This is a genomic window from Pseudonocardia oceanicola, assembly GCF_047200735.1.
Lineage (GTDB): Bacteria > Actinomycetota > Actinomycetes > Mycobacteriales > Pseudonocardiaceae > Pseudonocardia.
The window spans coordinates 1-57,176 of sequence record NZ_JBJZON010000011.1 but is presented as its reverse complement, the minus strand read 5'-3'; the positions used below and the strand labels follow the sequence as shown (position 1 = coordinate 57,176).

At 74.9% G+C, this 57,176-nt stretch carries 48 protein-coding genes, 1 tRNA gene and 2 pseudogenes (1 of these 51 running past the window's edge); 27 read left to right on the top strand and 24 right to left on the bottom strand.

Annotated elements, in window-relative coordinates; translation table 11 throughout:
* The 3 genes in view from ACL02T_RS17275 to ACL02T_RS17265 are tightly spaced (at most 13 nt apart) and all read left to right on the top strand, a layout consistent with a single transcriptional unit that may run on beyond the window.
* Positions 1–708, top strand: partial view of a 3-oxoacyl-[acyl-carrier-protein] synthase III C-terminal domain-containing protein gene (locus tag ACL02T_RS17275; protein WP_412831750.1) — the final stretch only. 1,257 nt of this gene lie to the left of the window's left edge; the window shows 708 of its 1,965 coding nt (coding positions 1,258–1,965); the start codon falls outside the window, past its left edge; its stop codon occupies positions 706–708.
* A gap of 13 nt (positions 709–721) precedes the next feature.
* Positions 722–6,436 (top strand): ATP-binding protein, encoded by a 5,715-nt coding sequence (locus ACL02T_RS17270; protein WP_412831749.1) that lies wholly within the window; start codon positions 722–724, stop codon positions 6,434–6,436.
* Positions 6,437–6,438: 2 nt separating this feature from the next.
* Complete coding sequence (locus tag ACL02T_RS17265; protein WP_412831748.1) at positions 6,439–7,218, top strand: beta-ketoacyl-ACP reductase; 780 nt, start codon at positions 6,439–6,441, stop codon at positions 7,216–7,218.
* A gap of 54 nt (positions 7,219–7,272) precedes the next feature.
* Here the strand turns inward: ACL02T_RS17265 and ACL02T_RS17260 are convergent, their stop codons facing one another.
* Positions 7,273–8,541: a glycoside hydrolase family 3 N-terminal domain-containing protein gene (locus ACL02T_RS17260; protein WP_412831747.1), complete on the bottom strand. Its 1,269-nt coding sequence runs from the start codon at positions 8,539–8,541 to the stop codon at positions 7,273–7,275.
* Positions 8,542–8,739: 198 nt separating this feature from the next.
* Positions 8,740–9,750, bottom strand: a complete 1,011-nt coding sequence (locus tag ACL02T_RS17255) for a glutathione S-transferase family protein (RefSeq protein WP_412831746.1) — start codon at positions 9,748–9,750, stop codon at positions 8,740–8,742.
* Between the two features lie 52 nt (positions 9,751–9,802).
* Between ACL02T_RS17255 and ACL02T_RS17250 the strand changes: the two genes are divergently transcribed.
* Positions 9,803–10,975, top strand: a complete 1,173-nt coding sequence (locus ACL02T_RS17250; protein ID WP_412831745.1) for an acetyl-CoA hydrolase/transferase C-terminal domain-containing protein — start codon at positions 9,803–9,805, stop codon at positions 10,973–10,975.
* Between the two features lie 9 nt (positions 10,976–10,984).
* On the opposite strand, the gene ACL02T_RS17245 is transcribed toward ACL02T_RS17250, so the two are convergent.
* Complete coding sequence (locus tag ACL02T_RS17245) at positions 10,985–11,863, bottom strand: alpha/beta fold hydrolase (protein ID WP_412831744.1); 879 nt, start codon at positions 11,861–11,863, stop codon at positions 10,985–10,987.
* Positions 11,864–11,951: 88 nt separating this feature from the next.
* A pseudogene (locus ACL02T_RS17240) lies at positions 11,952–12,299 on the bottom strand (GtrA family protein); the annotation flags it as partial.
* Between the two features lie 370 nt (positions 12,300–12,669).
* Between ACL02T_RS17240 and ACL02T_RS17235 the strand changes: the two are divergent.
* A complete protein-coding gene (locus ACL02T_RS17235) occupies positions 12,670–13,116 on the top strand; it encodes a hypothetical protein (RefSeq protein ID WP_412831743.1) in 447 nt (148 codons plus the stop codon).
* 13 nt (positions 13,117–13,129) lie between these two features.
* Here the strand turns inward: ACL02T_RS17235 and pcaG are convergent, their stop codons facing one another.
* Complete coding sequence (pcaG, locus tag ACL02T_RS17230; RefSeq protein ID WP_412831742.1) at positions 13,130–13,705, bottom strand: protocatechuate 3,4-dioxygenase subunit alpha; 576 nt, start codon at positions 13,703–13,705, stop codon at positions 13,130–13,132.
* Positions 13,698–14,408 (bottom strand): protocatechuate 3,4-dioxygenase subunit beta, encoded by a 711-nt coding sequence (gene pcaH / locus ACL02T_RS17225; RefSeq protein WP_412831741.1) that lies wholly within the window; start codon positions 14,406–14,408, stop codon positions 13,698–13,700. Before pcaH ends, pcaG begins: the two co-directional genes overlap by 8 nt.
* A gap of 119 nt (positions 14,409–14,527) precedes the next feature.
* Between pcaH and ACL02T_RS17220 the strand changes: the two genes are divergently transcribed.
* From ACL02T_RS17220 to ACL02T_RS17205, 4 genes are all read left to right on the top strand, one after another.
* Positions 14,528–15,310, top strand: coding sequence for an IclR family transcriptional regulator (locus ACL02T_RS17220; RefSeq protein WP_412831740.1), 783 nt, complete (start codon positions 14,528–14,530; stop codon positions 15,308–15,310).
* Positions 15,311–15,381: 71 nt separating this feature from the next.
* A complete protein-coding gene (locus tag ACL02T_RS17215) occupies positions 15,382–16,380 on the top strand; it encodes an acetamidase/formamidase family protein (RefSeq protein WP_412831857.1) in 999 nt (332 codons plus the stop codon).
* An 11-nt stretch (positions 16,381–16,391) separates the two neighbouring features.
* Entirely contained in the window at positions 16,392–17,135 is a 744-nt protein-coding gene (locus ACL02T_RS17210) for an SDR family NAD(P)-dependent oxidoreductase (RefSeq protein WP_412831739.1), read from the top strand.
* A gap of 4 nt (positions 17,136–17,139) precedes the next feature.
* Positions 17,140–18,273 carry an epoxide hydrolase family protein gene (locus ACL02T_RS17205; RefSeq protein ID WP_412831738.1) on the top strand — a complete coding sequence of 378 codons (1,134 nt, stop codon included), beginning with the start codon at positions 17,140–17,142 and terminating at the stop codon, positions 18,271–18,273.
* A gap of 131 nt (positions 18,274–18,404) precedes the next feature.
* On the opposite strand, the gene ACL02T_RS17200 is transcribed toward ACL02T_RS17205, so the two are convergent.
* Positions 18,405–19,574, bottom strand: a complete 1,170-nt coding sequence (locus tag ACL02T_RS17200; RefSeq protein ID WP_412831737.1) for an FIST signal transduction protein — start codon at positions 19,572–19,574, stop codon at positions 18,405–18,407.
* Between the two features lie 300 nt (positions 19,575–19,874).
* Between ACL02T_RS17200 and ACL02T_RS17195 the strand changes: the two genes are divergently transcribed.
* Positions 19,875–20,477: a superoxide dismutase gene (locus ACL02T_RS17195; protein WP_412831736.1), complete on the top strand. Its 603-nt coding sequence runs from the start codon at positions 19,875–19,877 to the stop codon at positions 20,475–20,477.
* A 253-nt stretch (positions 20,478–20,730) separates the two neighbouring features.
* On the opposite strand, the gene ACL02T_RS17190 is transcribed toward ACL02T_RS17195, so the two are convergent.
* Positions 20,731–22,029, bottom strand: a complete 1,299-nt coding sequence (locus ACL02T_RS17190; protein WP_412831735.1) for a competence/damage-inducible protein A — start codon at positions 22,027–22,029, stop codon at positions 20,731–20,733.
* Positions 22,030–22,247: 218 nt separating this feature from the next.
* On the opposite strand from ACL02T_RS17190, the gene ACL02T_RS17185 reads away from it, so the two are divergent.
* Positions 22,248–23,516 carry a glycosyltransferase family 2 protein gene (locus ACL02T_RS17185; protein WP_412831734.1) on the top strand — a complete coding sequence of 423 codons (1,269 nt, stop codon included), beginning with the start codon at positions 22,248–22,250 and terminating at the stop codon, positions 23,514–23,516.
* 193 nt (positions 23,517–23,709) lie between these two features.
* Here ACL02T_RS17185 and ACL02T_RS17180 read toward each other — a convergent pair whose 3' ends face one another.
* Positions 23,710–24,897 carry a globin domain-containing protein gene (locus ACL02T_RS17180; RefSeq protein WP_412831733.1) on the bottom strand — a complete coding sequence of 396 codons (1,188 nt, stop codon included), beginning with the start codon at positions 24,895–24,897 and terminating at the stop codon, positions 23,710–23,712.
* A gap of 73 nt (positions 24,898–24,970) precedes the next feature.
* Entirely contained in the window at positions 24,971–25,417 is a 447-nt protein-coding gene (locus ACL02T_RS17175; protein WP_412831732.1) for an RrF2 family transcriptional regulator, read from the bottom strand.
* Between the two features lie 293 nt (positions 25,418–25,710).
* Between ACL02T_RS17175 and ACL02T_RS17170 the strand changes: the two genes are divergently transcribed.
* The gene (locus ACL02T_RS17170) at positions 25,711–26,364 is read left to right on the top strand and encodes a response regulator transcription factor (protein WP_412831856.1); all 654 of its coding nucleotides are present in this window, start codon (positions 25,711–25,713) and stop codon (positions 26,362–26,364) included.
* A 15-nt stretch (positions 26,365–26,379) separates the two neighbouring features.
* On the opposite strand, the gene ACL02T_RS17165 is transcribed toward ACL02T_RS17170, so the two are convergent.
* Together ACL02T_RS17165 and ACL02T_RS17160 are read right to left on the bottom strand one after the other, a co-directional pair.
* Positions 26,380–26,955, bottom strand: coding sequence for a dihydrofolate reductase family protein (locus ACL02T_RS17165; protein ID WP_412831731.1), 576 nt, complete (start codon positions 26,953–26,955; stop codon positions 26,380–26,382).
* 190 nt (positions 26,956–27,145) lie between these two features.
* Positions 27,146–29,002, bottom strand: coding sequence for a trypsin-like peptidase domain-containing protein (locus ACL02T_RS17160; RefSeq protein ID WP_412831730.1), 1,857 nt, complete (start codon positions 29,000–29,002; stop codon positions 27,146–27,148).
* Between the two features lie 237 nt (positions 29,003–29,239).
* On the opposite strand from ACL02T_RS17160, the gene ACL02T_RS17155 reads away from it, so the two are divergent.
* The gene (locus tag ACL02T_RS17155) at positions 29,240–29,638 is read left to right on the top strand and encodes a response regulator transcription factor (RefSeq protein WP_412831729.1); all 399 of its coding nucleotides are present in this window, start codon (positions 29,240–29,242) and stop codon (positions 29,636–29,638) included.
* A gap of 16 nt (positions 29,639–29,654) precedes the next feature.
* Here ACL02T_RS17155 and ACL02T_RS17150 read toward each other — a convergent pair whose 3' ends face one another.
* From ACL02T_RS17150 to ACL02T_RS17130, 5 genes are all read right to left on the bottom strand, one after another.
* Positions 29,655–32,075, bottom strand: coding sequence for an ABC transporter permease (locus ACL02T_RS17150; RefSeq protein WP_412831728.1), 2,421 nt, complete (start codon positions 32,073–32,075; stop codon positions 29,655–29,657).
* Positions 32,075–34,432 carry an FtsX-like permease family protein gene (locus tag ACL02T_RS17145; RefSeq protein WP_412831727.1) on the bottom strand — a complete coding sequence of 786 codons (2,358 nt, stop codon included), beginning with the start codon at positions 34,430–34,432 and terminating at the stop codon, positions 32,075–32,077. The genes ACL02T_RS17150 and ACL02T_RS17145 overlap by 1 nt, the downstream gene beginning before the upstream one ends.
* A 24-nt stretch (positions 34,433–34,456) precedes the next feature.
* Complete coding sequence (locus ACL02T_RS17140) at positions 34,457–36,163, bottom strand: sensor histidine kinase (protein ID WP_412831726.1); 1,707 nt, start codon at positions 36,161–36,163, stop codon at positions 34,457–34,459.
* Entirely contained in the window at positions 36,160–36,936 is a 777-nt protein-coding gene (locus ACL02T_RS17135; protein WP_412831725.1) for an ABC transporter ATP-binding protein, read from the bottom strand. The genes ACL02T_RS17140 and ACL02T_RS17135 overlap by 4 nt, the downstream gene beginning before the upstream one ends.
* A gap of 158 nt (positions 36,937–37,094) precedes the next feature.
* Complete coding sequence (locus ACL02T_RS17130) at positions 37,095–37,649, bottom strand: alternative oxidase (protein ID WP_412831724.1); 555 nt, start codon at positions 37,647–37,649, stop codon at positions 37,095–37,097.
* 663 nt (positions 37,650–38,312) lie between these two features.
* Between ACL02T_RS17130 and ACL02T_RS17125 the strand changes: the two genes are divergently transcribed.
* Positions 38,313–38,483: a hypothetical protein gene (locus tag ACL02T_RS17125; protein WP_412831723.1), complete on the top strand. Its 171-nt coding sequence runs from the start codon at positions 38,313–38,315 to the stop codon at positions 38,481–38,483.
* 33 nt (positions 38,484–38,516) lie between these two features.
* Here the strand turns inward: ACL02T_RS17125 and ACL02T_RS35170 are convergent.
* Positions 38,517–38,691: pseudogene (locus tag ACL02T_RS35170) on the bottom strand (transposase); the annotation flags it as partial.
* A 79-nt stretch (positions 38,692–38,770) separates the two neighbouring features.
* Between ACL02T_RS35170 and ACL02T_RS17120 the strand changes: the two are divergent.
* Positions 38,771–39,397, top strand: a complete 627-nt coding sequence (locus tag ACL02T_RS17120; RefSeq protein WP_412831722.1) for a GDSL-type esterase/lipase family protein — start codon at positions 38,771–38,773, stop codon at positions 39,395–39,397.
* Positions 39,398–39,780: 383 nt separating this feature from the next.
* Here ACL02T_RS17120 and ACL02T_RS17115 read toward each other — a convergent pair whose 3' ends face one another.
* Complete coding sequence (locus ACL02T_RS17115) at positions 39,781–40,632, bottom strand: class I SAM-dependent methyltransferase (RefSeq protein ID WP_412831721.1); 852 nt, start codon at positions 40,630–40,632, stop codon at positions 39,781–39,783.
* A gap of 237 nt (positions 40,633–40,869) precedes the next feature.
* Between ACL02T_RS17115 and ACL02T_RS17110 the strand changes: the two genes are divergently transcribed.
* Both ACL02T_RS17110 and ACL02T_RS17105 read left to right on the top strand, forming a co-directional pair.
* On the top strand, positions 40,870–41,259 hold the full coding sequence (locus ACL02T_RS17110; RefSeq protein WP_412831720.1) for a hypothetical protein: 390 nt from the start codon (positions 40,870–40,872) through the stop codon (positions 41,257–41,259).
* A 169-nt stretch (positions 41,260–41,428) separates the two neighbouring features.
* Positions 41,429–42,253 (top strand): hypothetical protein, encoded by an 825-nt coding sequence (locus tag ACL02T_RS17105; protein ID WP_412831719.1) that lies wholly within the window; start codon positions 41,429–41,431, stop codon positions 42,251–42,253.
* Positions 42,254–43,310: 1,057 nt separating this feature from the next.
* On the opposite strand, the gene ACL02T_RS17100 is transcribed toward ACL02T_RS17105, so the two are convergent.
* Both ACL02T_RS17100 and ACL02T_RS17095 read right to left on the bottom strand, forming a co-directional pair.
* Complete coding sequence (locus ACL02T_RS17100) at positions 43,311–43,997, bottom strand: alpha/beta fold hydrolase (RefSeq protein ID WP_412831718.1); 687 nt, start codon at positions 43,995–43,997, stop codon at positions 43,311–43,313.
* Between the two features lie 87 nt (positions 43,998–44,084).
* Positions 44,085–44,375, bottom strand: a complete 291-nt coding sequence (locus ACL02T_RS17095; RefSeq protein WP_412831717.1) for a DUF2795 domain-containing protein — start codon at positions 44,373–44,375, stop codon at positions 44,085–44,087.
* Between the two features lie 210 nt (positions 44,376–44,585).
* On the opposite strand from ACL02T_RS17095, the gene ACL02T_RS17090 reads away from it, so the two are divergent.
* Positions 44,586–44,975, top strand: coding sequence for an STAS domain-containing protein (locus ACL02T_RS17090; protein ID WP_233308355.1), 390 nt, complete (start codon positions 44,586–44,588; stop codon positions 44,973–44,975).
* A gap of 10 nt (positions 44,976–44,985) precedes the next feature.
* Positions 44,986–45,081: transfer RNA gene (locus tag ACL02T_RS17085), tRNA-Sec, on the top strand.
* A 26-nt stretch (positions 45,082–45,107) separates the two neighbouring features.
* Here ACL02T_RS17085 and selD read toward each other — a convergent pair.
* A complete protein-coding gene (selD, locus tag ACL02T_RS17080) occupies positions 45,108–46,151 on the bottom strand; it encodes a selenide, water dikinase SelD (RefSeq protein ID WP_412831716.1) in 1,044 nt (347 codons plus the stop codon).
* A 104-nt stretch (positions 46,152–46,255) separates the two neighbouring features.
* Between selD and ACL02T_RS17075 the strand changes: the two genes are divergently transcribed.
* The 5 genes from ACL02T_RS17075 (at position 46,256) to ACL02T_RS17055 (ending at position 51,875) form a co-directional block, all read left to right on the top strand.
* Entirely contained in the window at positions 46,256–47,581 is a 1,326-nt protein-coding gene (locus ACL02T_RS17075; protein WP_412831715.1) for a hypothetical protein, read from the top strand.
* A gap of 21 nt (positions 47,582–47,602) precedes the next feature.
* Positions 47,603–49,039 carry an L-seryl-tRNA(Sec) selenium transferase gene (gene selA, locus ACL02T_RS17070; protein WP_412831714.1) on the top strand — a complete coding sequence of 479 codons (1,437 nt, stop codon included), beginning with the start codon at positions 47,603–47,605 and terminating at the stop codon, positions 49,037–49,039.
* Position 49,040: 1 nt separating this feature from the next.
* Positions 49,041–50,843: a selenocysteine-specific translation elongation factor gene (selB, locus tag ACL02T_RS17065; protein WP_412831713.1), complete on the top strand. Its 1,803-nt coding sequence runs from the start codon at positions 49,041–49,043 to the stop codon at positions 50,841–50,843.
* 52 nt (positions 50,844–50,895) lie between these two features.
* The gene (locus ACL02T_RS17060; RefSeq protein ID WP_412831712.1) at positions 50,896–51,291 is read left to right on the top strand and encodes an STAS domain-containing protein; all 396 of its coding nucleotides are present in this window, start codon (positions 50,896–50,898) and stop codon (positions 51,289–51,291) included.
* 275 nt (positions 51,292–51,566) lie between these two features.
* Positions 51,567–51,875, top strand: coding sequence for a WhiB family transcriptional regulator (locus ACL02T_RS17055; protein ID WP_412831711.1), 309 nt, complete (start codon positions 51,567–51,569; stop codon positions 51,873–51,875).
* 140 nt (positions 51,876–52,015) lie between these two features.
* Here the strand turns inward: ACL02T_RS17055 and ACL02T_RS17050 are convergent, their stop codons facing one another.
* Together ACL02T_RS17050 and ACL02T_RS17045 are read right to left on the bottom strand one after the other, a co-directional pair.
* A complete protein-coding gene (locus tag ACL02T_RS17050; RefSeq protein WP_412831710.1) occupies positions 52,016–52,702 on the bottom strand; it encodes a hypothetical protein in 687 nt (228 codons plus the stop codon).
* A gap of 227 nt (positions 52,703–52,929) precedes the next feature.
* The gene (locus tag ACL02T_RS17045; RefSeq protein ID WP_412831709.1) at positions 52,930–55,173 is read right to left on the bottom strand and encodes a SpoIIE family protein phosphatase; all 2,244 of its coding nucleotides are present in this window, start codon (positions 55,171–55,173) and stop codon (positions 52,930–52,932) included.
* A 226-nt stretch (positions 55,174–55,399) separates the two neighbouring features.
* Between ACL02T_RS17045 and ACL02T_RS17040 the strand changes: the two genes are divergently transcribed.
* The 3 genes from ACL02T_RS17040 (at position 55,400) to ACL02T_RS17030 (ending at position 57,033) form a co-directional block, all read left to right on the top strand.
* The gene (locus ACL02T_RS17040; protein ID WP_412831708.1) at positions 55,400–55,747 is read left to right on the top strand and encodes an STAS domain-containing protein; all 348 of its coding nucleotides are present in this window, start codon (positions 55,400–55,402) and stop codon (positions 55,745–55,747) included.
* A 72-nt stretch (positions 55,748–55,819) separates the two neighbouring features.
* Positions 55,820–56,257, top strand: coding sequence for an ATP-binding protein (locus ACL02T_RS17035; protein ID WP_412831707.1), 438 nt, complete (start codon positions 55,820–55,822; stop codon positions 56,255–56,257).
* Complete coding sequence (locus ACL02T_RS17030) at positions 56,254–57,033, top strand: SigB/SigF/SigG family RNA polymerase sigma factor (protein WP_412831706.1); 780 nt, start codon at positions 56,254–56,256, stop codon at positions 57,031–57,033. Before ACL02T_RS17035 ends, ACL02T_RS17030 begins: the two co-directional genes overlap by 4 nt.
* The last annotated feature ends 143 nt before the right edge of the window (positions 57,034–57,176 follow it).

Genomic DNA, 57,176 nt, shown 5'->3' with positions numbered 1-57,176 from the left:
CAGGAGGTCGGGCGACCGGTGCTGCTGGTCTGCGTCGAGAAGTTCAGCGACAAGATCGGCGGGGTCCGCACCTCGCGCATGATCTTCGGCGACGGCGCGGCCGCGCTCGTCGTGGCGCCCGCGGCGGAGGGGTCCGCGGGCGACGTCGAGGTCCTGCAGACCTACGCGAGCGGGCCCCCCGCCCAGGTCAACTCGATCATCTGGCCGAACCCGGAGTTCGACAACGACATCACGGTCTACGGTCCCGAGGTGAAGGCGCTGGTCGCCCGCTACCTCGAGCAGATGATCGGCGAGCTCGACGCGCTGCCCGGCCCGGACGGCGGGAAGCTGCTCGACGCCATCGAGCTGATCGTGCCGCACCAGGCCAACCGCACGATGATCGTGCAGCTGGCCGAGAAGGCGGGGCTGAGCGCGGACCAGCTCTACTTCGACATCGGTGACATGGGCAACGTCTCCGCCGCGTCGATCCCGATCGCGCTGTTCGACGCCGTGCGCGACGGCGTCGTCACCCGGCCCACCCGGGTCTTCGCGCCCGGTTTCGGGGCCGGCGCGGTGGGCGGCTACGCCGTCCTCACGGTCGATCCGGCCATCATGGCCCCGGAGGTCGTGCTGCCGCCCGCGGTGCAGGACCGGGCGGCAACGGTGTTACCGCGGGCCCCGGTCGCCGGAACCTCCATGGAGGATGTCCACGCGGCGTTCGGGGCGTAGCAGGATGGCCCTCGTGAGCAGCTTCTCCCGGATCGCGATCGTCAACCGTGGTGAGCCCGCCATGCGGCTCATCCACGCCGTGCGCGAGTGGAACGCGTCGACTCCGTCGACCGTCGGCACGTCGACCCCGTCGACGGTCGGCGCAGCGGGTGGACCCCCGCTGCGCACCATCGCGCTGTACACCGCCGTGGACCGCCGCGCCATGTTCGTGCGCGAGGCCGACGAGGCCGTGCTCATCGGCCCGGACGACCCCGACCACCTCGGTCCGTCGCCCTACCTCGATCACGCGGAGCTGGAGCGGGCCCTGAAGGTGGCCCGCGCCGACGCCGTCTGGCCGGGCTGGGGCTTCGTGTCGGAGAAGGCGGAGTTCGCCGAGCTGTGCCGGAACCTCGGCATCACCTTCATCGGCCCGTCGCCCGAGGTCATGCGCGACCTCGGGGACAAGATCGCCGCGAAGCGGCTCGCCGAGCGCGTCGGCGTGCCGCTCGCGGCCTGGTCCGGCGGCCCGGTCGCCGACCTCGCCGAGGCGAGGGAGAAGGCGGAGACGATCGGCTACCCGCTGATGGTCAAGGCCACCGCGGGCGGCGGCGGGCGCGGGATCCGCTACGTCGCCACGCCCGACGACCTCGCCGAGGCCTTCGAGCGCGCCGCGTCCGAGGCCGGCAAGACCGCCGGCGACGCGACCGTGTTCCTCGAGCGCGCGGTGCGCGGCGGCCGGCACGTCGAGGTGCAGGTCGTCGCCGACGCCACCGGCGACGTCTGGACCCTGGGCGTGCGGGACTGCTCCGTGCAGCGCCGCAACCAGAAGGTCGTCGAGGAGTCCGCCTCGACCGCGCTGGACGCGGAGCAGGAGGAGCTGCTGCGCACCTCCGCGGCCGAGCTCGCCCGCGCCGCCGGCTACGTCAACGCCGGCACGGTGGAGTTCCTCTACGAGCCCAAGGAGCGGCTGCTGTCGTTCCTCGAGGTCAACACGCGGCTGCAGGTCGAGCACCCGGTCACCGAGGCGTGCACCGGCGTCGACATCGTCAAGCTGCAGCTGCACGTGGCCGGGGGCGGCAAGCTGGCCGATCTCGCCGACGGGCCGCTCCACGGTGGTCCGTCGGAGCCGCCCCGCGGCACGGGCTGGGCGATCGAGGCGCGCCTGACCGCCGAGGACCCGGAGCGCGGCTTCGCGCCCGCCCCCGGCGTCATCGAGCACCTCGCGCTGCCCTCCGGCCCCGGGATCCGGGTGGACACCGGCGTCGCGGCCGGCGACGTCATCCCGCCGCAGTTCGACTCGATGATCGCGAAGATCATCGCGTGGGGCCGCGACCGCGACGAGGCCCGCGCCCGGCTGCTGCGCGCACTGCGCCAGACGGCCGCGGTGATCGAGGGCGGGACCACCAACAAGGCCTTCCTGCTCGACCTGCTCCAGCGGCCCCAGCTGATCACCGGCGAGACCGACACGACCTGGCTCGACGGGCTGATGGCGCAGGGCTACGTGCCGCCGCGCCGGCTCGACGTCGCGCTGCTCGCCACCGCCGTCGAGGCGCACGACGGGCACGTCGCCCGGCAGCGGGAGCGGCTGTTCACCGCCGCCGAACGGGGCCGGCCGGAGGTCGGCGCCGAGACCTGGCACCAGACCGATGTCCGCGCGGGGGGCGAGTCCTACCGCCTGCGGGTCGCCCGCACCCGCGCCAACCGCTACCGGGTGGTGCTCGAGGTGCCGGGGACCACGCCGCAGGCCGTCGACGTCGACGTCGAGCGCTCCGGCCGCTTCGAGCGCCGGCTCACCGTCGGCGGCACCACCTACTCGGTGCTGTCGGCGCCGCAGGACACGGACTACCTCGTCGAGGTCGACGGAGCCGTGCACCGGATCTCCGGCGGGGAGGCCGGCATGGTCCGGGCGCCCGCCCCGGCCATGGTCGTCGCCGTCCCGGTGACCGCCGGGCAGGAGGTCGCCGAGGGCGACGTCGTCGCGATCGTCGAGTCGATGAAGCTCGAGACCGCGCTGCGGGCGCCGTTCGCCGGCACCGTGGCCGAAGTCCTGGTGCCGTCGAACACCCAGGTCGAGGGCGGCACGAAGCTCGTCCGGCTCGAGCCCGCGGCCGACGCCGGCGGCCCCGCCGCGGGCGGCGACCGCGCCGACTTCTCCGCGCTGCTCGGCGCCGGTGCCGACGCCGATCCCGCCGCCACCGCCGCCGACGTGCTCACCGCACTGCGCTGGCAGGTGCTGGGCTTCGACGTCGACGAGCGGGAGGCCCGACCGCTGCTGGCCCGGCTCGAGGCCGCGCGGGCCACGCTGCCCGGCGACGACCCGGCCGTGCTCGCGGGCGAGACCGCGGTGCTGCGGATCTTCACCGACCTGTCGGCCCTGTCCCGCAACCGCCGCGAGTCCGACGAGCCCGCCGACGGCAACGGCAACGGCACCGGTGAGTCCGGTCGCAACCCGCAGGAGTACCTGCACGCCTACCTGCGGTCCCGGGACGTCGAGCAGGAGCAGCTGCCGGAGTCCTTCCGCGCCAAGCTGCGCCGCGCGCTCGCGCACTACGGCGTGGACCTGGAGGGTCCCGGCACGCAGCTCGAGCCGGCGCTGTACTGGATGTTCCTGGCACACCGGCGCGCCACCGCGCACGAGCCGGTGATCCTCGACCTGCTGCAATGGCGGCTGGCGCACCCGGCGTCGCTGACCGGGCTGCCGGCGGCGCGCCGCGAGGAGTACCTGCGCACGCTCGACGACCTGGTGCTCGCCACCCAGCTGCGGCACCCCGTCGTCGGCGACCTGGCCCGCCAGGTCCGCTACCACTCGTTCGACGCCCCGGCGGTCGCCGCCGAGCGCGAGCGGGTGCAGCACGAGGTCCGCGAGCAGCTCGACCACCTGGCCGAGCACCCGGACGCCCCGGAGCGGGCGGAGCGGATCGAGGCGCTGGTCGCCTCGTCCGAGCCGATCCTCGGGGTGTTCGGCGCGCGGCACAACGCCGCCCTGCTCGAGGTCATGACGCGGCGCTACTACCGGATCCGGCCGCTGCAGGACCTGCGGATCAACGAGAGCCTCGGGCTGCCGGTGCTCACCGCGTCGTACACGCACCGCGGCAAGGACCGCACGGTCCTCGCCACGGTGATCGACAACAACGACCCGCGGCGCGCGCTGGCCGCCGCGAACCAGATGCGGCGGCTGGTCGAGGATCTGCCCGAGGGGCGCACGGCGCTCGTGGACCTCTACGTCACCTCGGCCCACGCGGACGACCGGGGCGACCCGGACGCCCGCGCCGACCGGGTGCGCGCCGCGATCGGGGCGGTGCCGCCGGGCCGGGTGGCCCGCGTCGCCGTCGCCGTGCGCCCGAACCCGTCCGGGTCGCCCGACGTGCTCGCCGACCCGGGCCCCGTCTGGTTCACCTTCCGGCCGGAGGCCGACGGCACGCTGGTCGAGGACCGGACACTGCGCGGCCTGCACCCGCTGGTCGGCGAGCGGCTCGGGCTCTGGCGGCTCGGCAACTTCGACCTGCGCCGGCTGCCGGCCGAGCCGGACGTGCACCTGTTCCACGTCACCGGCAAGAACGTGCGCGAGGACCAGCGCCTGCTGGCCCTGGCCGACGTCCGGCGGCTGACCGTGCTGCGCGACGGCGGTGCCGGAGCGCCCTCCGGCACACCCGCCGACGGCGGGACCATCCGGTCCCTGCCCGAGCTCGAGCGGGCGATCGACGCCTGCCTCGACAGCCTGCGCAGTGCGCGCAGCCGCGAGCCGAAGCTGGCGAAGCTGGCCTGGAACCGGATCCTGCTGCACGTCTGGCCGGTCGTCGGCATCCCGTTGGAGGAGCTCGACACCGTGGTGCGGCGGCTCGCCGCCCGCACCGGGTCGCTGGGCCTCGAGCAGGTCATGGTCCAGTTCCGCGCCGAGCGTCCGGGCGAGCGGACCCCGCACGAGTACCTCCTGCGGCTCTCCCGCCCGCCGGGCGCCGGCCTGACCGTGCGGCTCGACGAGCCGCCGACGGGCCCGATGCGCGAGCTCGACGCCTACGCCCAGAACGTGATCAAGGCGCAGCGGCGCGGGGCGGTCTACCCCTACGAGATCATCCCGATGCTCACCGGGCCGGAGGGCCGGTTCGTCGAGTACGACCTGGTCGAGGGCTCCGGGGTGCACCCGGTGGCCGAGCCGGTGGAGCGCGAGCCGGGCCGCAACACGGCCAACATCGTGCTCGGCACGGTCACCGCGCCCACGGCGAAGCAACCCGAGGGCATGACGCGGGTGGTGCTGCTCGGCGACCCGACGCGGGGGCTGGGCGCGCTGGCCGAGCCCGAGTGCGCGCGGGTGTGTGCGGCGATCCGGCTCGCCCGCGAGCTGGACGTGCCGGTCGAGTGGTTCGCCGTGTCGTCGGGCGCCAAGATCGCCATGGACTCCGGCACGGAGAACATGGACTGGATCTCCCGCGCGCTGCGGGCGATCATCGAGTTCACCCAGGAGGGCGGCGAGGTCAACGTCGTCGTCACCGGGATCAACGTCGGCGCCCAGCCCTACTGGAACGCCGAGGCCACGATGCTGCTGCACACCAAGGGCATCCTGGTCATGACGCCGGACAGTGCGATGGTGCTCACCGGCAAACAGAGCCTGGACTACTCCGGCGGTGTCTCGGCCGAGGACAACTTCGGCATCGGCGGCTACGACCGGATCATGGGCCCGAACGGGCAGGCGCAGTACTGGGCGCCCGACCTGGCCGGGGCCGTCGACGTCCTGTTCCGGCACTACGAGCACACCTACCGGGTGCCCGGCGAGCGGTTCCCCCGGTCGGCCCCGACCGACGACCCCGTGCAGCGGGACGTCACCACCGCGCCGCACGACGGCGGGGAGTTCACCACCCTCGGCCAGATCTTCTCGTCCGAGACCAACCCGGGGCGCAAGAAGCCCTTCGACATCCGCTCCGTGATGCGCGGCGTGGCCGACCTGGACCACGCCCCGCTCGAGCGGTGGGCGGACATGCACGACGCGGACTCCGTCGTCGTGTTCGACGCCCACCTGGGCGGCCAGCCCGTGTCCCTGCTCGGCATCGAGTCCAAGCCGATCCCGCGGCGCGGCGTCCTGCCCGTCGACGGGCCCGAGCAGTTCACCGCGGGCACCCTCTTCCCGCGCTCGTCGAAGAAGACGGCGCGGGCGATCAACGCGGCGAGCGGCAACCGGCCGCTGGTGGTGCTGGCGAACCTGTCCGGGTTCGACGGCTCGCCGGAGTCCCTGCGCTCGCTGCAGCTGGAGTACGGCGCGGAGATCGGCCGGGCGATCGTCAACTTCGACGGTCCGATCGTGTTCTGCGTGGTCTCCCGCTACCACGGCGGGGCGTTCGTGGTCTTCTCCGCGACGCTCAACGACCACATGGAGGTCGCGGCCGTCGAAGGCTCGTACGCCTCCGTCCTGGGCGGCGCGCCGGCCGCCGCCGTGGTGTTCGCCGGTGAGGTCCGCAAGCGGACCGCCGCCGACGAGCGGGTCACGGGTCTCGAGGCGCGCATCGCCGCCGCCGTCGAGGCCGGGTCCGACGCCGAGGCCTCCCGGCTGCGCGCCGAGCTCGCCTCCGTCCGGGCCGCCGTCCGCTCGGAGAAGCTCGGCGCCGTCGCCGAGGAGTTCGACAGCACGCACTCGATCCAGCGGGCCCAGCGCGTCGGGTCCGTCCACCACATCGTCGACCCGCACCAGCTCCGGCCGTACCTCGTCGACGCCGTCCGCCGGGGCATCGCACGCACCCTCGAGGAACTGGAGACCTGATCATGACCTCCGCCGCCGCTGCTCCGCTCGCGACCGACACCCACCCCGAGCCCCGCGTCGCCCTCGTCACCGGTGGCGCCCGCGGGATCGGGGCGGCCATCACCACCACGCTGGCCCGCGCCGGGGTGCACGTGGCGGCCGGCTACAGCTCCAACTCGAAGGCCGCCGACGACCTGGCCGAGAAGCTCCGCGCCGAGGGGTGCTCGGTCTCGGTGCACCAGGGCAACGTCGGCGTCCCGGAGGACTGCCAGCGCTACGCCGCCGAGGTGCTCGAGGCCCACGGGAAGATCGACTACCTGGTCAACAACGCGGGGATCACCGTCGACAAGACCGTGCGGCGGATGACCGTCGAGGACTGGCACGCGGTGCTGCGGATCAACCTCTCCGGCGCCTTCTACATGACCAAGGCCGTGCTGGACCACATGTCGGACAACGGCTTCGGCCGGATCGTCAACATCAGCTCGGTGATCGGCGAGTCCGGCGCCGTGGGGCAGGCGAACTACGCCGCGTCGAAGTCCGGCCTGTTCGGGTTCAGCAAGAGCCTCGCGCAGGAGGTGGCGCGCAAGGGCATCACGGTCAACTGCGTGGCCCCCGGCTACATCGAGACCGAGATGGTCGCCGGGGTCCCGGAGAAGGTGCTGGAGAGGCTGCTCGCGGGCGTCCCCGTCGGGCGGTTGGGGCAGGCGAGCGAGATCGCCCGCGCCGTCCAGTTCCTCCTCGACGACGACGCCGGCTACATCACCGGCAGCGTCCTGGCCGTCAACGGCGGGCTGGACATGTAACTCCCTGGTCGGACGAACGGCGCCCTCGCTTCAGTGAGCGAGGGCGCCGTTCGCTCATGTGCGACGGCAGAGGTCCTTCGCGGCGAGGACGCGCTCGACCGCCCGGTCGTTGTCCGCGGCGGCGATCTTCCCCGAGTCGAGGGCCTGCTGGAGGGCGTCGAGGATCGGGGCGACCGGCTCGACGTTCGACGAGAGGGCGACGTCCGCTCCCGCCATGAGCGCCGTCAGGCTCGCCTGCGGCAGCGTGAACCGGTCGCTGACGGCCTTCATCGCGCCGAGGTCGTCCGTCATGACCAGGCCGTCGAACCGGTACTCGTCGCGCAGCAGCGCGTAGGTCGCCGGGGTGAGCGAGGAGGGCAGCTCGTCGGTCAGGCCCGGGACGTCGAGGTGCCCGACCATCACGCCGACGCGGTCGTGGTCGAGCCGGGCCAGCAGGTCGGCGTAGGGCCTCAGGTCGGCCTGCCGCAGCTGGTCTAGCGGCGGCACCGAGACCCGGCCCTGGTGCGAGTCGCCGCTGGAGTGCCCGTGGCCCGGGAAGTGTTTGAGCACGCCGTAGACGCCGGCCCGGCGCAGCCCCTCCTCGAAGGCGCCGGCGTAGCGGGTCACCACGGCGGGGTCGTTCGAGAAGGAGCGGTCGCCGATCACCGAGTTCGCCGGCTGGTCGCTGACGTCGACGTCCGGAGCCAGGTCCCAGGTCACGCCCCGGGCCGCCAGCTGCCGGCCGCGCTCCTCGGCCAGGGCGCGCACCTGCTCCGGGGTCTTCCTCGCCAGCGCGCGGGCGCTGGGCAGCTCGCCGTCGAGCTGGTCGATGCGCTGGACGCGACCGCCCTCGTCGTCGACGGCCACGGCGACCGGCAGGTTCCCGGCCGCCTGGACCGCGTCGAGCGCCGCGTTCCGCAGCAGGGCGGTCGCGTTGCCGCCGAGGAAGATCCCGCCGACGTGCGAGTCGCGGACGATCCGCGCGGCACCGGCGGGATCGGCGGCGTCGACACCCACCATGAGCCGCTGGGCCAGCCGGTCCCGCGGGGCGAGGGCCTGCACCATCGAGACGCAGGTGGGACGCGGGTCGGCGGGAGCAGGATCCGGCGCGGCCGCGCCGGGAGTGGGGGCCTGCTGTTGGGCCTGCTGTCGGGGTGTGCCTGCGGCGCGGGCCGAGAGCGCGACGTCCGGAGCGGCGCCCGTGATCACCCCCACACCCGCCAGCAACGCCCCGACCACCAGTCCCGCGGAGAGGACCGAGACCGCGCGTCGGCGCCGACGCGGGGGGCGCCGCTCGGGGGCTCCTGGCGCCAGGTCTCCGGGAGGGAAGCTCTCGATCCGCATCGCACCCCAGTGTCCCTGTCGCGCCGGGTCGTCCCGCACACCCCCGCCCCGCGCGTCGGGCCGGCAGTGAAGATCACCGATTGTGGAGCGGAGTCCGCGCTCACCGCGGTTTCCGATCCACGCCTCGCGATCATGGTCGGCTGTTGCGGTGCACCAGCCACTCCTGCCACTCACGGAGCCGGGCACGACGATCCCCGGTCAGCGCGGCGGCGGGACCTGCTCCCCCACCGGCGGCGGCTCGGGCGGGGTGCCGTCGCCGAAGGGCCGCCCGCCCAGTTCCTCGCGGTGGTGCGGGGTGAGCCAGCCGGAGAGGTCGGGGCCGACCGGCACGATGCCCGTCGGGTTGATCTCCTCGTGCACCCCGTAGTAGTGCTGCTTGATCTGGGTGAAGTCGATCGTGTCGCCGAAGCCCGGCGTCTGGAACAGGTCGCGGGCGTAGGCCCAGAGCACCGGCATCTCGGTGAGCTTCTGCCGGTTGCACTTGAAGTGGCCGTGGTAGGCGGCGTCGAACCGGACGAGCGTGACCCACAGCCGCACGTCCGCCTCGGTGATCGTGTCGCCGACGAGGTAGCGCTGGTCCGCCAACCGCTCGGACAGCTCGTCGAGCCGGTCGAACAGCGCCGCGTACGCCCGTTCGTACGCCCGCTGCCCCTTGGCGAACCCGCACTTGTACACGCCGTTGTTGACGTCGTGGAAGATGCCCTCCGAGACCTCGTCGATCTCGTCGCGGTACTTCTCCGGGAACAGGTCCGGCGCGCCCGGGCGGTGGTACGCCGTCCACTGCGTCGCGAAGTCGAACTCGAGCGACCAGTAGTCGTTGGTCACGACCTCGCCGCCGGCCACCTCGACGACCGCCGGGACCGTCACGCCCTTGTCGTAGCCCGGCACGGCCTTCTCGTAGGCCTCGCGCAGGTACTCGATCCCCAGGACCGGGTCCTTGTTCTCGGGGTCGAGGTGGAAACGCCAGCTCCGGTCGTCGTGCAGCGGGCCCGCGATGCCCAGCGAGAGCACCGGCTCCAGCCCCAGCAGCCGCCGCGCGATGATCGTCCGGTTCGCCCACGGGCAGGCGCGGGCCCCGACCAGGCGGTACCGGTCCGGCTCCACGGGCCACGGCGACGATCCGTCCGAGGTGATCCGTTCCTGCACGCCGAGCGGCTCGCGCACGAACTCCTCCGTGCTCGACTGGGCGGCGCCTGCGATGTCGGCCATCCCTCGAACCTAGGTGCTCCCGGCCCGTCCCGCCGTGTGGTCGAATCCGACCATGGTCGCTGTGCGGGAGCTGTCGGACCTGGTGCGCCCCGGCATGCGGGTGGCCCTCGGCGACGGGTGTGGGACCCCGCTGTCCCTGCACGGCCCGCTCACCCGCGCGGCCGCGGGCAAGGGGGTCCGGCTGGTGCTCGGCTGGATGCCGGGCCGGGCCCCCGACCTCGACCCGGCGGCGTTCGCCGACGTCCGGGTGCTGATGGGCGGGCCCGGCGTGCGGGCCATGGTCGAGGCCGGACAGGCGCACGTCGTCCCCTGCCGGCTGTCCGCGGTCCCGGCGCTGATGGCCGGCGCGTTGCGGCCCGACCTGCTCGTCGCCACCGTGGTCCGCGGCCCGGACGGGCTGCACCTCGGCGCAGAGACCTCCTACCTGCGGGGGCTCGTCGACGCGGGGGTGCCGGTGGCCGCCGTCGTCTCCACGGCCACCCCGCTCGCCGAGGTCGGTCCGCCGATCCCCGAGGACCGGGTCACCGTGCTCGGCGAGACGGACGCGCCGCCGATCGAGATCCCCGACGCCACCCCCACCCCGGTCGACGAGATCGTGGCGCGGCACGTCGCCGGGCTCGTTCCCGAGGGCGCCCGGGTGCAGGTGGGGCCCGGCCGGCTCGCCCAGGCGATGGTCGGGGCGCTCGAGGTGCCCGTGCGGATCGACTCGGGCCTGCTACCCGACCCGATCGTCGATCTCGACGCGAAGGGCCTGCTGCTCGACGAGCCGGTCGCCGCCTACCTCTGCGGCACCCGGCGGCTCTACGAGTGGGCCGACGGCCGGCGGATCCTGCACCCCGTCGAGGTCACCCACGACATCGGCCGGCTGTCCGCGGCCGGTGCGCCGCCGCTGATCGGGCTCAACGCCGCCCTGGAGATCGACCTCGACGGGCAGGTCAACGTCGAGGGCGTCGGCCGGGCCAGCGCCGGCATGATCGGTGGGCACCCCGACTTCTGTGCCGCCGGGGTGCGTGGGCCGGGGATGTCGGTGATCGCGATGCCGTCGACGGTGAAGGACCGCCCGACACTCGTCGAGCGGCTGTCCCGGCCGGTCACCACGGCGTCGCACGACGTCGAGGTGGTCGTCACCGACCGGGGCGTCGCCGACCTGCGCGGGCTGGACCGGGCGGAGCGGCGGGCCGCGCTGCGGGAGCTGTGGGACGGGCAGGTGCGCGGGGTGTCGTGAGACGAGTGATCACGGCGCCAGGAAGTCCTGCAGGGCCGAGACCGTGGCGGGGAGGTTCTCCTCCACCAGGAAGTGTCCCGCGTCGGGGATCGCCCGCCCGGTGACGAGGGCGGGATCGGCGGAGAGCCGGCGCCAGACCTCGAGCGGGGACTCGGGGTTGCGCCCGACCACCCCCTTCTCGCCCCACAACACCAGGCCGGGGGCGGCGAGCCGCGCACCCTCCGCGTCGTGCTCCAGGTCGATCGTGGCGCCCGCCCGGTAGTCCTCGAGCATCGCGTGCCGCGCCTCCGGGTCGGCGAAGGCCTGCTCGTAGGCGGCGAGGGACTCGGCGTCGTGGGCCGCGAGCCCGCTCCCCCAGCTGCCGAGCAGACGGTGCAGGTAGTAGATCGGGTCGCCGGCGATCAGCCGCTCGGGGAGGTCGGCGGGCTGGATGAAGAAGAACCAGTGGTAGTAGGCCTGGGCGAGCGCGCGGTCGACGTGCTCGTAGACATAGCTCGTCGGCAGGATGTCCAGCAGCGCGAGCCGCTCCACGCGGTCGGCGTGGTCGAGCCCGAGCCGGTGGGTCACCCGGGCACCCCGGTCGTGCCCGACGACGGCGAACCGCTCGAACCCCAGCTCCGTCATCACCCCGGCCTGGTCGGCCGCCATGGCGCGGAACGAGTAGCCGTAGTGGTCCTCACCGGAGGGAGGTCGGCCGGACTCGCCGTAGCCGCGCAGGTCGGTCGCGACGACGGTGTGCCGCGCGGCCAGCTCGCGCATCACCGGCCGCCACATCACGTGGGTCTGCGGGAAGCCGTGGAGCAGGAGGACCGGCGGGCCCTCGCCGCCGCGCGTCCCGTGGATCCGGACCCCGTCGACCGTGACGTCGAACGACGTGAACCCCGTCATGTCCGCCATGGTCCGGACCGTAGCCGGGCACGTCCGCCGCGGCAGCCGGTCCCGGGTCGGCCGCGCCACCCGCCTCGAAGACCCACGCCTTGAGGACGGCGAAGCGGATCAGCCCGCCGAGCACGCTCGCGAGCGTGACCGCCGCCGACTCCTCCAGCGGCGTCGCCCCGGGGACGATCTCGTGCAGCACGAGCAGCACGGCGGTGCTGTAGCCGGCGTAGAAGGCGACGGTCCCCGCGTCCTGCAGGAAGACCCGCCAGCGGTGGGCCGCGGCGCCGTCGAAGGTGAAACGCCGGTTGGCCTCCGTGCTCACCGCCGTGCTGAGCAGCAGGGCGACGAGGTTGGCCGGCACGGCGTCGAGGGCCAGCCGCATCAGCAGGTAGAGGGCGGCGTTGACGGCGGTGCCGAGCCCGCCGACGACCGCGAACCGGACCATCTGGACCACCAGCGGGAAGCGCGCCCGGCACCCGGCGACCCCACGGCCGAGGCCCGCGACCGCACGGGCGGCGACCTCCGCCAGGACGTGCGCCGGGGGCGTCACCTCGATCGCCCTGCTCGCCGTCACCCGTCCACCTCTTCCGCCCGATTCCGTGATCGGTACCGTTGTCTCATCCCCGCCTGGGTCTACGCCTTCTCCCGGCTGTGCAAACGCTGTGAGGGACGATCTTTCATCCCACCGGGGAGATCGTGACGAGGTCGTGATCTCCGCGAGCCGTCACCGGGACGAGAGACGGACGTTGACCGTGCGAGGTCGAACGCCACCCGTCCGGGTGGCGGACCGGAGCACGGACGGGGGGAATCCGGGGATGCGTCGGACGGCAGTGGCACTCGGGGTCGTCGCACTCGTCGCCGCAGGGGGCGTCGCGGCGGCGACGGGGGCCTCCGCCGCGCCGACGAGCGACCCGGCCGTCGCGCACGGCTACTACCTGGCGCAGAACGGCACCGCGCCGGACGGCACGTGGTCGCCGCAGTCCGACGCGCTCGTCGACCCGGAGGTCGGACACTGCTACGACCTGACGTCGCTGGCCACCGGTCCGGGCACGGCCTGGACGGAGTCGGTGAACCGCACCGACAAGGTGGCGCTGCTGTCCACGCGGACCTGCACGCAGCAGGAGGAGGCGGCGACGGAGAACGCGACCGGGGAGACCGCGGCGGCCGCCCGTCGGGCGGCGCGCTGGACCTCCCCGGACTCGGTCTCGCCGGGCTCCGGCGAGTACACGTTCCGCTCGGTGAGCTTCGCGACCGTGCCCTGATCCTGCGCGGATCTCAGACCTGCAGGAACACCGTCTCCCGGTCACCCTGCAGGTGGATGTCGAAGCGGTACTCCGCCTCCCCGACCTTCTCGGCGATCAGCGTGCCCCGTCGCCCGGCCGGCACCGCGGCGAGGACCGGGTCGGTGTCGTTGGCGGGCTGGCCGTCGAAGTAGATCCGGGTGACCACCCGGTCGAGCAGCCCGCGGGCGAAGACCGAGACGTCGAGGTGCGGCGCCTCCGCGGCGTCGGTGTCCAGGCCGGGCAACGCGCCCGGCAGCACGGTCCGGACGCTCCACCGGCCCGTCTCGTCCGTGCAGCTGCGCCCGAACCCGAGGAAGCCCGGCACGCTCGGCTCGGCGGCGCCGCGCGGGTCGTCCGGGTGGGCGAACCGACCGTCGGGGTCGGCCTGCCAGGTCTCGATCAGGCCGTCCGTCACGGGGACGCCGGCGCCGTCCCGGACGATCCCGGAGATCACGATCTCGCCCGGGGTGCCGGGCGGGACCACGTCGGCACCCTTCGACCAGTCCAGCCCGAGCCTCAGGTACGGCCCGACGGTCTGCGACGGCGTCAGGGGCAGCTGCTCACTCATGGGGCTCCTCGAAGGGGGTCTGCTCGCGGCCGCGCAGCACGATGTCCCAGCGGTAGGACAGCGCCCACTCGGGCTGCGTGGTGTCCATGTCGAAGGTGGAGACCATCCGCTCGCGGGCGCCCTCGGGCACCGAGTTGAAGATCGGGTCGAACGGGAACAGCGGGTCCTCGGGGAAGTACATCTGGGTGACGAGCCGCTGGGTGAACGCCCACCCGAACAGCGAGAAGTGGATGTGCGCCGGTCGCCAGGCGTTGTGGTGGTTGCCCCACGGGTAGGCGCCGGGCTTGATCGTGGTGAACGAGTACTCGCCGAGCGAGTTCGTGACCACGCGGCCGCCACCGGAGAAGTGGGGGTCCAGCGGGGCGGGCCAGTTGTCGCGCTCGTGGGCGTAGCGGCCCGCGGCGTTGGCCTGCCAGACCTCCACCAGCGTGTCCGGGACCGGGCGGCCGTCGGAGTCGAGGACCCGGCCGGACACGGTGATCCGCTGGCCGAGGGGCTCGCCCTCGTGCTGGCGGGTCAGGTCGTGGTCGTTCGGCCCGATCTCGCCGACGAGCAGCGGGCCGGTGACCTCGGTCAGCCGCTGCGGGACGATGATCGGCCGCTGCGTGGGCGCCCGCAGCCCGGTGCTCTTGTACCCCGCGAAGTCCAGCGGCGGGTGGGTGTCCCTCGGCTGCTGGTAGGGCCGGGGTCGGGCCAGGGTCATCGATCGCTCCTCTCCGAGCGTCTCGCTGCACGGTGCCTGTCGGCGCGTCGACCAGCACTGTGCGGCACGGGGCCGCCACCGCTCGACCGGCCTTCCGTTCTGCGGAAGAATGCCCGCTCGTGGCGGGCAGGTCGACGGTGACGGCGCGGGTCCTCGACGTCCTCGGCGCCTTCACCGCGGCCACCCCGGAGCTCTCCCTGACCGAGATCAGCAGGCGCACCGGGCTCCCCCTGACCACGACCCACCGGCTCGTCGGCGAGCTCGCCGCGTGGGGTGCGCTGGAGCGCGGCGAGGGCGGGCTCTACCGGGTCGGGCTGCGGCTGTGGGAGGTGGGTGCGCTCGCCCCGCGCGGGCTCGGGCTGCGCGAGCGGGCGATGCCGTACCTCGAGGACCTGCACGAGGTCACCCGGGAGAACGTCCAGCTCGCCGTGCTCGACGGCGCCGAGGTCGTCTACGTCGAGCGGCTCGCCGCCCGCGACGCGGTGAGCATCCGCTCCCGCGCCGGCTCCCGACTGCCGGCGACGGCGACGGGTGTCGGACTGGCCCTGCTCGCGCACGCCGGCCCGGAGCACGTCGCGAAGGTGCTGGCCGCGCCCTTCCGCCGGTTCACCCCGAGGACGGTGACCGACCCGTACCGGGTGCGACACCTGCTGGGCGAGGTCCGGCGGACCGGGGTCGCGATCAGCGAGCAGCAGATCGAGATGGTGTCGCAGTCGGTGGGGGCGCCGATCCGGGCCGGTCAGGGCCGAGTCGTCGCCGCCCTGTCCATCGTGGTCCCGATCGAGGCGAACCCGCACGCCTACGTGCCCGCGGTACTCGCCGCCGCGCGGGGCATCTCACGCGCCCTCGGCGCGTCCGCGCTCGCGCGGTCGGACCGAGCGAGCGGCGCGCTCGTTCCGTAGGTGTGAACGAGAGTGCCGTTCGCTCGCCGTGGGCTTGTGGCACGATGGGTGAGGGCGCAACGATCGCGGGCATGGACGTGGTGGAGTACCGGCCGACGCGCGACCAGTACGTCTGGACCTTCGGCGGGGTGGCGCCGTCGCACCGGATCACGCCCGGCACCCTGCTGCGGCTCTGGACCGAGGACGCCTTCTCCGGGCGCCTGACCTCCACGAGCGACCGGCCCAGTGCCGTGCTGAACATGGCCGAGGTGAACCCGCAGACCGGCCCCTTCCACGTGGAGGGCGCCGAACCGGGCGACACCCTCGCCCTGCACGTCGTCGACCTGACGCCGGCGCGGGACTGGGGCGCGTCGAGCACCATCCCCTTCTTCGGTGCGCTGTCCACCACCGACCGCACCGCGCTGCTGCACGACCCGCTGCCCGAGCGGACCTGGATCTACGAGCTCGACCGGGCGCGGGGTGTCGTCCGGTTCGCGGCGCAGAGCGTGGACCTGGAGCTCGAGCTGCCGTGCGCTCCGATGCTCGGCACGGTGGGAGTGGCCCCGGCCGGGCGCGAGGTGCGGTCGAGCCTGGTGCCGGACCTGTTCGGCGGCAACATGGACACGCCCGAGATGAAACCGGGCGTGACCTGCTACCTGGGCGTCAACGTCGAGGGCGCGCTGTTCTCGGTGGGCGACGGGCACTACCGCCAGGGCGAGGGCGAGAGCTGCGGCACCGCCGTCGAGGGGGCCATGGACGTCACGCTGCTCGTCGAGCTGATCAAGGGCACGCCGACGGTGTGGCCGCGGATCGAGTCGGACACGCACTACACGGTCGTCGGCTCGGCCCGGCCCTTGGAGGACGCCTGGCGGGCCAGCCAGATCGGCATGATCGCCTGGCTCGGGGAGCTGTACGGGCTGGACCGCCTCGACGCCTACCAGCTGCTCACCCAGATCTCCGAGTCGCCGCTCGCCAACGTGGTCGACACGAACTACAGCGCGGTCACCAAGATCGCGAAGAACCTCCTGCCCGCCGGGTCGGCGTACGGGGGCATGCACGCCCACCTGCGCGACACGGCCCGCACGATCTGAAGGAGAGACGCGTGGACCTGCAGCTGCGCGGCCGGAAGGCCCTGGTCACCGGCGGGACGAAGGGCATCGGCGGCGCGGTCGTCGACCTGCTGGTCGAGGAGGGGGCCACGGTCGCCTTCTGCGCCCGCAACGCCGAGGAGGTGGCGGCCAAGGCGAAGGCGACCGGGGCGAGCGGCCGGGCCCTCGACGTCGCCGACGCGGAGGCACTCGCCGCCTGGGTGCGCGACGAGGGCGAGGCCGGCGGGATCGACATCGTGATCGCCAACGTCAGCGCCCTGGCCATCGGACCCGGTGAGGAGAACTGGAAGAACGCGTTCGAGGTCGACCTGATGCACACCGTGCGGATGGTCGAGGCGGCCATGCCGTACCTCGAGAAGAGCGATGCGCCGGCGATCGTCGCGGTGTCGAGCGTCTCCGGGCGTGAGGCCGACTTCGCCGGCGGCTCCTACGGGGTCATGAAGGCCGCGATCGTGCACTACATGTCCGGGCTCGCGTTCGACCTCGCCGCCAAGGGCATCCGCGCCAACGCCGTCTCCCCCGGCAACGTCTACTTCGACGGCGGCGTCTGGCAGACCATCGAGCGCACCCAGCCGGAGTTCTTCGCCCAGGCGATGGGGCTGAACCCCACGGGCCGGATGGGCACGCCCGAGGAGACGGCCTACGCCGTCGTCATGCTGGCCAGCCCGCGCGCGAGCCGGATCAGCGGGACCAACCTGGTGGCCGACGGCGCCCTCAGCCGCGGCGTGCAACTGTAGGGCCGTGCGCGACTTCCGGATCGACATCCCCGAGGCCGACCTCGACGACCTGCGCGACCGGCTGCGCCGGACCCGCTGGCCCGAGCCGGCGACGGTCGGCGGCTGGACCCAGGGCGTCCCCCTCGACTACGCGAAGGAGCTGGTCGCCTACTGGGCGGAGGCGTACGACTGGCGCCGCTGCGAGGCCGAGCTGAACTCGTACCCGCAGTTCACGACCGGTCTCGACGGCGGCGGCGACGACACCGTCGAGGTGCACTTCCTGCACGTCCGGTCCCCGCACGAGGACGCGATGCCGCTGATCCTCACGCACGGGTGGCCCGGATCGGTGATCGAGTACGTCGGGCTGATCGACGCGCTCACCAAGCCGGAGGACCCGGCCGACGCCTTCCACGTCGTCATCCCGTCACTGCCCGGGTTCGGGTTCAGCGGCAAGCCCGAGGTGTCGGGCTGGGGCGTCGAGCGGATCGCCACGGCGTGGGCGCAGCTGATGGACCGGCTCGGCTACGACCGCTACGGCGCGCAGGGCGGGGACTGGGGCTCGATGATCACCGCGGCCCTGGGCACGGGGATCCCCGAGGCGATCACCGGCATCCACCTCACGATGCCGCTCGCCGAGGCCCCGCCCCAGGAGGAGCGCCGGACCCTCTCCGCGGGGGAGAAGGAGGCGCTGATGTTCGCCAAGCGCTTCAAGGTCTCCGGCACCGGCTACTCCGCCGAGCAGGCCACCCGGCCGCAGACGCTCGGGTACGGGCTCACGGACTCCCCGGTCGGCCAGGCGTGCTGGATCGTCGAGAAGTTCTGGGACTGGACCGACTGCGCCGGGCACCCCGAGAACGTGATCTCGCGGGACCGGTTGCTGGACAACGTGATGATCTACTGGCTCACCGCGAGTGCCGCCTCCAGCGCGCGGCTGTACTGGGAGAGCTTCCGCAAGCAGCGCATGGACACGGTGGAGGTGCCGACCGGCGCCACGATCTTCCCGCACGAGATGAGCCGGCTGCCGCGGCACTGGCTCGAGCGCCGCTTCACGGACCTGCGGCACTTCTCGCACCCGGTGGCGGGCGGGCACTTCGCGTCGCTGGAGCAGCCGGAGACCTTCGTCGACGAGGTGCGGACCTTCTTCCGGACCGTGCGCTGACCGATCGCCTCCCCCCGCGGTGACGACGAGTTCGCGGCCGACAGGTGACCCTCGATGAGACATGCACGGGCCGCTCCCGGCACCGCCGAGCGGGGTAGCCGCTCACGGGCCGAGGGGCCTGCCGGTCGCTCCTACTCGAACGCCAGCACCGAGGCCGTGAAGCTGTGCAGGTGGTTCCGCCCACCCACCGGCCCGATCTCGCCGGCGGCGAAGAACCCGGCGACCGGGACGTCGCCCAGCTCCGCCCGGACGACCCGCGGGTCGTGGTCGGCGTCGGGGAACATGCCGGTCCCGCGGCCGTTGCACGAGAACAGCAGCGCGCCGCGGACCTGCGGGAGCTCGTCGAGCAGGTGGGCCAGGTCCTCGCCCGCACCCACGGCGTCGCGCACCTGGAACCGCACGGTCCGCCCGATCTCGACGACGTCGCCGACCGCCACCGCGCCCGCCTCCGGGTCGATGCCCATCACCCCGCGGATGAGGAAGTCGCCGCGGCCGTGCTCGTCGGCGTACTCGTCCATCGCGACGCCCAGGTGCAGGGCCTGCGCCGTCTGGTGCTGCTCCTCCGGCGGCAGCGCCTGAACGATCGCGCCGAGCTTCGCGCAGGCCTGCTCGCCGGCCAGCTCCAGCAGCAGGTTCGCCTTCGCCGCGGTCACGATCATCGGCGGCCCGATCGGGCGGCAGCCCTGGCTCACCACGGTGTGGACCCCCGCGCCGCGCCCGATCAGCACGCCGGTCGCCCCGCCGTCGAGCACCTCGCCGTCGAGCACGAGGCGGTTCCCCCCGGGGGCGGCTCCGACGCTCGCCAGCCCGCCCATCAGCGGGAGGTCCGGGAGCAGCTCGCCGGACCGCTCGAGATACCCGCCGATCGGGAAGGAGAACGGGTCGGCGAGCAGGATCGCGGCCTCCGCGCCGGCCGCGGCCGCCGCGGGCGGCGTGCCCGTGACCTCCACACCCCCGGACCTGGGCCGCGCGGCGAGCCGGAACGTGTCGAGCGGGACCCCCGGCAGGGCCGCGGCGAACACCGACACCGACGGTTCCTGCTCGACACCGCGGCCGTCGGCGATCACCCCGTGTGCGGTCGTGCCGATGGCGGCACGTGCGCCCGCGATCTCCATGGCGCGCACGGCGGCCGCCGCGGCCCCGTCGGGGTCGCCACCGCGCCCCGTGGCCACGAAGACCACCAGCAGATCGGGTGCACGCCCCTCGAAACCGCCCAGCGCCTCCGCGGTCGCGACCTCCGCGGCTCCGCGGAGATCGGGACCGACGGCCAGACCGTCGCCGAAGATCCTGCCGTCGTCCACGTCGTCCCCCTTCCCCACCACCGCGGGGAGCGCCGGTGGCGACAGAGAAATCGTCGCAGGTCCTGGGCGACGCGACCAGCCGGAGCGGCCCGGAGGCGCCACGACGAGAGGGCCGCCGGACGTGCCGGACGGCCCTCTCGTGGCGCACGGATGTCGAGCTGCCAGAACGATCACCGACGCCGCGGTCCGCATCGGGCGGACGCGGATCACCTTATCGCAGTTGACTACGAGCTGCGAACAACTTGCAACAAGGGATAGCGTCGGTCCCGACGGACCCCGACACGGAACGGAGAACACCTCGTGGCCGAGTACACGCTGCCCGACCTGCCCTACGACTACGGCGCGCTCGCCCCGCACATCGCGCCCGAGATCATGGAGCTGCACCACTCCAAGCACCACAACACCTACGTCACCGCGCTCAACGGCGTCCTCGACACGCTCGCGGAGGCGCGCGCCGGCGGGAACTTCGACGCGATCGTCGGGCTGGAGAAGACGCTCGCGTTCAACCTCGGCGGGCACGTGAACCACTCGGCGTTCTGGCAGAACCTGTCCCCCGAGGGCGGCGACAAGCCGGACGGCGAGCTCGCCGCGGCGCTCGACGAGGACTTCGGCTCGTTCGACGCCTTCCGGGCCCACTTCACGGCCGCGGCCACCACGATCCAGGGCTCCGGCTGGGCGATCCTCGGTTGGGACCGGCTCGGGAAGCGGCTCCTGGTGCACCAGCTCTACGACCAGCAGTCCCAGCTGCCGGCCGGCCAGGTCCCGATCGTCCTGCTGGACATGTGGGAGCACGCCTTCTACCTGCAGTACAAGAACGTCAAGCCGGACTACGTCAAGGCGTGGTGGAACGTCGTGAACTGGGCGGACGCGCAGGAGCGCTTCGCTGCCGCCCGGGCGAGCTGAGCCGGCGGGCCGGGCCCGCACCCGGCGGGCCCGGCCCCGACTCGCCGAAGCCCACAGCCCGACTCGCGGGAACTCACAGCGCGACTCGCGGGAACTCACAGCGCGACTCGCGGGAACTCACAGCGCGACTCGCGGGAACTCACAGCGCGACTCGCGGGACGGGCGCTCCTACTCTCCGCGAGTCGGGGTCTCGGCTCCGGCGAGTCGGGGGATGCGGCGCGGGGAGGTCGCGCGACGGCGCCCGTGAGGCGGGTCAGCGGGGGAGGCCGCCGGCGGCGCGGAGCAGGAGGTGCATGGCGAGGTCGGTGGAGCGCTCCCGGATGTCCCCCCGGGCCCCGGGGAGGACGGGGTCGCGGGCGAGGACCTGCCCGTCCGCCGTCGTCACACAGAAGCAGACGTACCCCACGGGCTTGGCTTCGGTCCCGCCGCCGGGCCCGGCCACGCCGGTGATGCCCACGCCGATCGACGCGCCGAACCTCTCCCGCGCCCCGTCGGCGAGGGCCCGGGCCACCTCGGGCGACACCGCCCCGTGCTCGGCGATCGTCTCCGCCGGCACGCCGAGCAGGGCGGTCTTCGCCTCGTTCGAGTAGGCGACCACCCCACCGTTGACGTACGCCGACGAACCGCCGCGGTCGATCAACCGCGACGCCAGCATCCCGCCGGTGCACGACTCCCCCGTCGCGACGGTGAGCCCGCGCTCCAGCAGCGCCTCCGCGAGCAACTCGTCCGTGGTCGCGCCGACCGCGCTGACCAACTGCCCGCGGTGCCGCGCGATCAGCTCGTCGGCGAGCTCGGCGGCCACCGGTTCGGCACCGGGCAGCGGGTGCAGGTCCACCTCCAGCTCCGAGCGGCGCAGGCAGGTGATGACCTCGACGTCGGACAGGTCGCGCGCACGCTCGATGTCGCGGAGGGTCTCGGCGATCTCCGACTCGGGCAGGTTGAAGAAGCGCAACGACCGCGCCTCGGCCCGTGGCACGCCGGCCAGCAGCTCGGCGAACGGTGCCGCCTCCAGCATCGCCGGCCACATCCCCTGCAGCTCGCGCGGCGGGCCGGGCAGGACCACGACCAGCGGCCCGTCGGGGCGCCGCACGACCAGCCCGGGCGCGGTGCCGACCGGGTCCAGCACGACCGCACCGCGCGGCACCATCGCCTGCTTGCGCGTCGCCTCGTCCAGGGCCGGGCCGTCGAACCCGGTGCGCTTCGCCCACCGGGCCACCCGCCGCCCGATCGTCTCCTGCATCGCGGTGTCGAGCTCCAGCTCGGAACCCACGTAGGCGGCGACGATCTCGACCGTGATGTCGTCCGCGGTCGGCCCCAGGCCCCCGCTCGTGACCACGAGGTCGACGCCACCCTCGGTCACCTGCCGCAGGGCGGCGGCCAGGTCCTCCGGCCGGTCGCCGACGATCACGACCTGCGCGACCTCGAACCCGAGCTCGCCGAGCTCGCGGGCGGCCCACGGCCCGTTGGCGTCCCGGATGACGCCGGTCAGCAACTCGCTGCCGGTCACGACGATGCCGGCGCGCGGCCGGCGGGCCCTCGATCCCTCACCCACGCGAGGACCCTACCCCGGCCCGGGCGTGTCCTCCCGATCAGTGACTCGGAGTGACGACATCGAGCGCGACCACCCGGGTGGGCCCCCAGAAGGACGTCACTGAGCTGGGGTTGCGGTCGTTCTCAGGGCGGTCACAGCGTGCGTGCGGAGACTCGTGGTCGTTCCCTCCGGGAGATCCGAGCTCCGGGTGCCGGGCGGGAACGGAAGGGTTGCGAGAGATGACGGACGAGCACGGGCCCACGTGGGTCGGCGAGACCGACGTCGACGACGTCGCGGGCCTGCACGTCGACCCCCGCTTCACCGCCGCGCGGCTGCTGGTGACCGCGCACGGCGACGCCGTGGGGCAGGTGACCGTGCCGCTGCGCGCGGGCGTGGCCGACGCCGTGACCGTCGCCGAGGCGGTCCTCGCGCAGCTCGGCGCGTTGCCCGCGGCGCGCCCGGTGCCGAGCTCCGTGGAGCCGGTCACCGTCGTGATCGCCACCCGGGGGCGCGCGGAGAGCCTGGGCCGCGCGGTGCGCGCGGTGCTGGCCGGCGACCACCCCGCCGTCACCGTGCTGGTGGTCGACAACGACCCCACCGACGACGCGACCGAGCGGGTCGTCGCCGGGATCGGCGACCCGCGGGTCCGCTACCTGCGCGAGCCGCGCCGGGGCACGTCCGCGGGCCGCAACCGTGGCCTGGCCGAGGCGGGGACGCGGCTGGTCGCCTTCACCGACGACGACACCGAGGTCGACACCGCGTGGGCCCGGCGGCTGGCCGGTGCCTTCGCCGCGGACCCCGAGGTGGTGTGCGTGAGCGGACCGGTGCTGGCCGCCCGCCTCGACACCGAGCAGGAGCGGGTCGCCGACGCGACGCTGGGCTGGGCGAAGGGCTTCCGCCCGCGGACCTTCTCGCTCGCGGCGCCCCCGGAGGACTCGGCGATCTTCCCGTTCGCACCCGGTCTGCTGGGGATCGGCGCGAACCTGGCCGTGCGGGCGGACCTCGCACGCGAGATCGGCGGCTTCGACGAGGCCTTCGGTCCCGGCTCCCCCACCCGCAGCGGCGAGGACTGCGAGTTCCTGGTGCGGCTGGTGCTGGCCGGGCACGTGCTGGCCTACGAACCCGCGGCGTGGGTGCGCCACCACCACCGCGCCGATCTCGCCGGGCTGCAGGAGCAGGTCGAGGGGTACGCCGTCGGGCTGGGCGGGTTCCTGACCAAGGTCGCGCTCTCGCCGCGTGGCCGGGCCGCCGCGCTGCGCCGCATCCCGGCCGCCGTCCGTCGGCTGGGCGCGATCGCCGACCGCGACGCCGGGGTGACGGCCGGGTCCGCCGCCACGGCACCGGGCCCCGGCCGGCGGCACCGCGCCCTGCTCTCCGGGCCGCTGCTCTACCTGCGGTCCCGGCGTCGCGCCCTGCGCTCCGGCGGCCGGGTGCCGCCGCTCATGATCGAGGCCGTGCCGCCGGCCCGCGCGGAGCGCCCGCGCGAGCCGGTGCTCGGCCTGCACTGAGCTCCCGCCGGTCGGCGCACGCTGCCGAGGGCTGGTCACCTCTCGCACGGCCAGCGCACGCGCGGACCGCACAGCCCGCTCCGAGCTCGCGGCCACCGCGGCGCGGCTCGACGGGGAGGCCGCCCATCCGGTGATCCGGCCGGATCCGCCGGGAGGCCGCGGACCCGGCCGGGCGCGGACGTGAGCGGCTCGTTCAGGCCTGGTCGAGTCCCAGGTCCGGGCCGAAGACCTCGTAGTGGATGTCGGCGGCGGGCACGCCGCGCTCGAGCAGCTGTGCGCGCACCGAGCGCATGAACCCGACGGGCCCGCACAGGTAGGCGACGGTGTCGGCGGGGATGTCGAGGGGGGTGAGGTCGACCAGCCCGGTGCGGTCGGCGGGCCAGGGCTGCGCGGGGTGCTCGTACCAGACCGCGGCGGTGGCGTCGGGGAGCTTGGCGACGAGCTGCTCGAGGTCGGAGCGCAGCGGGTGGGTGTCGGGGGTGCGGTCGGCGTGCACGGCGAGCACCCGGCGTGGTGAGTCGACGGCGGCGAGGTGGCCGAGCATGTCGATCATGGGGGTGGCGCCGATGCCGGCCGAGGCCAGCAGTACGGGCCGGTTGCCGTCGTCGAGGACGACGTCGCCGAAGGGGTGGCTGACGCGCAGCACGTCGCCGAGGCGGACCCGGTCGTGCAGATGGGTGGAGACCTCCCCGTCCGGGGTGCCGACGACCCGCTTGACACTGAAGCGCAGAGTGTCCGGACGCTGGGTGGACACGCTGTACTGGCGGATCTGGTGGGCGCCGTCGGGCATCCGGACCTGCACCGACACGTACTGCCCGGGCCGCGAGGCGGCGACGGGCTCGCCGTCGGTGGGCCGCAGCACGAAGGTGGTGACGTCGTCGGTCTCGCGCAGCAGCCCGACGACGCGGTGGTCGCGCCAGATGTCCCCGGTGTCGGTTCCGGCCTGCGCGTAGAGCCGGGCCTCGATCGCGACCAGGGCGTTGGCCATCAGCCAGTACACCTCGTCCCAGGCCGCGGCGACCTCCTCGGTGACCGCCTCGCCCAGCACCTCGACGATCGCGGCGAACAGGTGGGTGTGGACGATGTCGTACTGGTCGCGGGTGATGCCGAGGGAGGCGTGCTTGTGCGCGATCCGGGACAGCATCGCGTCCGGGCGGACGTCCGGGTGGGCCAGCAGGGCGGAGGCGAACACCGCGATGGAGCCGGCGAGGGCGCGAGGCTGGGTGCCGTTGGCCTGGTTGCCGCGGTTGAACAGGTCGCGCAGCAACTCGGGGTGGGCGTCGAACAGGCGACGGTAGAACGCGGTGGTGATCTCGTCGATGGCCCCGGCGACGGCGGGCAGGGTCGCCTGGACGGTGGCTGCGGACTTCTCGGACAGCATCGGGGAGGCTCCAAACTGGAATTCGACTCGAGTTCGACGTGCGGTGGTGCCGCACGGGTCGTGGTGTCGGTGATCAGCCGACGGGGGCCGGCGGGGACAGGCCGACCAGCAGTGGCCCGGTGGGGGCCCCGACGAGGTCGTCGATCGTGTAGGGGTCGAGCGCGGCGTAGAAGGCCTCGCGGGCCTCACGCAGCGCCGTGCGCAGGCGACAGCCCGCGCGCAGCGGGCAGGGTGGGTCGTCGTCACAACCGACGACGTCGCCCTCACCCTCCAGGGCGCGGACGAGGCGGCCGACCGAGCCGTGGCGGCCCGCCGAGGTCAGGGCCAGGCCGCCGCCCCGGCCGCGGCGGGCCTCGAGCACGCCGAGGTGCCGCAGCCGGGTCACGACCTTGGCCGCGTGGCTGTGGGGCGCCCCCACGGCCGCGGCGATCTCCCGGGTGGGCGGGCACTCGCCGTCGTCGAGCACCGCCGTCCGCATCAGGATCCGAAGTGCCAGATCGGTGGCCGCGGTCAGTCGCACGAGAGCGACACTAGGAAAAGTGGAATCCACGAGTCGAGTTCACCGAGCGTGTACAGAGACACCCTGCGATCACACGATGCGGTGATCTGCGCAGACGCGTCGGGTGAGGGAGCGAGGTCACACGTCGCGCCCCGTCGTGCGGCTGCCCGGTCGGGAACGCGTGCTGCCGGAGGGGTGGGCGCCTGCGCTGTCTCGTGCCGGCACCCGCACCAGCCACGACCAGCGCCGGGACCACGTCGACGCACGACGACAACGATCTACGGCTGGTGTACCACTAGGCTGTGCCCGTGAAGATCCGAGTGGTCCTGGCGGAGGACAACGCCCTGCTCAGGCACGGACTGGTGCGCCTGATCGACGGCGCCGAGGACCTCTCGCTCGTCGGCGCGGCGCCCGATCGCCCGACGCTCACCGCCCTGATCGACGAGCACGACCCCGACGTCGTCGTCACCGACATCCGGATGCCCCCGACGAACTCCGACGAGGGGCTGTCGGTGGCCGCGGACCTGCGCGTCCGCAAGCCGGACACCGGTGTGATCCTGCTGTCGCAGTACGCCGAGGCGCAGTACGCGCTCACCCTGCTCGCCGACGGGACCGCACGGCGGGGCTACCTTCTCAAGGAGCGGGTGGCCGACGGCGACGAGCTGGCCGAGGCGGTGCGCCGGGTCGCCGAGGGTGGCTCGGTGATCGACCCGACCGTGATCGAGGGCCTGGTCGCGGCCCAGCGCGCCAAGCCCTCGGAGCTCGACGCGCTCACCCCGCGCGAGCTCGAGGTGCTCGGCGAGATGGCGCAGGGCAAGAGCAACGCCTCGATCGCGGCCTCGCTCGTGCTGTCCGAGCGGGCGATCGAGAAGCACACCAACTCGATCTTCTCCAAGCTCGGGCTGTCCGAGGAGCGCGACCTCAACCGCCGGGTCTCCGCCGTCCTGGTCTACCTGCAGAACAGCTGACGGCGCACGGGACGCTCAGGCCGGGGCGGCCGAGGCGCGGTAGGTCGAGAGCACCGACCGGCCGTCGAGCACCCGGCTGTCCACCAGGTCGAAGCCCAGCCGCACGTCACCCGCCGGCAGCACGGCGTGCGGCCCGCCGAGGACGACCGGGTGCACGACGATCCGCAGCTCGTCGACCAGTCCGGCCGCGGCCAGGGACCCGGCGAGCCCGGCTCCGCCCATCAGCACGATGTCCTTGCCGGGGCGCTGCTTGAGCGCGCTGATCGCGTTCGGGACGTCCTGCGTGATGAGCGTGGTCCGCTCGACGTCGACGCGCTCGAGGGTGCGCGAGACCACGACCTTGTCCGTCTCCCGCCAGACCGGCGCGTACGCCCGGTCGTGCGGGTGGTCGGAGACCCGGTCGGCGGTCGGCCAGTGGGCGGCCATCATCTCCCAGACGCGCCGGCCGTAGAGGAGCGTGTCGAGCTCCTCGTGGAGCACCAGCGAGTAGGCGGACAGCTCCGGGCCCATCTCGGGCCAGTCGAACTCGCCCCTCGGCCCCTGGATGCGGCCGTCGAGCGAGGTGTGGACGAAGTGGATCAGCGATCGCATGACGGTTCCTCCCGCGCCGGCCCCCTGGTGGGCGCCGCTCGCGACGTGGTCGGAGGCGGCCCGGCGTTCTCGACACGACCGCGGACGGATCCTGTCGGAACGGCCGAGGGGCCGGCCCGATGGTCCGGACCGGCCCCTCGGGTGGGTGGTGCGGGTCGGGTGGCCGGTGTCGGCCCCGCGCCGGCTCCGCTCAGCTCTGCCGGGTCCCGCAGGTGGCGCAGAAGACCGCGCCGGGGGTGAGGGTCGAGCCGCAGTGCGGGCAGTTCGCGGCCCTCGGGATCGAGTCGACCGCGGTGGGCGCGGCGGGTTCCTCGCCCGACCCGTTCACCGGCGGGGCAGGCGGGACCGACGACGCCCGTGGGGCGGGGGGCGCGGGCGGGAAGCCCAGCTGCGCGCCGGGGGTGCCCAGCTGCGCGCCGGGGGTCCCCTGGTGCGTGCCGGGGGTGCCCTGCGGCGTGCCGGGGGTGCCCTGCTGCGTGCCGGGGGTGCCCTGCTGCGCGCCGGGGCCGCGGTGCACGAACGGGGCGGCGGGGGCCGGGCGCTGCGCGGCCATGATGTCGGCCGGGGTGACGACCGTCGTCGGTCCGTCCGCGGTGCCGGCGGGCCGCTGCGAGCCCGGCTGCCGGAGCGTCGACGGCGGCTGCGGCACGGGTGTGCTCCCCCACGGCGCCTGCGGCATGCGCGGGGCGTGTCCGCCGGGCGTCCCGTTGCCGTGGCCGTCGAGGCGCGGGTCGCGCGGGGCGGGGATGTCGACGACGGCGCCGGGGTCCTCGCCGCCCTTGCGACGGCGGCGCAGCGCCGCGCCGAGCGCGATCCCGCCCACGACCAGGGCGGCCGCACCGCCGACGATCGTCCAGAACAGCCAGGGGGTGAGGCCCCAGGGGCCGGTCTCGTCGCTCTGCTGTGCGGCGGGCGCGACCGGGGTGTCGCCGAAGCGCTCCTTGGCCTTCGCGGCCTCGGTCTTGAACTGCTGCGCCTGCCCGTGGTCGGGGTCGACGAGCAGCAGCCGCTCGAACCCGGCGATGGCGTCGGTGTAGTGGCCGGCGTAGTAGTTCGCGAGCGCGTCGCGGTAGCGGGTGTCGTTGGGGCCCAGCTGGTTCTGCACGCCGTTGCGGGCCAGCAGCTCGGTCAGCCCGGTCGCCGGGGCGATGAAGTTGAAGGCCTGGTCGTCGGGCAGGTGCGCACTGTTGATGCCCAGGACCTCACCCTCCAGGTCGACGGTCGGGCCACCGCTCATCCCCGGCGACAGCGACGCGGAGGTCTCGTAGAACGGGACGCTGCCCATGGTGCGCCTGGTGCTGATCTGGCCGTCCTTGTTGGACGGCTCGAGCGTCGGGTCGGTGACGGCGTCGGCCGCGGCCGGGTAGCCGATCGAGAGGACCGGCGTGCCGACGGCGGTGTCCGTCTCGCCACCGAGCTGCACGGACGGCAGATCGGAGCTCTCGATCTTCAACAGCGCGACGTCGCCCTGGGTGGCCGGCCGGAAGTCGACCAGCCGGGCCGGGACGACCTTGCCCTCGGCCCCGCTGCCGGTGCCCGAGCCGATCACGGCCGAGTACTGCGCGTCGATCGGCGAGCCCTTGGCCTCGCCCTCGACGGTCCAGTTCGCCAGGCCGTAGGCCACGACGTCCTGCACGGTCAGGCCGGGCGTCGACGCGGCGACGTCCTGCGCCACCATCTGGATGAAGTCCGCGCGCACGCCGTCGGCACTGGTGGTGTCCACACAGTGGCCGGCGGTGGCGATGTAGCCCTGCGGGTTCACGCCGAAACCGGTGCAGGTGGCGTTGAGGCTGAGCGGCTGGCCGTTGTTGAAGTACAGCCCGGCGCCGTCGCCGACGTAGGCGGTGAACGTCTGGCTCAGGTACACGATCGCGGGCCGCACCTCGGCGGCGGCCTGCTCGGTCGGCGAGGCCTGCTGCGGCCCGGCCGGTCCGGGTGGGGCGCCGGGTTCGGCGGCCGAGGCGGTGCTCGCGGTGGCCACCGTGGCCAGGGTGACCGAGGCGGCGACGGCGACCGCGGCGGCGGCTCGGGCGATGGTGCCGGTCATGGAGGGTCCTCTCGGATGTGGCGGTCCGGGCCCGTCGGCCCTCGCCCGCAGCCGCGGCGTACGCCCGGCCGGTGGATGACGGGAAGAACTGTGCCGTCGCGGGTCCGGTGGTCACGAGGGGTTCACCCCGTGAACCGGGGTGGGGCCAGTACCACCCTCGCGCCAGGAGGTGGGCACCGGCGGGCGACGGGGCCGCATCCTCGGCGGATCCGGCGTCGGCGGGGCAGACTGTCCCGCATGGAGGAACGAGTCGCGTCGACGGCCCGGGTGCGCGTGCTGGTCGTGGACGACCACCGACCGTTCCGGTCCGCTGCCGCCGCGGTCATCCGCCGCATGCCCGGCTGGGAGATCGCGGGGGTCGCCGAGACCGGGGAGGCCGCCGTCGACGCCGTCGCCGAGGTCCGACCGGACCTCGTGCTCATGGACGTCAACCTGCCCGGGATCGACGGGGCCGAGGCGGCCGCGCGGGTCTCGGCCGCCGCGCCGGACACCCGCACCGTGCTGTGCTCGACCTACCGCCTCGAGGACCTGCGGATCGACCCGGACGGGCCCGGCATCGCGGGCTACCTGCACAAGGAGGAACTCGGCGCCCCGGTGCTGCGGGCCCTGTGGGACCGGATCACCACGGCCGCCTGAGGCGCCACGACCCCGGCTACCCGGTGCGCAGGGACACCGCCACGGGTTCGCGCGCCACCCGCACCGCCGGCACCGCCCCGAGCACCAGCGACTCGACGAGCACGGCGGGGACGATCAGGGCGATCGGCCACACCGGCACGGCGACGTCGGGTGCCACGCCGGTCTGGCTCGCCACCTGCCACCACAGCAGCCGGCCGGCGCCGAGCCCGAACAGCACGCCGAACACGACGCCGGGCAGCACCGTGGTCCCGGCCAGCACACCCAGCGCGGCGCGCACCTGCCCCGGGGTCGCCCCCAGCACGGACAGCAGCGCGGCGTCCCGGGTGTGCCGCCGGACCGCACCGATCAACGTGTGCACCAGGCCCGCCACGGCGACGACGGCCAGCAGCGTCGCGAGGATCTCGGGCAGCCGGAGCAGCCCGGCCAGGGTGTCGATCTCCGGCGGCATCCCCGGCAGGTGCACCTCCAGCCGCTGGGCGAGGTCGGCGTAGAGCGCAGCCGCCTGCCCGGGCGCGGCGAGGACGTGCGCCGACGCGAGCGGCTGCCGGAAGAGCTCCCGGAGCTGGTCCGGCGTCATGATCAGGCCCTCGCCGAGCGGGGCGCCGCGCTCGGGCTGCGGGACGGCCACGCCGGTCACGGTGAGCCGCGCCGTGCGGCCGTCGGACGAGGTGACCTCGACGGGATCGCCGAGGCCGAGCTGCTCGCGCACCGCCACCCGGGCGCCGACGGCCACCTCCCCCGGCACCACCGGCATCCGGCCGCTCACCAGCGAGACCGGCACGTCGCCCTTGCGCTGCACGTGCGCGTACGCGTCGATCTGCCGGGAGTGGGCCGGGTCGACCGTCACGCGTCCGGTCTCGACCTCGGTGAGCCCGGCGACGCGCGGATCGGCCGCGAGCGCGGCCAGGTCCGGTTCCCGGGCGTCGGCGATGGTGAGGTCGGCGGTGAACCCGTAGCGGGCGGGGGTGTCGACGAGCCGCTGCAGGCTGGCCCCGAGCATGGTCGACGCGACGATCCCCGCGACCGTCACGGCGACCCCGGTCGCCGTGATCGCCGCGGGCAGGCCGATCGTCCCGGGCAGCGTGCGGCCGCGCAGCGCCAGCCGCAGCCCCACGAACAGGGGGGGCCACCGGACCGCCCAGCGCGCGGGCCGGTACCTGCCCGGCAGCGGCCGGGTGGCCGCGGCCCGGCCGGCGAGCGCGGCGCTCACGGCGGCCAGGGCGAGGAAGCACAACGCCACGACCAGCGCGCCCCCGGCGACGACGCCCCAGACCGGCCGGAAGCCCGTGTCGGGCTCGAAGCGGGCCTGGCTGCCGATGGGTTCGACGGCGCCCGCGGCCACCGTCATCCCCGCGGCGACGACCGCCGCCACCCCCGCGCCCGCCCCGGCCGCCAGCACCCGGGCCCCGATCCGCTCGGCGGCCGTCATCCCGAGCGCGTTCTCCACCCGCTGGTCCGTCGCCCCCCGGGCGTGGTGGCGCACCAGCCCCTGCCCGACCACGACGCATCCGCCGACCCCGACGACCAGGGCGAACCCCCAGAGCCCGATGCCGAGCACGCGTTCGGCCGCGGCAACCGCGGGGTCGGGGTCGGTGGTGGGGAAGGTCGGGATCTCCGGCACGTAGTTGCCCACGATCGACGGCCGGGGCAGGCCCTCGTAGCTGCGGGCGAGCGCGGCGACGAACTCGGCGCGCAGGGCCGCGTCGGCCGCGGGGTCGCCGGTGTAGGCGAGCCGGGCGAACCCCGAGCGTCCGCCCGCCGCCCCCGCGTTCCGCGCGGCGAAGGCCGGGGTGGACAGGGAGTCGCCGAGCGCGCCGCTCCAGGACGGCATCCGCCCGATCCCGACCACCGTCATCCGCCGGGTCGCACCCTCCGGCTCGCCGAACCCGACGTCGAACCGCGCGATCTGGCGCAGCGTCAGCATCTTCAGCGTGATCCGGTCCCCCACCCGCAGCCCGGCCGCCGCGGCCAGCGGCTCGCCGACGAGCAGCTCGTCGGCCGCCTCCACGCGCGGGGCGCGGCCGGCGACGATCACCGGCGCGACCAGGTCGTCGGGCCGTTCCGGGCCGGCGATCACCGAGGTGTACTGCAGCGTCGGGCCGGCGATCCGCGCGATCCAGGCGTAGGCCGTCCAGCTCTCCTCGACCCCGGGCAGCCCGGCGAAACGGGCGGTGACCTCGGGGAGATCGGCCGGGAGGTAGGCGCGGGCGTCGTCGAGCCCGCTGCGCTCGACCAGCCGCGGGTAGGCGCTGCCGGTGCGGTCGGCGACCACTGCGGCGCCGAGCAGCAGCCCACCGACCACGCCCGCGATCAGGCCGAGCGCGAGGAGCGCCCGGAGCCCGGTGCGCAGCTCGGCGCGGGCGACGGCGCGGACGTGCCACCCGGCTCCCCCTCCCGGCAGGGCGCTCCTCGTCGGCCGCCGGCCCGGGGCCGTCATCAGGGGGCCGCCAGGGACGCGACGACGGGGGTGCGGGCCCGCAGTGCGGGGACGGCGGCGACGAGCGCGGCGCCCAGCGGCACCGCGGCGACGAGCAGCGCGATCGGGCCGACCGGCACGTCGATGTCCCCGCCGACCCCGATCGCGGAGGTCACCTGCCACCAGAACAGCCGGCCGATCCCGAGTCCCATCGGCACGCCCAGCAGCACGGCGGGCACCGCGGTGGCCCCGGCGAGCACGCCGAGGGTGACGCGCACCTGCCCGGGGGTGGCACCGAGCACGGAGAACACCGCCATCTCGCGGGCCAGCCGCCGCGCCCCGACCAGCAGCGAGTGGGCCAGCCCCGCGCCCGCGACGACGGCGAGCACCACCGCCAGCACGTCCGGCAGCCGGCCGAGGTCGCCGAGGTTGCGGATCGCCTCGGGCGTGGTCGGCGGCGCCAGCTCGAGCCGGCTGCCCAGCTCCGTGGCCAGCGCGTCCGCCGCGCCCGGCCGGGCCCAGACGTACGTGGTGAGGACGGGGTGGTTCCGGTCCGGGCTCACCGCGGTCAGCCCCTCCGGCGTGGCGAGGAGGTCCTGCCCGAGTGGGCCGTCGTTGTCGTTGGGCGCCACCGCGAGCCCGACGACGGTCATCGGGTGCGGCGCGCCGTCGGTCGCCAGGGTGTCCACCCGGTCGCCCGCGGACAGCCCGCGTTCCGCGGCGAGCCGGGGGTTGACCGCGACCTCGTCCGGCCCGGCCGGCAGTCGCCCGGACACCAGCTCGACCGGCGGCACGGCCTTGCGCGGGGTGATGCTGACGATCCCGAGCGTGCCGCCGTCGCCGAGCCGCGCGTACGTGGTGTCGGTGATCGCCAGCGCGGCGACCCGCGGGTCCTCGACCAGCGCGACGACGTCCGGCTCGCGGCTGTCGGCGATCGTGAGGTCGGCCCCGCCCGCCCACCGCTGCGGGGTCGTGACCAGCCGGTCGAGGCTCGCCCCGATCGTCACCGTGGCGACGATCCCGGCGACCGCGGCGGCGGCGGCGAGGACCGTCACCACCGCCGGAACACCGCGCCGCGTGCCCGCCCGCGCGAGCCTGCTGCCGAGCAGCAGGGTGGGCCACCGGCCCAGCGACCCGCGGACGGCGGCGGCGATCGACCCCGGCCGGGCCTCGGCCGGCCCGGGGACGGCCAGCGCGCGACGGCGCCACGCGAACGCCGCCGTCGACGCCGTGAGCAGGAGGAACGCCGCCGCGAGCGCCACCCCGCCGGCCGCGGCGAGCGCCCACTGCGGCCGGAACCCCGGCTCCGGCTCGAAGCGGGCCTGGCTGCCGAGCGGCGCGAGGACGCCGGCGGCGACCACCACCGCGGCACCGAGCAGCCCGGCCACCGCCGCCGCGGGCACGGCCGCGAGGACGCGGGCGGCCACGCTCTGCGCCGCCGTCATGCCCAGGGCGGACTCCACGGATCGCGCCGCGCGGGCCGTACCCGCGGTGCGCAGCAGCCCGAGCCCGACGACCTGCACCGCACCCAGGCCCACGACCAGCGCGAACAGCCCGACACCGAGGAGCAGTGCCCGTTCGGCGGCCTGCACGGCGGGGTCGGGGACGCGCGGGTGCTCGACCCCCGGGCCGAGGTAGTCGCCGACGATCGAGGGCTGCGCGGCGGACCGGGCGGCGACGGCCTCGGCGAAGCGCGCGGCGGCGCCGGGACCGGGGTCGAGCCGGACGTAGGCGGCGTGCCCGATCCCGGTCCCGGCCCACGCGCGGGCGAAGGCGGGACCGGCGAGGACGTCCGGGAGCGCCTGTCCCCACGCCGGCATCCGGGCGATGCCGACGACACGCACCGCGGTCGCCGGGCCGTGCGGGGTGAACCCGACCGCGAACGCGGCCATGTCCTCGAGGGTGAGCATCCGCAGCGGCAGGACCGTGCCGAGCCCGACGCCGTGCTCGGCCAGCCGCTCGGACACCACCACCTCGTCCGCGGCGCCCGGATCGGCGCCGCGGCCGTCGACGATCACCGGGGTGACCAGGTCCGGGTGCGGCGAGGTGCCCGCGGCCAGCGAGAAGTACCGCAGTTTCGGGCCGTCGACCTGCGCCACCCAGGCCTCGGTCAGCCACGCGTCGGCCACACCCGGCAGGGTCGGCAGGGCCTGGACCAGGGCGGGCCGGTCCGCCGGGACGATGACCCGGGCGTCGTCGAGCCGGACCGCCTCGACGAGCCGCGGGTAGGCGCTGGCGGTGCGTTCGCCGAGCGCGACCGCGCCCAGGACGACGCCCCCGACCAGGCCGAGCACCACCCCGAGGGCGAGCAGGCTCCAGCGCCGTTCCCGCAGCCCGGCGCGGGCGACCAGGGCGACCGCACCGGTCGTGCCCGGCACGCCGGGACCGCGCGCCGGCACCGCTCAGCCCGCCACGGGCGCCGGGCGCGAGGCGACGGGCGGCGTCCGTGGGGACGCCCCCACCGCTCCCCCGGCCGGGACCGGGATGCGCCCGGTGACGATCGTGCCCTCGCCCGGGGCCGACACGAGCTCGACGGTCCCGCCGATGGCGCCGAGCCGGTCCGCCATGTTCTGCAGCCCGCCCCCGCCGGCGACCCGGGTCAGGTCGAAGCCGGGTCCGTCGTCCGCGACGACCACGGTCAGCTCGTCGCCGTCGGCGCCCGGCTCCGCCCGCAGGGTGATCGTGACGTGGGCGCCGGGGGCGTGCTTGCCCGCGTTCTGCAGCGCCTCGAGGCAGCAGAAGTAGACCGCGGCCTCGGCCTGCTCCGGCATCCGGCCCACGCCGGCGGCGTGGACCTCGACGGTGAGCGGACTCCGCTTGGCCGCCGCCCGCAGCGCGTCGCCCAGGCCGGCGTCGCGCAGCAGCGGCGGGTAGATGCCGTGCGCGAGGTCCCGCAGCGCCTGGATGGAGTCGCGGACGCCGCGGTCGAGCTCGTCGAGCAGCTCGGCGTTCGGATCGTCGGGCGAGGCGAGGGTGTCGCGGACCAGTCGCAACCCGACGGCGAGCGCGACCAGGTGCTGCTGCGCACCGTCGTGCAGGTCCCGCTCGATGCGCCGACGTTCGGCGTCGGCCGCCGCGACCAGGCGGGTACGGGAGGCCTGCAGGTCGGCGTTGGTGCGGCGCAGGTCGGCGAGAGTGGTCCGGAGGGCCTCGTCGAGCGCCCGGTTGCGCAGCACGATCGCCAGCCGCCGGGCGACCTCGGCGAGCGCCCGCTCGTCCGCCTCGCCGAAGGTGTCCGCGTCGGCGTCCCGCTCGACGACCACCAGCGCCAGCACCTCGCCGCCGTGCACCGCGGGGGCGAGCCGGAGCTGCCCGCGGCGCGCGGGCCCGTCCTCCTCGATCAGGTGCGGCAGCCACAGCTCCAGCCAGCCCGGCCCGGCGACGCCGGCGCGCTGCAGGGTGGCGAGCTCGTCGGCGTCGAGCGGGGGCGGCTCGGGGCCCGGCTCCACCGGGAGCGGGACGACGAGGCTGCGCGCGAGGGAGTCCCCCGCCTCGCCCCGGTCGGCCCAGATCTGCACCCGGGACAGCCGCCAGTCCTGCCGCATGGTCTCGGCGAGCTGGCGGAGCAGGTCGTCGACGGGGGTGCCGCGGCCGGCCCGCTCGGCGAAGTCGGCGAGCAGCTCGTCCGGCGAGCGGCGGACACCCTGCAGCGCCGCGCGGGTGGCACGGGCGGCGCGGCGGCCGAGCGGGCCGGCCACGGTCGCCACGACGAGCATCCCGACCAGCGCGGGGTTCAGCAGCGCGCGCTCGGCCCCCAGCGGCATGCGCCCGAAGACCAGCAGCATCACCAGCAGGCCGGCGCAGACCGCCACGGACAGCCCGCCGAACTCCGAGGCACCGATCAGCACGGCGGTGCTGGCGCGCCGGGCGCCGGCACTGAACATCGACGCGACACCGGCCGCGAGCACCACGGCGGCGATCAGCCCGGTGACCCACCAGGCCGGGCCACCGCCCAGCAGCCCGACGACGACGCCGGGCGCGAGCACCCCGGCCGCGCCGATGACCCCGGACAGCAGCAGCGAGCTGCGCGCCCGCCGCCCCGTGCCGACGCCGGCGCGCCGGTGGCTGCGGAACCCGGCCCCGGCCGGCAGGGGGGTGCGGTCGCTCACCGGGGCACCCGCAGCCCGGCGGGCGCCTCGACGGGGCCGGACGGCTCGCCGTCGGCCAGGATCCGGCCGTCCCGCATGCGGACCAGCCGCTGGGCGCCCTCCGCGACCTCGCGGCTGTGGGTGACCATGAGGATGGTCTGGCCCTGGGTGTGCAGGCGCTGGAAGAGGTCGAGGACCTCGGCGGCGCCGTCCGAGTCCAGGGCGCCGGTGGGCTCGTCGGCCAACAGGAGCGCGGGGCGGTTGGCCAGCGCGCGGGCGATCGCGACGCGCTGGCGCTGGCCGCCGGAGAGCGCGGCCGGCAGCTCCCGGGCCTTGTCGAGCAGGCCGAGCTGGTCGAGCAGGTCGCGTGCGCGGGCCGTCGCCTCGGCAGGCTTCGCGCCGGCGACGAGGGCGGCGAGGGAGACGTTCTCCAGCGCCGACATGTGCTCGATGAGGTGGAAGAACTGGAAGACCAGGCCGACGCCGTACCGGCGCAGCCGGGCGAGCCGCTGGGCGCCCAGCTCCTCGATACGCGTCCCGTCGAGGGCGATCGTGCCCTCGTCCGGGCGGTCGAGGCCGGCGAGCAGGTGCAGGAGCGTGGACTTGCCGCAGCCCGAAGGACCCATGAGCGCCACGAACTCGCCGGCGCGCACGGTGAGGTCGACGCCGCGCAGCGCACGGACGGGCGCGGTGCCGGCCTCGTAGGTCTTGCGCAGACCGCGGACGACCAGGGCGGGACCGGGCGCCGTGCCGCCGTGGGCACCGACTCCACCGGACTCGATCTGCTGTGTCACCTGCTCACCCTAGGGAGGGCCGGGTCCAGGCCGGGAGGGTCCGCGGCAAGGAGCCCGGCTGGCACGCCGGAGCAGGGTGGTACCGGCACCACCCTCGGCCTGTCCTCGCCGGGCACGGGCCGGGCGTTACGCCCGGCCCGGGTCGGTCCCGCAGCGCGTCACCCCAGGTGGCCCTCCCGCAGGTAGCGCTCCGACTCCTGCTTGTGCATCCGCTCGTCGTGCCCGATCTGGCGCAGCAGGTCGGCGACGGTCCCGTGGGCGCCGTAGCGGTCGGCGAACGCCGAGCGGTGCGGCACCGCCTCCAGCTCCGGGTGCTCGGCGACGAACTCGGCGTACTCGTGCTCGGCGTGGTCCTCGAAGTCGGCGTTGAGGCGGTAGCTCCAGCGCGGCGCGAGCACGAACATCAGCCAGGCCACGTGGTAGTACGACAGCGCGAGCAGCAGCGGCAGCACCCGGAAGCGCAGCCGGCCCGGCCGCCGCCCGGACGCGCGGACGAGCTCGCCGACGATCAGCAGGTGCCACTGCTCGTTGTCCTGCTGCTCCCGGTTCTCCTCGATCCGCTCGTGGATGCGGCGGGCGAGGGCGCTGTCCCGGTGCCGGCGGGTGAGCAGACGGTAGGCCGCGTTCTCCCAGATCTGGTAGGGGATCCGGGCGACGATCTCGAGCACCTGGAACTTCTCGAGCGTGCGCCGGCGCCCGTAGAGCAGGTCCATGGTGACGAAGAGCAGCCGGGCCAGGAGCGAGTAGCGGCGCCGCGGTGCGGCCAGGGTGGCGAGCTGCTCACGACGCAGGGCCCGGCGGCCCAGGCGCGGGGTGGCGGCGGCGGTGAGCGGACGGCCGGGCGCGACGACGGGAGCGGGGCGGTGGACGGCTGGTCTCCCATCCCGGCCGACCTGTCGCGTACGGAGGTCTCGGCGCCGTTCTGGTGCTCGCGATCTCCAGTGCGCTCCTGGCGGGCTGCGGTGGTGGGGTAGAACCCACCTCCAGCTCCACCAGCCTGAACGTCGACACCAGCGCGATCCCGGCAGCGACCCCGACCGCGACGGAACCCCCCGCCGTCGTGGCCGCCGCAGCCACCACACCGGCCAGCCCGGCCGATGGCCCCGCCGCGGGCCGCGTGATCAAGGACCCGCCGCCGCCCGTGCGAGGGCCGGTGGAGCGCGGCACGAACGGGCAGGCCCGCAGCCTGGCGGGAACTCCACGCCGGCGACCGGGGACGGTGGCCTGCCGGACGTCGCCGCGCAGCCGGGCTGGAAGGTGGGGGAGTCCCGCCCGTACGAGCTGTTCGTGCACTGCGGCATCAAGAACGCAAAGATCGGCGCCGAGCGGTGGACGGTGCAGGCACCCCCACCGGCGTCGGACGCCAGTCGCAGCCGATGAGGCCCGGCGACCCGAGCTCGCCGGTCACGACCGGGAACTACCTGCAGGGCACCACGAGCCTCGTCGAGCCGTTCTTGGCCCGCTTCACGTGGCAGAACGACGGCACCACCGGCACCGCCGGCTTCGCCCCTCCGGCACCCGGGACGAAGTTCGAGCTCTGCCAGTGATGTGACCGACGCGCCGCGGCCCCGCATCCTCAACGAGCGCGGCAGGAACAGCCGCCAGTCGATCACGGCGGAGGCCCAGTCGGTGACCGCGTGCACGCTCACCCCGATCTGACGTTCCCGACCTACCCAGCGACCCGGAGTGCACACGGGCTACCCAGGGTCAGTCGACGCCGTCCTCGGGGAAGCCGCTGTCGTCAACGACGAACGCGCGGGCGGGGAGGGTCGCCGAGCGATGTCGGGTGCGGGCAGAGCCCGTCGGGTTTGTGCTCCTGTGGAACGCTCGGAAGGTGAGCAGCTCGCGGGATCTTCGTGTCGTAGCCGTCGGCGATTCGTTCGTCGCCGGCGTCGGAGATTCTGAGTGTCGAGGCTGGTTCGGGCGCCTGGCCTCCGATGCCTGGCAGCGTGGTGTGCCAACGACGGCGTACAACCTGGGCGTCCGGCGGGACACCAGTGGCGATGTCCTCGATCGTTGGGAGCGCGAGGTGGCCGCCCGCCGGATGCCCGGCACTGACGAGCGGCTGATGGTGTCCTTCGGGGTCAACGACAGCACGGTGGTGAACGGGAGGTTGCGGGTCACACCCGAGCGGAGCGTCGCCAACCTGCACCACCTGCTCGTCGGTGCCAGCCGGGTTGGCCTCGCGGTGATGGTCATCGGCCCGCCGCCCATCGCTGATGCCGAGGTGAATCGGCGCGTCGTGACCTTGAGCGGGCAGTTCCGGGAGGTCTGCGCGGCCTCTGGGACACCTTTCGTCGAGGTCGTGCACGAGCTACTCGAGGACCGCCGGTGGATGGCCGAAGTCCGCGACGGGGACGGTGCGCATCCGGGGGCTGCTGGCTATGGGCGGCTCGCTGCGATTGCGCTGCCGGCGTGGCGTGCCTGGATCGGCCCCCCTGACGATGTGGGGGCCGGGTAGCCGGTGTCGCCGGCTGTGAGCGGGGCGGAGGCAGGGCGAGCGAGCCGAGCGGGGCCGGCGTGCCGGCCCGCGCCGCCGGAGGCGGCGCCTCATCCATGACAGGTCGCTCCGGCAGCGCACCGCGCGGTTCTCCCGGCGGCGTCCGTGGATTGCCCAGAACGTCGGCCCCATCCCGGCGATGGTGATCCTGGTCGAGGACGACGCCGACCCGTGACTGGTGTTCGAATTGTTCGCCCTCCGGCTGGGCCCGCACCTTCACCGACCCCCGACTCTGCGTCGCGATCATCGACCGCCTGACCTTCGCCGGGAACGACCTGTACGACCTCCTGCCGGCTCGCCCACGCCCGAACTCGGCGAGCTGAGTGAGCACTGTCGCGGTCGGATCAGGGCCAGCGGGCATGCACGAGCCAGGCCGCCGACTCGTAGAACACTCCCCGCCCGAGGAGATGGCGGGTGAGGTCGGCCCGCAGTTCACCAACGGCCTGCTCCCGCTCGACCGGGCTGAGCTTGTCCAGCAACCCTGCGTGCTGGCCGGTGATGAAGCGCAACGCGTCCTCGACGTCCGAGCCGAAGAACATCGGCTCAGCCAACCCCTCCAACGCCACGTCAGCGAAACCCGCGGAGGTCAGAAGGCTCCGGATTCTCTCGGGGTCGCTCAGCGCGAACGGACTCGGCGCATCAGCCGGCGGGGCGGGCACCGGCTGCCCCGCAGCGAGCAAGGTGAACAAGCTGCGCAGCCATTCCTGCTGCTCGAAGGGCTGCCAGGTCAGCAGGACAAGCCGTCCCCCCGGTCGCAGTGCTCGACCGATGTTGGCGAACGCCGCGATCGGGTCGCCGAAGAACATCGCGCCATGTCGGCTGATGGCGATCTCGAAGCCCTGCTGCGGGAAGGGATAGACCTGGGCGTCAGCTTGCTCGAACGACACGTTCGTCAGCCCCTCGAGCCCGGCCCGCCGGCGAGCGAGTGCCACCCTGGCCGAGGACAGGTCCACCCCCAGCGCGGTTCCTGCTGAAGCTGCCCGGGCCGCATCGCGAGTGGCCTGCCCGCTGCCGCAGCCAACGTCGAGCACGTGAGAGGTCTCGTTGATCTCGGCCGCGGCCAGGAACCGAGCGCGGTAGCCCGCGACGCCCTCGTCGAAGCGATCAGCGTTGCCCGTCCAGAAGCCACCACCCGCCCCGTCCCAGTTCGCCAGCTGCGACAGGTTGGACGGATCGGCCGACGCCTCGGGGCTCACCAACCCACGCTCTCAGACCACAGCCGACGTCACCCGGGGACCTCCCCGAACGGGTGGAGCCCGATCAAGCCGTCCTCGCCCTACAGCGGCCAGTGGTGGTCCACCCCGGCGTGGGAGACCGTGACGACCTCGCGTGCCCGTACGGGACTGGGCGCGACACAGCTGGCACTGAGCGAGGACTTCGGCGGCTGGACCGAAGCCGTGGTGTCACCGCTGCGACCCGCACCGGGCGCGCGGGTGTACGAGATCGACGGGCCGGCGGCGTGGGTGAGGCTGGTGGGTCGTTACCCGCTGGAGGTGTCGCGGTCACGCCGCCACGACTGGTACCGCACCACCGGCCGGGTCGGACGCTGGTTCATCCCGGACTGGCCGGCGATGGCCGGAGACTACGACGGCGTGCACCTCACTGTGGCCGCGTATCTCGCGACCGCAGGCCGGGCCCTGCCGCTCGACGAGGCCGATGGCAGTGCCGGCGACGGCGCCGACGGCGCCACGGTCCTCGCGGGGTGGGATCCCGACGCCACCATCTGGCTCGCCGATCGCCTTGCCGCGTCCGGGCCTGCGACGCGGTGGCGGCGGTCGCGCGAGCATGAACACTGGGCTGTCTGCGCCGAGCCTGCGAAGTAGCCCGCTCGCCACGAACATCCAAGCGAGCAAGACATCTTCGAGACCGCGACCGACCTGGACGCAGACGCGATCAGGGCTGAGGCCGCAGTCTTCAGCCTCGACGACGGCCGCGACTGTCCATCTGCAACGCTGCTCCCCTACTAGCAGTGGACTCTCGTCAAGGGGCAGCTTGAACGACAAAGTGATTCGAGCGGCCGACGAGCCCCTCGGCGATGGTCAGTACCGGCTTGTCTCCACGCACGCCTGGTGGATGGGGTTCCACAGCTTCCTCAGTGGGCGCGAAGGTGTCCCGGAGACGCGCTACGCCAGCCTGGCCGAACACCGCAGGGACTGCTGGTTCCCGGCCGATCCGGCCGGTGACTGGTTCTCCGCCCAGCGCGCCTCTGGGCGCCGGGTCTGGGTGCTCGGCACCGAGGATCAGGCCCGCGCCGACGGGGTCGACCTCGACCAGCCCAGCCGACCCCGGACCGCAGAGTTTGACCACCTGGTCCGCCACCCCGGCAGCACGGTCGAGCCGAGCTGCGGAAGCTGGCAGCAGCCCGATCACCGGTTCCTGGCCGACCTGCCCCGCGATCCTGAGCTGCTGCTACGCCGGCTGCAGCACGACAGCCCCAGCACCCCGTTCTCCGGCCCGTTCACCTACGCCACTGACGCGTTGCGACATGGCCGGGTCCCGGCGGACCTCCGCGCAGCGATCTACCAAGCACTTGTTCAACTCGATGACGTGGAGTTGATCGACGCGACAACCGATGTGGACGGCCATCCTCGTCTGGCCTTGCGCTGGCATTGCGCCCACCGGGACCGCGACCTGCTCATCGACCCCGACACCGGACACTTCGCCGGTGAGCGCGACATCATCACCAGCGACACTGCGCGTCTTCCCGTCGGCACCACCGCGGCGACCACAAGCGTCCTCACCGCCATCGTCGACCACCCCGGAGACATCCCTACCGCAATCAGCACGCGGCGCGACGGAGTGCCCCGAACCGGCTGACTCCGGCCTCAGAGCCGCCGCGGCCCTCCCCACCGGCTTCCCACGGAGGCCAGGTTCACTGCGACGGGGCTCGTCAACGCGTCTCACCCAAGTTGGCTCCTCCCAGGTCAGCCGGCCACCCGCGGGCCCCGTTCATTGAGACAGGACGGCGACCGTGCTCACCGCGCAGGAGTAGGTGATCAACCACTACGGTCGGGGCGTGTCGTCGTGCGTCGAACCCGGACGGCGCGACAGGACCCAGTTGACCGACGACGCGCGGGACCGGCTGGTCGCCCGCGTCGGTGGCGGGGTGCGGTCTTGGCTCGACGGGCTGCCGCAGCTGCTCGACCGGGTGGCCCGGCAGTGGCAGCTCACCTCGCGCTCTGCCCCGACAGCAGGCGGGACCTCGGTGATCGTGCGGTGCGCGACAACGTGGGCCGGTCGGTCGCGGGTGGTGCTCAAGCTCAGCCCGGACTCGAGCCTTGTTGACGCCGAGGTGTGCGCGCTGCGGCTGTGGGCCGATCGGCGCCATGTGGTGAGGGTGCTGCGGGCCGAGGAGGCTGCCGGGCCGTGCTGCTCGAGGAGATCCATCCGGGCGAGCCTCTCGCGGCCCAGGAGTGGACCCTCGACCAGGTCGTGCCGTTGCTGGCCGAGCTGAGCGCAACCCAGGTCCCGCTCGAGGGACAGCGGAGCTTGGTGGTTGCGGGGCGGGTGGACGTGCCGGGCACCGGGCGGCCGGGCGGGCTGGTGCCCGGGCGCCGGGCTGGCCGGGCCGGGGCGCGCCGGGCTGGGCGGAGCCGTGGCCACGGCCTGCGCGTGCACGGGGCGGCGGGGCGCGGGCACGTTCCCGACCTGCACGGGGATTCCGCGCTCGAGGCCGGCGGGGGGCGGGACGGGGCGCATGCGGGTCCTCCGGGTCGGCCCGGGCGGGGAGTCCGGGCGGTCGGGGCAACCCTGTCGGCCCGCGCCCGGCCGGACGACCGTGCTGACCCGTGGATCCTGCGCGGCGCCCACCCGTGGCCGCGGGGAGGCCAGCACCACCCTCCGTACGTCCGCCCCGCCCCGGTGTGCCGTCCGGTCAGCGGACCCGGTCGAGCACCTCCACCAGCCGGTCGGGCATCGAGAACATCGGCGCGTGCGACGACGGCAGCCGCTCGACGTGGTCGGCGGCCGCGGCCATCGCCTCCTGGGCGGTGACGGGGAAGGTGGCGTCGTCCTCGCAGATCACGTAGGTCACCGGGTGCGTCCGGTCCGGTGCCGAGCTGGGTGCGACCGCACTGGCGAGCGACTGCGGCCGTGCCCGGCGCAGGAGGGGCTCGGCCCGGTCCCACGGCACGTCGGCGCAGAGCGCCCGGTGCGCTTCCGCAAGGTCGTCCGTCACCCGCATGGTGCCGTCGTCCTGGGGCGCGGCCCAGGTCAGCGGTGGCATCGTGCTCAGCATGTCGAACACCGACGCGCCCCGGGCCGGCCAGAAGGCGGCGACGTACACGCTGTGCGCGACGTCGGGGTGATCGGCGAGTTCGGTGATCACCATGCCGCCGTAGGAATGCCCGACGAGCACCACGGGCTCCTCCGCCGACCCCACGTGCCGGCGAACCACCTCGGCGTCCGCCACGAGGTCACCGAGCGCCGAGGGGTCGGGCCCGGAGCTCGGCAGCTGCGGGACGACGTCGACCGTGTGGCCGGCCTTCTCCAACCGGGGCCGCACCTCGTCCCAGTACCAGCCGCCGACGAAACCGCCGTGGACGAGCACATATGTCGCCATGGACCGAGAGTGGTCCACGTCACATGAACCGGCAACCGCCGAACGGCGGCCCGGCCCGGCCCGGCCCGAGTGCCGGCGGCCGCGGTGTCAGGCGTCCGCGTCGTCGCGCGCGCGGGCCTGGTCGGCCGCCGCGGCCTGCACGCCCGGCTGCACACGGTAGCCCGGCCGGGCGGGCGGGAGCAGGCCCAGCGCCACTCCGATCGCCGTCAGATCGGGGTAGGTCCCGACCGGCAGCGACCACAGCTGGGCCGCACTGACCGAGTCCGCCCCGTAGTGGTCGGCGTGCGCGATGATCTGCCACTTCGCGGCCGGGTAGGACAGGCCGGCCAGTACGTGGCCGAGCCGCGCCAGATCGGCGCGCGATGTCCGTCGGTACACGGTTCCTCCTGGTCGACGCGTTCCGGAGGGGACATTCGGGACGCGTCGGCGCAGAGTGCCCTGGATCACACTTTCGCAAACCTCGACATCCTGCGACCCGCCGGAGGGGGCGTTTGTTGTGCGCGCGCGGCGCGCCCCCGTAGGGTTGGCGGGCGGTTGAGGCGACAGTCCGCAGCACGCGTCCGCGGAAGTCGAGGAGCACGGTGCCTAATGAGCAGTGAGACCCCCGCCGACGAGGGTGGCGTCGAGATCGAGGACGTCGTCCGCTTCGAACGGGCCGGCGAGGGGGACGGTGCGTCGCTGGTGGCGCATGTCCGAGGCGAGATCGACACGTTGACGGCGCCCCTGCTGCGCACCGAGCTCGACGCCCGGCTCCCCGAGGCCCCGCTCGTCGTCCTGGACCTGTCCGGGGTCACCTTCCTGGGGTCCGCCGGGCTGGCCGTGCTCGTCGCGGCGAAGGACGCGGTGGAGCGGCGCGGGCACACGCTGCGGCTGGTGTGCGGGTCGCGCATCGTCACCCGGGCGCTCGAGGCCACCGGCCTGCTCGCGCTGTTCGACGTGGCCGACGGCGTGTCCGACGCGCTGCGTCCCACCGGCTGACCCGCACCAGGGAGGCGTCTGGGCGCCTGGTGGCCCCCGCGGTCTTCAACACCGACGTGGCCGAGTACCTCGGTCAGGCGGGTTCGATTCCCGTCCGCCTCCGCCATCCGTCACCGGCGCCGCGTGCCGGCCTCACCGGCTGACGCGGATCCGCCCGGTCCCTCCCCGCACCCGCCCGATGACGGCGGCGCCGGGCAGTTCCGCCACGGCGGCCGCCGCGCGGTCCGGGGCGGCGCCGAACAGCAGCCCGCCCGAGGTCTGGGCGTCGGCGAGCAGCAGGACGTCCGTCTCGGTGACGCCCGGCCCGAGGTCGAGCACCTCGGCCGCCCAGTCCCGGTTGCGCCGCGTGCCGCCGGGCACCGTGCCGGCCTCGGCCAGCTCGCGCACCCCCGGCAGCAGCGGCACGTCCCGGGCGACGACCTCGGCGTCCACCCCGGAGGCGGCCGCCATCTTGCGCAGGTGCCCCAGCAGGCCGAACCCGGTGACGTCCGTGCACCCCGCGGCCCCGGCGGCCACCGCGGCGGCCGAGGCGGCGGCGTTGGGCGTGCACATCGAGGCCACCGCCCGGTCCAGCAGGTCCTCACCCGCGGTGCCCGCCTTGACCGCCGTCGTCGCGATGCCGACGCCGAGGGGCTTGGTGAGCACGAGCGCGTCGCCCGGGCGCAGGCCGGTGTTGGTGAGGATCCGGTCCGGGTGCAGCTCGCCGACCACGGCCAGCCCGTACTTGGGCTCCGGGTCGTCGATCGAGTGCCCGCCGACCACGGCGAAGCCGCACTCGCGGCCCACGTCGGCGCCCCCCTCCAGCACCTCGCCGAGCATCTCCGGCGGCAGCGTCTCCGAGGGCCAGGCCACGATGTTCAGCGCGAAGAGCGGGCGCCCGCCCATCGCGTAGACGTCGGACACGGCGTTGGTCGCGGCGATGCGCCCCCACGTCCGCGGGTCGTCGACGACCGGCGTGAAGAAGTCCGTCGTCGCGACGAGCGCGCGATCGGCGTCGAGCCGCCACACCGCGGCGTCGTCACCCGTTTCGGTGCCGACGAGCAGGTCGGGATGGCTGGGCGGGGTGACCCCGGCGAGGACCTCGGCGAGCCGCCCCGGACCGATCTTGCACCCGCACCCCGCCCCGTGGCTGAACTGGGTGAGCCTGGGCGCCGGCTGCGTCGTTCCCCGCGTCATTGCCCGACCGTATCCCGTCCGTCCGCCGCAGGCGGGCTCCCGCTGACCGAGCCCGACCGACCCCGGAGGGAGACCACCCGATCCGGTGGTCACACTCTGGAGGCGTGACTTCCGTTCCGGAGCGTGACCCGGTCAGCCGGTCCGGCGCCTTCGAGGTGGTGCGGCGCGGCTACGCGCGCGACCAGGTCGATGCGCTGGTCCGCGAGCTGGAGCGGCGCGCCCAGGCAGCCGAGAACGCGCGCCGCATGGCCGAGCAGCACGCCGCGGGTCTCGCCGAGGAGCTGCGGACGCTGCGGGCCGGTACCCCCGCCGAGGGCCTGCCGGCCGTGCCGCAGAGCTTCGGCTTCCGGGCGGAGAAGGTCCTGCGGCTCGCCGAGCGCGAGGCCGCCGACATCCGGGCCGCCGCCACCCGCGAGGCCGCCGAGATCCGGGCGGCCGCCACCCGGGAGGCCGCCGAGCTGATGGAGCGCGCGCACGCCGCCGCGGGGCAGGCCCGCGTGGAGGCAGAGGCCGAGCGGGCGGCGGTGGCCCGGGAACGCGCCGCCCTCGCGGTGCAGGTGACCGAGCACGTCCGGCAGGGCGAGGAGCTCGCGGGGCTGCGGGCCGCCGTGCGGAGCGAACTGGCCCGCGTGCACGCCGCGCTGGGCGCCGAGCTGCGTGGGCTCGACGACGCCCTCGCCGCGGGGGCCGCGGAACCGGCGGACGAGACCGTCGAGGTGGCCGGCGGCGACGCCGTCGCCGGGGCCGGAGGCGCCCCCGAGGACGGCGGGGCCGCCGCCGCGCCCGGGAACGAGGTCGTCACCATGCTCGAGGGCGAGATCCCGGTCGAGGGCGAGATCCCGGTCAAGGGCGAGGGCCCGGTCGCCGGGGCGGACGGAACGGGCTCCGCGCCGGAGGCCGAGGGCGACGTCGACGCCGTCGGGACCGAGACCTCCCCGGACGTCGACGCGGTCGGGACCGAGACCTCCCCGGACGACACGACCGGTGGCGCCGTCGCGACCGGATCCGACGACGCTTCCCGGACCACGGCCGAGAACGGGGACCCGATCACCGCCGGTCCCGGCATCCGCGCGGACGACGCCGAGCCCCACCCCGCCACCGAGCGCGGCGAGGCCACCGAGCAGGACGACGCCACCGAGCAGGACGACGCCACCGAGCAGGACGACGCCACCGTGCAGGACACGGCCGAGCCGGACGCCGACGAGCAGGAGACCGCCGAGTCGGACGCCGTCGAGCCCGAGACACCCGAGCCCGAGACCGCCGAGCAGGAGACCGCCGAGCAGGAGACCGCGGTGTGGACCCCCACCCCCGGCACCGCGGACCTGTTCGCGGCCGCGCAGGACCGGCACGCCGACCCCGCCGACGTGCGGGTCCCGGAACCGCGCCGCGGGCGGACCACGGAGAACCGGCACGCGCTGCGCCCCGGCTGACAGGCACGGCATGCTCTCCCCATGACGGACGCCCCGGTCCGCGGCACGACCGCCCCCCCGCCCGACCCACGTCGCGCGGTGCCGCGCACGGATGCGGTGCTCGCCGACCCGCGCCTGGCGGAGGCGGTGCACCGGCTCGGCCGCGCGCTGGTGAAGCGCGCGGTCGTCGACGCGCAGCAGCGCGCACGCGCCGGCGAGATCCCGCCGGCCGAGGTGGCCGAGGCCGCGCTCGCCGCCCTCCCCCGCACGGCGACCCGGCTGCGTCCGGTGCTCAACGCGACCGGCGTGCTGCTGCACACCAACCTCGGCCGGGCCCCGCTCTCCGCCGCGGCCCGCGCGGCCCTCGCGGTGGCGGCCGGCACCTGCGACGTCGAGCTCGACCTCGGCACCGGCACCCGCGGCCGCCGCGGCGCCGGGGTGATCGACGCCCTGCTCGAGGCCGTCCCGGGAGCCGCCGCCGCGCACGTCGCGAACAACGGCGCCGCCGCGCTGGCCCTGGTCGCCGCAACGCTCGCCACCGGCAGGGAGATCGTCGTGTCGCGCGGCGAGCTCGTCGAGATCGGCGACGGCTTCCGCATCCCGGACCTGCTCGAGTCGACCGGGGCGCGGCTGCGCGAGGTCGGCACCACCAACCGCACCCACCTCGCGGACTACGAACGCGCGATCGGCCCCGACACCGGGTTCGTGCTCAAGGTGCACCCGTCGAACTTCACGGTCAGCGGCTTCACCAGCGCGGTCGGCCCGGAGGAGCTGGCGGGTCTGGGCGTCCCGGTCGTCGCCGACATCGGCTCCGGTCTGCTCACCCCGCACCCACTGCTGCCCGAGGAGCCCGACGCCGCCGGCATGCTCGCCCGCGGCGCCACCCTGGTCACCGCCTCCGGCGACAAGCTCCTCGGCGGTCCGCAGGCGGGCCTGGTGCTGGGCGGCGCCGGCGAGGGTGCGGCGCTCGTGGAGAGGGTGCGGCGCTTCCCGCTCGCCCGCGCGATGCGCGTCGACAAGCTCACGCTGGCCGCGTTGGAGGCCACGCTGCGCGGTCCCGTCACCCCGGTCCGCGCCGCCCTGGACGCCGCGGTCGACGAGCTGCGCCACCGCGCCCGCCGGCTGGCCGCCGAGCTGGCGGCAGCCCTCGGCCCCGGGGTCGTCGAGGCCGTCGACTCGGTCGCGACGGTCGGCGGCGGGGGCGCCCCGGGCCTCACGCTGCCCAGCGCGGCCGTGGCCCTGCCGGAGCGGTTCGCCGCGATCCTGCGCGGGGGCGACCCGGCCGTCCTGGGCCGCCTGGTGGCCGGGCGCTGCCTGCTGGACCTGCGCGCCCTGGACCCGGCCGACGACGCCGCCCTCGCCGCCGCGGTCCGGACGGCCGCGAGGTCCGGCGCCGCTCCGGGCGACACCGACCCGGCCGGCGCTCCCGCGACCGGTACCGCCACGACCGGCACCGCCACCCGCACGGCGGGGAGCTGACGTGCCCGCCCGCGTGATCGCGACGGCGGGGCACGTCGACCACGGCAAGTCCACCCTGGTCCGGGCCCTGACCGGGATGGAGCCCGACCGGCTCGCCGAGGAGCGCCGCCGGGGCCTGACGATCGACCTCGGGTTCGCCTGGACCCGGCTGGCTTCCGGGACCGACCTGGCCTTCGTCGACGTGCCCGGCCACGAACGTTTCGTGACGACGATGCTGGCCGGGGCCGGCCCGGTACCCGCGGCGATGATCGTGGTCGCCGCCGACGAGGGCTGGATGCCCCAGTCCGCGGAGCACCTCGACGCCCTCGACGCGCTCGGCGTCGACCGGGGCCTGCTCGTGATCACCCGGTGCGATCTGCTCGACCCGGAACCGGCGCAGGAGGACGCACGGGAGGCGCTGGCCCGCTCGTCGCTCGGCGAGCTGCCCGTCGTCCCGGTGTGCGCGCCGCGCGGCGAGGGCCTCCCCGCGCTGCGCACCGCGCTCGAGGAGCTGGTCGGCGGCCTGCCGGAGCCCGATCCGGCGGCGGACGTCCGCCTGTGGGTGGATCGCGCCTTCACCATCCGTGGTGCCGGGACGGTCGTGACCGGGACCCTCGGGGCCGGCACGATCCGGCTCGGCGACGAGCTGGAGCTCGGCGGCCGCCGGGTCGGCGTCCGGGGTCTGGAGAGCCTCGGGGAACCGCGCGCGGAGGTCACCGGCGTCGCGCGGGTCGCGGTGAACCTGCGCGGTCTGCCGAAGGAGGCGGTCGGGCGCGGCGACGCCCTGCTCACCCCGGGCGCCTGGCTGACCGCGACCGAGATCGACGTCCGGCTGCGGGCGCCGGGGAGCCGGGCGGAGCCGGACGCCCCCGTCGAGCTGCCGAGGCAGCTGATGCTGCACGCCGGGGCCGCCGCGACCGGCGTCCGGGTGCGCCCGCTGGGGCCCCGCCACGCGCGTCTGCGCCTGGAGCACGCCTTGCCGCTGCGCATCGGCGACCGCGCCGTCCTGCGCGACCCGGGCCGGCGCGCGGTCCTCGCCGGCGCCGTCGTCCTCGACGTCCGGCCGCCGGCGTTGGTCCGGCGAGGGGCGGCCGGGCGGCGGGCCGACGCACTCGCCGCGCCGGGATTCGGCACCGCCGCCCGCGAGCTGGCCCGGCGTGGTGTCGCCCGGGCGGCGGACCTGGTCGCGATGGGCGTCCCGCCCGAGCAGGTGGCGGCGCTGCGCGTCCCGTCGGCACACGGGTGGCTGGTCGACCTCGGACGGGCGGGCGTGGCCGTGGCCGCCCTCGCCGAGGCGGTCCGCGCCCACGACGCGGCGGAGCCGCTCGATCCCGGGCTCACGACCGAGGCCGCCCGGCGCGCCGCCGGCCTGCCCGACGCCGCGCTGCTGCCCCCCGTGCTGGCCACCGCGGACCAGGACGAGGTCCCGCTCGTGCTGCGTGACGGCCGGGTCCGGCTCGACCGGGCGCACGCACTGCCGGCGCCGGTCCGCGAGGCGCTCGCGACACTGCGCCGGGACCTCGCGGGCGCCCCGTTCGCGGCCCCCGACGCCGACCGGCTCGCCGAGCTCGGCCTCGGCACCAAGGAGCTCGCCGCGCTGGTGCGGGCGGGCGAGCTGGTGGAGCTGGCCCGCGGCGTCGTCCTGCTCCCGGACGGCCCGGACCGCGCGGTCGAGGTCCTGCGGACCATCGGGCCGGTCTTCACGCTCAGCGAGGCCCGCCAGGCGCTCGGGACCAGCCGCCGCGTCGCCGTCCCGCTGCTCGAGCTGCTGGGCCGGACGGGCCGCACGCGACGGCCGGACGACCGCCATCACCAGCTGCGCTGAGCGGTTCCGCTCCGAGTGGCAGCGAGGTCGGGCACCCCTTACCGTTCCGCCAATGCAGCACACGCACGACGCCTCCGGCGCCGCGGTCCGCCGCGGCGAGTCGGACGACCAGATCACCGTCTCCACCCGGCCCGCGGGCGAGGGGCAGGTCGTCGTCGAGGTCGGCGGCGAGGTCGACATGTTGACCTCCCCGCAACTGCGCTCCGTCGTGCTCACCCAGCTGTCGGATGGCGCCCAGCGCGTGGTGCTGGCACTCGACGGCGTCACGTTCCTCGGCACCAGCGGGCTCGCCGTGCTGATCGAGGTCCGTGAGGCCGCACACCAGGCCGGGGTGGAACTGCGGCTCGCGTGCACCGGCCGGCGGGTGCTGCGCCCGCTCTCGATCGCGGGTCTGGTGCCGATGTTCGACATCCACGACACGGTCGAGCAGGCCCTGCAGGACACCTGAGCTCACCGGAACACGTGTGACGAGGGCCACATATGGTGCCCCGAGGTGCGCCGCGCCGTCGACCGCGCGATCCTCTCCGACTGCTCTGAGCTGCACGGACTCGCGTCCGGCCCCGTTCGTCCCGGCCTACCGGTTCGTTCCCGTGTGGGTGTCGCCTCGCCTCCTCCGCTGTGTTGCGGCCGATCCGGCGTTTGACCGGGAAAGGGTTGGGGAACGCCGCGGCAGATCGCCCGGCACGTGGTCGGGCCCCTCCGACGGAAGCGAAGGTGAGCCGAGTGAGCGACGTGTCCCGCCTCCCTGGGCCCATGGACCACGCGTGGCAGTGGCAGCGCCTGGGCGCGTGCCGCGGCATGGACAGCGCGGTGTTCTTCCATCCGGACGGCGAGCGCAACCCCTCCCGCGCCCGCCGGACCGCACAGGCCAAGGCGGTGTGCCAGCGGTGCCCGGTGATGGACCTGTGCCGCGAGTTCGCGCTGGAGACGCGCGAGCCGTTCGGGGTCTGGGGCGGGCTCGGCGAGTCGGAGCGCCGGGTGCTGCTGGAGCGCCGCGACCAGCAGAAGCGCAAGCTCGCCTCCGCGAGCTGACGCCCACGGGCCGGTCCTGCTCCCGCGGCGTCGGGGGCGCGGGAGGACCGACACGGCACGACACACACGACGGAGGGGCGGTCCCGGGTCCGGGACCGCCCCTCCGTCGTGTCGCACGGTCGTCCGATCGACCGGCGGGCTCACCCGTCGACGACGCTGAGCTCGAGACAGCGGTAGCGCAGCAGCGGCAGTGCGTACACCCGGACCACCCGCTGGACGGCGGCCACGACCGTCGTCCGCTCGGGATCGGCCGGCGAGGGCAGCGGGGCGACGCAGTACACCCCGGGCTCGGGGTCGAAGCCGACGAGCTCGGAGAGGGCGGCGACCAGGTCGTCCTCCGCGCCGGGACCGATCCGGTCGGGCAACCCGAGCCGGTGGACGTGCACGTCCGGCAGGCCGAGTGCCTCCACCGCGGCGGAGAACCCGTGCGCGTCGTCCTCGTCCTCGGCGCCGAAGTCGTCCTCGGCGCCGAAGTCGTCCTCGGCGCCGGGGTCGTCCTCGTCCCACGCGTCGAGCCCGACGACGCCGGCGCCCCACGGACCGACCTCGTCGAACCGGACGTCGCCGCGGCCGAGGGAGACCGACGGGCCGCCGGCGGTCTCGCCCCGGGCGGGCGACGGCGCGGCGGGCGCGTCGTCGCGCGCGAGGAGCAGGTCCACCCGGCCGGCGTCGGCGACCACGCGGGCGAGGTCGGACTCCGGCCGCAGCAGCTCCATCGGGCTCACCGCCACCGCGACCAGCCGCCGCCGCGCCGGCTCGAGGCGGACGGGCCCGCCGCGCCGCTGCGCCGGCGTGCCGATGCCCTCGATCCCCGGCACCGCCACCATCCGACAATCGCCCCCCTGCTCGGCCGGCCCCATTGCCGGTCGTCTCGCTCCGGCCTCGTCGACCGGTGTCAACGGCATCGTTTCCTGCCCACGTCCCCGAAGACGGCCCCGCACGCCGAACGGGCACCACGGGTCCGTGAGCGGGCGGGCCGGGGGGCCGGTCGGTTCACTCGAACGAGCGCAGCGGTCGTCGCCGCGGGACGAGCGGGCGAGGACCGACGACCGGCTCAGCCCTCGAGTCGGACCGCGAGGACCGCGATGTCGTCCCGGAGGTGGTCCGGCTCGCAGGCCGCCAGGACCCGGTCGACCACGTCCTCGGCCGGTGAGCCGGCGGGAACCTCCCGCAGGGTGCGCTCGAGCAGCTCGGCCCGCTCGTCGGCGTCCTCCCCCGCGATGTCGGTCAGGCCGTCCGTGTAGAGCAGCAGCAGCGCGCCGGCCGGCACGGTCAGCGTGGCCTCGGTGCGCCCCTCCTGCCCCGCCCGGCCGAGCGTGGGAACGACGCCGATCATCGGCGAGAGGTGCTCGTCCAGCCGGCGCAGCTCGCCCTCGCGGGTGAGCAGCAGCGGCGCCGGGTGCCCCGCGTTCGCGTAGCGCAGCAGCCGGTCGCCCGAGGAGCGTGGCGGTTCGAGCCGGGCGTAGACCGCGGTGGCCATCGACGCCATCTCCAGGCCCTGCACGAGCTGGTCGCAACGGTCGAGCACGGAACCGGGGCGGCCGCCGTCCCACGCGTAGGAGCGCAGCACACCACGCAGCTGCCCCATCGCCGCCGCGGCCGACAGGTCGTGGCCGACGACGTCGCCCACCGCGATGCCGACCGAGCCGTCGGGCAGCGGCAGCACGTCGTACCAGTCGCCACCGACCTGGTTGCCGTCCGTGCCCACCCGGTACCGCGCCGCGATCTGCAGGCGACCCACCTCGGGTACGGCCGGCAGCAGGCTGTGCTGCAGGGTCGCCGCGGCCGCGTGCTCGCGTTCGTAGAGCCGTGCGTTGTCGACGGTGAGACCGGCCCGCCCGGCGAGGTCGGTGGCCAGGTGGAGGTCCTTCTGGCTGTAGCGGCGGCCGTACGGGTGCTGGGTCGCCAGGGTGAGGGTGCCGAGGACCTTGCCGCGGGCGCGCAGCGGCACGACGATCGCCGACCGCAGACGCAGCCCGTCGTAGAGCGTGGCCGCCGTCGTGTCGTCCCCGTAGCGGTCGGCGCCGCGCTCGGGGAGGTCCGACAGCAGCACCGGCTCGCCGGTGGCCAGCACCCGACCCGTGGAGCTGTCGCTGCCGGGCCGGTGGTCGTGGGCGGCGGCCATGCGCACGATCCGGTCCTCGTCGGCGCGGTCCCGGGCGGCGACGGCGACACGGCGGGGCGCGCCGGAGGCAGGGCGGTCCAGCAGGTCCACCGCGCAGACGTCCGCGAGCTGCGAGACCACCAGGCGGGCCAGGCCCTGGCACGCGTCGTCGACACCGAGCGCCTCGGTCATCTGCGTGGTCGCCTCGGCGAGCAGGCGCAGCTGGCTGCGGGCCTCCTCGGCGTCGGCGAGGGCCGCGCGACGCTCCTGCTCCACGAGCACCCGCTCGGTGACGTCGTTCTGCACGCCGACGAAGTTGACGAGGTCACCCGCGCCGTCGACCACCGGCGAGATCGACACCTGGTTCCAGAAGGCCGTGCCGTCCTTGCGGTAGTTCAGCAGCACCTCGGTGATCGGCTCCTGCGCGCGCAGCGCCGCGCGCATCCGCTCGATCGACGCCGGATCCGTGTTGCGGCCCTGCAGGAACCTGCAGTTGCGACCGACCGCCTCCTCCACCTCGTACCCGGTGAGCCGGGTGAACGACGGGTTGACCCAGATAAGTGGGTCGTCGGCGCGTCGCGGGTCGGTGATGGTGAACGACATGTCGGTGGCGACGACCGCCCGGTCGCGCAGCACCTCGAGCCGGCGGCGGTCGCCGTGCTCGCTGCCCGAGAGCTGCAGGAACACCACGAGCGCCCGCGACTCGAGCTCCTCGGGGACCGGCACCCGCTTCCCGGCCTCGCCCCTTCCGCCGGGGCCGAGACCGAACCCCGTCACCCACAGCAGCCGGCCCTCGGCCGCCTCGCGCTGCTCCTCGGTCGCCGTCGAGCCACGGCGGGCGGCGTCGTGCACCGCGACCGGCTCGCCCGCCACGGGGATGCCCCGCGCCACGAGCGACAGCGGCGAGCTGGTCTCGCTCATCCGCTTCCCGCCGAGGTCGGTCAGGCCCGCGGCGTCGCCCCAGTCGTCGATGTCGACCGGCAGCGACACGCGGTTGCCGGTGAGCTCCACGGCCGCGGCGTTCGCGTAGACGACCTTGCGCTCCTCCAGGTCGATCACGAGAACGGCCGCGGGCGCGTCGTAGAGGACCTGGGGCAGCTCGCCGGGCCCGTCGGGCACGCCGGGCTCGGCGACCCCCTGGGCCACCTCCTGGGCCAGGTCCTCGGCCAGCCCGCGCGGGTCGGTCGTCTTCACGCACCGAGCGTAATGGCCGTCCGCCCCACCCGCGCCCCGGTGGCATCCGCCCGATGGGTAGGGTTCGCCGGGATCGGTTGAGATCGCAGCCGACTCGCGCCCCCGCTCGCCCGCGACCCGCGCGGGCGCGTCGACGTCGGAGGTGAGTGCCGTGTCGTCCCCCGCGTCTCGTGGTCCGTCCCGTCCGGGTGGACTCGGCACCCATCTCACCCGTCCCGTCCCCGGCGTGCACGTGCTGGTGGTCGACGGCGAGGTGGACACCCTGACGGCCCCGGCCCTGGCTGAGGCGCTCGGCGGGCTGCTCGAGGCCGAGCCGGTGCACGCGGTGGCCGCGGTCGACCTCGCCGGCGTCGGGTTCCTGGCGTCGAGCGGGCTGGCGGTGCTCATCCGGGCCGCGCACCGGGCGGAGGCACAGGGCCGCGCCCTGCACCTGCTGGGGGGCTCCCGGGCGGTCACCCGGCCGCTCGAGGTCACCGGCTCGGACCAGTTGTTCACGCTGCTCCCGGGCCTGGACGAGCTCCTCGCCCGGGTGGACGGCGAACGCCCGGCCGGTCGCCCCCGGCGGGCGGATTGATTAGACCGCACCCCGGGTAGCACGATGGGGATCGAGGGCCCGAACGGGTCCGTGACGAAGGGAAGACCTCGCGTGTCCGAAGTGGCTCCCGTGGGCGCCGGAGACGGCCCGGGGACGGCGGAGACGCCGGGATCGGTGGTGGAGGTGCGCACCAGCGCCTCGGCCTCGCTGATCCCGACGGTCCGTGCCGTCGCCTCGGACCTCGCCGCCCGCGCGGACTTCGACCTGGACGCCATCTCGGACCTGCGGATGGCCGTCGACGAAGCGTGCGCGACCCTGGTCGACGTCGCCGTGCCGGGGTCGTCGCTCCGGTGCACCTTCGACGTGCGCGAGGAACTCATCCGCGTCCACGCCGAGGTGGACACCGGTGACGCGGCCAGCCCGGTGTCCACGGACACCTTCGGCTGGCGGGTCCTGCAGACCCTGGCCGACGAGGTGGAGCTCGAGGCGAACGGCAGCGGGACCGTGGGGATCCGCCTGCACAAGCGCGCCGACGCAGCCTCCCGGTGAGTGCGGCCGACTCCGAGTACGGCCACCTGACCCCGCTCCTGGTCGAGTACGCCGGGCTCGAGAAGGACGACCCGGGTCGCGAGAAGCTCCGTGATCGTCTGGTGACCGGCTTCCTGCCGATCGCGCAGCACATCGCGCGCCGCTTCGCCCACCGCGGCGAACCGCTCGACGACCTGGTGCAGGTCGCGACCGTCGGGCTCATCAACGCGGTCGACCGCTACTCCCCGGAGAAGGGCACGGACTTCTTCTCCTTCGCCGTGCCCACCATCAGCGGCGAGGTCCGCCGGCACTTCCGCGACCAGGGCTGGTCGATGCGGGTGCCGCGGCGGCTCAAGGACATGCACGTGTCCATCAACGGCGCGGTGTCCGAGCTGTCGCAGCGGCTCGGCCGGGCCCCCCGGCCGTCGGAGATCGCCGAGCTGCTCGGCGTGCCGGTCGCCGAGGTGCTCGAGGGCCTGGAGGCCTCCGAGGCCTACCGCAGCTCGTCGCTCGACGAGATGCTCTCCTCCGAGCAGGGCAGCGCCACGGTCGGCGAGCTGGTCGGCGCGGCCGACGCGGAGCTCGACCGGGTCGACCACCGCCAGGCCCTGCGGCCCGTGCTCGGCGAGCTGGCCGAGCGCGAACGCACCATCGTCATGCTCCGGTTCTTCGGCAACATGACCCAGACCCAGATCGCCGAACAGGTCGGCATCTCCCAGATGCACGTCTCGCGGCTGCTGGCCCAGACCCTCGACCGGCTGCGGTCCCGGCTCGACCCGGACACCCGCACCGGCTGATCACCCTGCGCGCGGGTCGCACGGCCCGTCAGCCGGTGTGGGCCGCGCAACAGACCATGGGGGTCGCGAGACAGCGGCCCGACCCGTCGGCGAGGATGGCCGCGCCGTCGGAACACGGCGGTCGGTCGTCGGGCAGGAGCGTG

Coding starts and splice junctions, on each gene's coding strand:
- ACL02T_RS17265 (WP_412831748.1), top strand. CDS start 6,439: ATGACCTCCGCCGCCGCTGCTCCGCTCGCGACCGACACCCACCCCGAG.
- ACL02T_RS17260 (WP_412831747.1), bottom strand. CDS start 8,541: ATGCGGATCGAGAGCTTCCCTCCCGGAGACCTGGCGCCAGGAGCCCCC.
- ACL02T_RS17255 (WP_412831746.1), bottom strand. CDS start 9,750: ATGGCCGACATCGCAGGCGCCGCCCAGTCGAGCACGGAGGAGTTCGTG.
- ACL02T_RS17250 (WP_412831745.1), top strand. CDS start 9,803: ATGGTCGCTGTGCGGGAGCTGTCGGACCTGGTGCGCCCCGGCATGCGG.
- ACL02T_RS17245 (WP_412831744.1), bottom strand. CDS start 11,863: ATGACGGGGTTCACGTCGTTCGACGTCACGGTCGACGGGGTCCGGATC.
- ACL02T_RS17235 (WP_412831743.1), top strand. CDS start 12,670: ATGCGTCGGACGGCAGTGGCACTCGGGGTCGTCGCACTCGTCGCCGCA.
- pcaG (WP_412831742.1), bottom strand. CDS start 13,705: ATGAGTGAGCAGCTGCCCCTGACGCCGTCGCAGACCGTCGGGCCGTAC.
- pcaH (WP_412831741.1), bottom strand. CDS start 14,408: ATGACCCTGGCCCGACCCCGGCCCTACCAGCAGCCGAGGGACACCCAC.
- ACL02T_RS17215 (WP_412831857.1), top strand. CDS start 15,382: ATGGACGTGGTGGAGTACCGGCCGACGCGCGACCAGTACGTCTGGACC.
- ACL02T_RS17185 (WP_412831734.1), top strand. CDS start 22,248: ATGACGGACGAGCACGGGCCCACGTGGGTCGGCGAGACCGACGTCGAC.
- ACL02T_RS17180 (WP_412831733.1), bottom strand. CDS start 24,897: ATGCTGTCCGAGAAGTCCGCAGCCACCGTCCAGGCGACCCTGCCCGCC.
- ACL02T_RS17165 (WP_412831731.1), bottom strand. CDS start 26,955: ATGCGATCGCTGATCCACTTCGTCCACACCTCGCTCGACGGCCGCATC.
- ACL02T_RS17160 (WP_412831730.1), bottom strand. CDS start 29,002: ATGACCGGCACCATCGCCCGAGCCGCCGCCGCGGTCGCCGTCGCCGCC.
- ACL02T_RS17155 (WP_412831729.1), top strand. CDS start 29,240: ATGGAGGAACGAGTCGCGTCGACGGCCCGGGTGCGCGTGCTGGTCGTG.
- ACL02T_RS17150 (WP_412831728.1), bottom strand. CDS start 32,075: ATGACGGCCCCGGGCCGGCGGCCGACGAGGAGCGCCCTGCCGGGAGGG.
- ACL02T_RS17130 (WP_412831724.1), bottom strand. CDS start 37,649: ATGGACCTGCTCTACGGGCGCCGGCGCACGCTCGAGAAGTTCCAGGTG.
- ACL02T_RS17125 (WP_412831723.1), top strand. CDS start 38,313: ATGAGGCCCGGCGACCCGAGCTCGCCGGTCACGACCGGGAACTACCTG.
- ACL02T_RS17100 (WP_412831718.1), bottom strand. CDS start 43,997: ATGGCGACATATGTGCTCGTCCACGGCGGTTTCGTCGGCGGCTGGTAC.
- ACL02T_RS17090 (WP_233308355.1), top strand. CDS start 44,586: ATGAGCAGTGAGACCCCCGCCGACGAGGGTGGCGTCGAGATCGAGGAC.
- selD (WP_412831716.1), bottom strand. CDS start 46,151: ATGACGCGGGGAACGACGCAGCCGGCGCCCAGGCTCACCCAGTTCAGC.
- selA (WP_412831714.1), top strand. CDS start 47,603: ATGACGGACGCCCCGGTCCGCGGCACGACCGCCCCCCCGCCCGACCCA.
- ACL02T_RS17060 (WP_412831712.1), top strand. CDS start 50,896: ATGCAGCACACGCACGACGCCTCCGGCGCCGCGGTCCGCCGCGGCGAG.
- ACL02T_RS17050 (WP_412831710.1), bottom strand. CDS start 52,702: ATGGTGGCGGTGCCGGGGATCGAGGGCATCGGCACGCCGGCGCAGCGG.